Below are 55,072 nucleotides of genomic sequence, written 5' to 3' on the forward strand. Positions count from 1 at the left end.
CTCGCTCATGCGTGGGGTGAAAAAAAGAATGATGAGAAAGCAGGTCAATACGGCCTCAGGGCGCTGGAACTGCGCGAGCAGCAATTCGGCCTGCCTGCGGAGCAGGAGCTTTCTCCCAGGCAGCCGCCGCCGCCATCGCCTGGCACGCGCGACAGAAACATTATCGCCTTCTCGCTCTATGGCGATCGTCCCCGCTATTGCGAAACGGCGGTGATGAACGCGCGGGCGCGGGCGGACATCTATCCGGACTGGACGTGCCGCTTCTATGTCGACAAATCCGTGCCGGATGCGACCATCGCCCAATTGCGGGACGCCGGAGCAGAGGTGGTGTTCGCCAACCGCAAGATGCGGGAATGGCCCGGTCCGATGTGGCGCTTTGCCGCCTATGACGATGATGGGCTGCATCGCGTCATCTTTCGCGATGCTGATTCTATCATCAGCGCGCGCGAGAGCGAAACGGTCGAGGAATGGGTCGAGAGCGGCCTTCAATTCCATGCCATACGCGACTGGTTCACGCATACCGAACTGCTGCTGGCGGGCTTGTGGGGCGTTGCCGGGGGGGCGTTGCCGCCCATGCGGCTGCTGATCGGGCGCTTCCTGCGCACGCCTGTCAAATCCCGTCACTTCGCCGATCAGCATTTTCTGCGGGAATATGTCTGGCCCTATGCTCGCCGCAGCATTCTCCAGCATGACAGGCTGTTCGGCTTCATGGACCCGGCGCCTCTTCCGGCAATTACCGATCTCGACAACCATCATATCGGCGCCAACATCTCCCATGGCGGTTTTCACCGTCCGGTCGATCTCGCCGATGGCGTGGCCGTGCGCTGGGAGCTGAGGCAGGATGTGCCGTCGCCCGAAGGCGGGAAATCCTATCGCGTGGTATGTTCCTATTCCACCGTCGTGGAGAACGGCATGCTCATCGAGCATCTGCCCCGGATCTGGCTGGATCGGATGAACAAGGATATGCGCGTAGTATTCTTCCATCCTTTAACCGGAGAGCCATCGGGGCCATAAGCAGGCAGTGAAGGTGATATCGCGCGGAAGCATCCCGCATGTCCGCGGAAATACCCGGTGGCAGGCGAAAAGGTGTCAGAACAACAAAAAGCCGGTAGAGCGTCTCCGTGGAATGCGGAAACGCTCTACCGGATCGATACGGTCGATTGCGCTCTGTTTCTGTTTCGAAGCGGTCAATGCCGTCAATCGGCCATGGCCTCTTCATATTCGGCCGAAAGCGTGAGCCATTCTTCCTCGATCTTGGCAAGCTCCGCCGCCGCGTTGGCGCGGGCCTGGATCATCACCTTGGCCTTTTCCGGCGCTTTTTCATAAAGCTTCGGATCGGCAAGGTCGGCATCGAGCCTGGCGATGATCTGTTCGATCTTTGCCGTCTTCTTCTCGGCCGTGTCGATCTTCTTCTTCAAGGGCGCAAGGGCGGCGCGGCGTTCGGCGGCACTCTTGCGCTGCACGGATTTCGAGCGCGCCTCGGCATTGGGTGCTTCAGCCTTCTGCGCCTTTCTGCCGCCGGAGACGATCAGGTCGCGGTAATCCTCCAGATCGCCGTCATAGGCCTTGACCGTGCCGTCATGGACGAGCCAGAGCCGGTCGACCGTCGCCTCAATCAGGTGCCGGTCGTGCGAGATCAGGATCACGGCGCCGGGATAGTCGTTCAGCGCCCGCACCAGTGCATTGCGGCTGTCGATGTCGAGGTGGTTGGTCGGCTCGTCGAGGATCAGCAGGTTCGGTGCGTGGAAGGCGGCAAGGCCCATCAGAAGCCGCGCCTTCTCGCCGCCGGAAAGGTCACGCGCGGGCGTATCCATTTTTTCCGTCGCCAGGCCCATCTGCGCCACGCGGGCGCGCACCTTCGGCTCGGTTGCCGTCGGCATCAGCTTGCGCACATGGGCAACCGCGCTTTCGTCCGGCACGAGATCGTCGATCTGGTGCTGGGCGAAGAAGCCGGTCGAAAGATGCGGCGCGAGTTTCAGCGTGCCCGATTCCGGCTTCAGCCGCCCGGAAATGAACTTGGCGAAGGTCGACTTGCCGTTGCCGTTGGCGCCCAGAAGCGCGATCCGATCGTCATTGTCGATCCTGAGATTGATGTCCTTGAGGATCGGCTGGCCGGGCGTATAGCCGACCGCGCCATCCTCGATGGCGATGATCGGGGAGGCGGGCTGCTTTTCCGGCTCCGGAAAGGAGAAGCCCTGGACGTGATCCTCGATCACCGCGGCGACCGTGCCCATCTTCTCCAGCGCCTTGACGCGGCTTTGCGCCTGACGGGCCTTCGAGGCCTTGGCCTTGAACCGGTCGATGAAGCTCTGCAGGTGCTTGCGCTGCGCCTCGTTCTTGGCGCGAGCCTTCATCTGCAATTCGTCGGCCTCCGCCTTCTGCCGCTCGAACTGATCGTAGGAGCCGCGATAGAAGGTAAGCTTCTTCTGGTCGAGATGGATGATCGCGTTCGCGGCGGTGTTCAAGAGGTCGCGGTCATGGGAAATGATGATGACGCTGTAGGGGTAGCGGCGAATATAGTCTTCCAGCCAGAGCGTGCCCTCAAGGTCGAGATAGTTGGTCGGCTCGTCGAGGAGCAGGAGGTCGGGCTCGGAGAACAGCACGGCCGCAAGCGCCACGCGCATGCGCCAGCCGCCGGAGAAGGACGATGCCGGACGCTTCTGTGCCGCCTCGTCAAAGCCGAGGCCGGAGAGGATGCTTGCCGCGCGCGCTTCGGCCGAATGAGCATCGATATCGACGAGCCGTGTCTGGATCTCGGCGATGCGATGCGGATCGGTCGCGGTTTCCGCCTCCGCCATCAGCGCCGCGCGCTCCTTGTCGGCGGCCAGCACGATGTCGATCAGCGGGTCTTCCGTGCCCGGCGCTTCCTGCGCCACCTGGCCGATGCGCGCCTTCTTCGGCAGCGAGACCGTGCCGGTCTCCGGCGAAAGCGCGCCGGTCAGCACGCGGAACAGCGTCGATTTGCCCGCGCCATTGCGCCCGACAAGCCCCGCCTTCATGCCATCGGGAATGGAGACGGAAGCGTTTTCGATGAGCAGGCGGCCGGCAATGCGGACGGAAAGGTCGGATATGGAGATCATGGCTGCGGTTTTGTCCGAAACCGTGCGGTTTTGCAAGAGAGGAGGCACCAAGAGGGAAGTTGCTTTTCGCCTCGGCACGGCTGGCTTGACGCGGGTCAATGCCAATCTACGCAAATGCGTTTATGCGCATAGGCAGTAGTCGTCTCGACAGGAGGAAGATCCGGTGGTCATTGACGTTCTCTCGGCGCTTGCCGAACCCACGCGGCTTTCGGCACTGCGCATTCTCGCCGACGGCGGAGAGCATTGCGTCTGCGCCCTGATGCGCGCCTGCGGGGCAAGCCAGTCGCGCATGTCGCGGCATATGGCGGTGCTGAAGGCCGCGGGCCTGGTCGTCGACCGTCGCGACGCGCAATGGGTCCGCTACCGCCTCAATCCGGCGCTTGATGCCGAAACCCTGGCTTTGCTTGATGCGGCGGTGGCTTGCGCAAAGGCAAATGAGAGGAGGGCGGCATGAGCATATCCGTTGAAAAGACAACGTCCTCGGGACCGCAATGGTTTTGGCATGCGGTGGTGATCGCGGCGCTCGCCGCCTGGTGGGGCGCCTACCGGATGCTTCAGCCTTTCGCGGAATTCCTTGTGTCGCTGCTGCCGGTCGAGCGGTCCAGCCATACCGGGGAGGCCCTGGCATTCTTCTTCTACGATGTTCCCAAGGTGCTGATGCTGTTGGCGCTGATCGTCTTTGCGATGGGCGTTGTCCGCAGCTTCTTCAGCCCGGAGAAGACGCGCGCGCTGCTGGCCGGCAGGGCCGAGGGGGTCGGCAATGGCCTTGCCGCCGGGCTTGGCGTGCTCACCCCGTTCTGTTCGTGTTCGGCGGTCCCGCTCTTCATCGGTTTCGTGTCAGCTGGCGTCCCGCTCGGCGTTACATTTTCATTTCTGATCGCCGCGCCGATGGTCAACGAAGTGGCGCTCGTCCTGCTCTTCGGCCTCGTCGGCTGGCCGGTCGCGCTCACCTATCTGGGCTTCGGGCTCGCGATCGCCATTGTGGCCGGCTATGTCGTCGGCAGGCTGCATCTGGAAGGCTGGCTGCAGGACTGGGTGCGCGAACTTCATATTGGCGGGAACGCCGCCGATGCGCTCGATGACGGACCCATGAGCATGACGGAGCGATACCGGCTCGGCCTTGCAGCCCTGAAGGACATTGTAGGCAGGGTATGGCTGTGGATCCTGCTCGGCATTGCCATGGGCGCGCTGATCCACGGCTATGTGCCGGAGCGGTTGATGACCGGTATCATGGGCGCGGATGCCTGGTGGAGCGTTCCCGCCGCCGTGCTGGTGGGCATCCCGATGTATACGAACGCTGCCGGCGTGGTGCCGATTGTCGAGGCCCTGCTGGGCAAGGGCGCGGCGCTCGGCACGGTGCTCGCCTTCATGATGTCGGTGATCGCGCTGAGCCTGCCGGAAATGATCATCCTGCGCCAGGTGCTGACGCTTCGCCTGATCGCTGTTTTCATCGGCGTTGTCGCCACCGGCATCCTGCTGGTCGGGTTTCTTTTCAACATATTGTTCTAAGGAGGCAATGATGGTTTCGGTCAAAATCTATGGTCCAGGCTGCAAGCGTTGCGAGGCGACGGCGAAGCTGGTGGAAGAAGCGGCAGCGCTGAGGCACGTCGCGGTAAGCCTGGAAAAAGTCACCGATCCTAGAGAGATCGCGATGGCCGGCGTGATGTCGACGCCCGGCGTCGCCATTGACGGCAGGCTGGTTCACACCGGCGGTCTGCCCGACCGGAAAAAGGTCGAGGGCTGGTTTGCCGCCTGAGCGCGCGGGTCGTCCGCGCCCTCAGGCGAACGGACGGCCGTTCTCGCTTCTGAGGAAATAGATGAGGTCGATTGCCAGTGACGGCTGGCCGAGCATGGTCAGCATGGCATGCGCCTGGCCGCGATGATGGGTCTGGTGGTTGAAGAAATGCGCGAGCGTCGTCTGGAACCGGTCGGTGTGGCTTTCCGGCGGATTGCCGCGCTGGTAGGAAAACGTGCCGCCGATCCGTGCCTCGTCCATGCCGTCGAGGAAGGTGATGATCTTGCGGTCCTCGCGAACGCGGTCTTCCCGCAGCGCGGCGAAATCATCGTGGAGGATGGTGTCGAGTTTGACCGGACCCGTATCCCCGCCCTCAAACCGGGTCATCCAGACCCGATCGGCGTAGAGCACGTGGTTGAGCGTGGCGTGGAGCGAGCGGAAGAAGGCGCCGAGATCGCGCTTGCGTTCGTCGTCGGAAAGGTCTGTCGCCGCGTCATAGACCATGGCGTTGGCCCAGGCATTATAGGCGGCGAACATGCGATAGTGTTGCAACATGGGTCTGTCTCTTGCGTGGCGGAGGCGCCGATCATAGTGCAAGCCTGGCCGTCCGGCACATGAAAACATGCGATGGCGGATATCAGCCGGCCTGATGGGCCCTGTCATGCCACGGCGCGGCGGCGGTCTTTTTCGCGTTCAAGGATCGAGAGCGCGTCGAGCCTGGCGATCGGCAGGCCGCTCGGAATGTCGCCGGAAAGCTGCAGCGCGAGGTAACGCCCGCAGCAGACCCTGAGAAACGAGGTGAAATTGCCGCTGTCGTGGCCAGCTTCGAGGGCTTCGTGATAGAGTTTGGCGATCAACTGCGTGGTGGCCAGCCCGTCGCGACCGCCGATCTCGGCAAGCACGTTCCAGAAGAAATTCTCCAGCCTGACGCTTGTCACCATGCCGTCGATGCGGATCGAGCGCGTGGCGCTCTCCCAAAGCGACGGATCAGCCTCGATGAACAGTCTGCACATGGTTTCCTCCCTGTTCTCCCGTTGGCCAGTATAGGCCGGCGCGCGCCAAAGCGATAGCGCCGCGCCGGCCTCGGCATTTCAGGCGTCGAGAAGCTTCATGAACTGCCCAAGCCATGCCGGATGGGCGGGCCATGCGGGTGCGGTGACGAGGTTGCCGTCGGTCACGGCCTCGGTAACGGCGATGTCGGCATAGGTGCCGCCGGCAAGCTTCACCTCGGGCGAGCAGGCCGGATAGGAGGAGCATTGACGGCCCTTCAGGACATCGGCGGCGGCGAGGATCTGCGCGCCGTGGCAGATCGCGGCCACCGGCTTGTTCGCGTCAAAGAAATGCTTCACCAGGTCGAGAACCCGCTGGTCAAGCCGCAGATATTCCGGCGCCCGCCCGCCGGGGATCACCAGCGCGTCATAGGCCGCGGGGTCGGTCGTCTCGAAATCCGCCGTCAGGGCGAAACGATGTCCGGGCTTTTCCGAATAGGTCTGGCCGCCCTCGAAATCGTGGATCGCGGTCGGAACCGTATCGCCGGCCTTCTTGCCCGGGCAGACCGCATCAACCGTGTGGCCGACCGCGAGCAGGGTCTGGAACGGCACCATGGTCTCGTAGTCTTCAGTAAAGTCACCGGTGATCATCAGGATCTTCTTCGCTGCCATTTCTTCCTCCTTCAAAAAATGACGAGGCTCAATTCTAGCAGCATTGGTCGGCGCACAGGTATTATGGACATACTACGCCGCACTCAGCCTGGCCGCGCCGGTCTTGAAACTTTTTGCGGTGCGGCACATTCTGTCTGGTAACAGAAGGAGTCATGCCATGAGCCGGATCCTCTATTCGCTTCGTGGCGCCGATGGCACGGCGCCGTTCTCGCCGCATTGCTGGAAGGTTGTCCTGGCGCTGCGGCACAAGGGCCTCGATTTCGAGGAGAGGCCGGTCGGCTTTACCGATATCCCGAAGCTCGAGAACGGGTTCTCCAAGACCGTGCCTATCCTGCGGGACGGCGACCGGCTGATTTCAGACAGTTTCGCGATCGCCATCTATCTGGAGCAGACCTATCCGGACCGGCCGTCGCTGTTTTCGGGCGAGGGCGGGCTTGCCACGGCGCGCTTTGTCGAGGCCTGGGCGCTTTCGACGCTGCATCCGGCCGTGACGCGTATTGCTGTCAAACATATCCACGATATGCTCTCGCCGGTGGACCAGGCCTATTTCCGCGAAAGCCGCGAGGCCCGCCTCGGCGCGACGCTGGAAGAGGTGGTGACGGGGCGCGAGGCGGAGATCGCCGCCTTTCCCGAAAAATGCACGCCGATCCGCAATATGCTGAAATTTCAACCTTTTATAGGCGGAGACCGGCCGCTTTTTGCAGACTATATCGTCTTCGGCGCCTTCCAGTGGGCAGCGCTCACCGGCAATACCGGCCTGCTTGACCCGAATGACCCGGTGGCGAACTGGTTCGAGCGGTGCCTCGAATTCGTTGAGCAAGGCTGAAATTGCCATGCGTTCCGGCAGATTCGGTTGCCTGACACGCTTCCATTTTACTTCAAACACCTCTATACACCGGCCAAATTTCCCGAAACGAGATTTGCCAGAGGACGATTGATATGGCGATTGAACGCACTTTTTCGATGATCAAGCCGGATGCCACCAAGCGCAACCTGACCGGCGCCATCACCAAGGTATTCGAGGAAAACGGCCTGCGCGTCGTCGCCTCCAAGCGCGTGTGGATGGCAAAGCGCGACGCGGAAGCCTTTTACGCTGAGCACAAGGAGCGCCCGTTCTTCGGTGAACTGGTCGAGTTCATGTGCTCCGGCCCGACCGTCGTTCAGGTTCTCGAAGGCGAAAACGCCGTTCTGAAGAACCGCGAGATCATGGGCGCGACCAACCCGGAAAAGGCCGACGAAGGCACGATCCGCAAGACCTTCGCGCTGTCCATGGGCGAGAATTCGGTCCACGGTTCCGACGCTCCGGAAACCGCAGCCCGCGAAATCGCCTTCTGGTTCTCCGAAACCGAAATCGTCGGCTGAGGCTGATTGTTTCTTTCGGATGTCTTTGAAGCCCGCCGCTCTGGCGGGCTTTTTCGTTGGGAGAGCCTGTCGCTGACAAGCGGAGCGAGCCCGCCCATTCTCCGTCACGCCGGACTTGATCCGGGGTCCAGGGCCAAAAAAAAGCTTTTTGCTGTCCGATGCCGCCTCAGGCCGGCTTGACCAGAATATGCTTTTTCTTGCCGAGCGAGAGCTTGATGACGCCGTCTTCGGTGACGGCGCCGGCGTCAACGGCCATGCGCTCGTCGGAGACGCCCTTGTCGTTGAGCTTCACCGCGCCGCCCTTGATGTGACGACGGGCCTCGCCGTTGGAGCCGGCAAGGCCGGCCTGCACCAGAAGCGTGAGGATGCCGATTCCGGCGTCAATCTCCGCCTTGCCGACTTCGATGGTCGGGAGGTTTTCGGCAAGCGCGCCTTCCTCGAAGGTCTTGCGCGCCGTCTCCGCCGCCTCGTCGGCAGCGGCGCGGCCGTGCAGCATCGCCGTCACCTCGGTGGCGAGGATCTTCTTCACCTCGTTGATCTCCGAGCCGCCGAGCGCTGAAAGCCGCGCGATCTCGTCCATCGGCAGCGTCGTGTAGAGCTTCAGGAAGCGGCCGACATCGGCGTCTTCCGTGTTGCGCCAGAACTGCCAGAAATCATAGGCCGAAAGCATGTCCGGGTTCAGCCAGACGGCGCCATTGGCGGACTTGCCCATCTTGGCGCCGGACGATGTCGTCAAGAGCGGCGCCGTCAGGGCGTAAAGCTGCGGCGTTTCCATGCGGTGGCCGAGATCGATGCCGTTGACGATGTTGCCCCACTGGTCGGAGCCGCCCATCTGCAGCCGGCAGCCGGTCTGCCGGTAGAGCTCGACGAAGTCATAGGCCTGCAGGATCATGTAGTTGAATTCGAGGAAGGACAGCGACTGCTCGCGATCAAGCCGCGTCTTCACGCTCTCGAAGGAGAGCATGCGGTTGACCGAGAAATGGCGGCCGACATCGCGCAGGAATTCGAGGTAGTTGATGCCGCGCAGCCAGTCGGCATTGTTGATCATCAGGGCCGGGCTGTCGGCGCGGTCGTAATCGATGTAATTGGCAAAGACGCGCTGGATGGAGGCGATATTGTCCTCGATCATGTCGATCGTCATCAGCTTGCGCGCCTCGTCCTTGAACGAGGGATCGCCGACCATGCCCGTGCCGCCGCCCATCAGCGAGATCGGCCGGTGACCGGTCTTCTGGAACCAATGCAGCATCATGATCTGGATCAGCGAACCGGCGTGCAGGCTCGGCGCAGTCGGGTCGAAGCCGATATAGGCCGTTACCCGCTCCTTCGACAAAAGGTCATCAAGGCCGGTCTCATCGGAAATCTGGTGGATGAAACCGCGCTCGGAGAGTGTGTGCAGGAATTCGGATTTGAACGTCGACATGGGGCTTACTTCGATTGCTTGAAGGAGGACGCGCGGGCTTTAGCACGGTTTCTCGGCCGTGTGCACCTGTTTTGCGGTCTATTGGCGCAAATGAGACGGACAGCCTGCCGGCTATTCTGCCATGCGGTTCTGTGTCTCCCCGCTTTTCCCCTTTCGTGCCCGTTCTGGGGTGGCTGCGTAAACTGCGGCTTGAGCGGGTCGACAATTCATAAGGAGAAAACGAATGGGCAATGAAGTTTATGGCGCTTCGCCGGTAGATGCGTTGAGAGCGCTTGCGGGCAAAAGAAATCGCGAAACTTTCGAAAGGAAATTTCGTCAATTTGACGTGTGGGCTGGACCTCTGGTTTGGGGACCTTGGACAGAAGTGTGGGCCCAGTTCGGAGTAAAGGGACCGGAAGCGGACCGACATGTCAGCTATGTCAGGATCTCTTTCGATACACAATCAAACGCCCCTTCTCCGTTCCATGTGGAGATAAAGGGTGGTGACCGGTTCATCCGTTCTGTCGGTCCGGGCGAGGAAACGGTGACCGTGACCGGCAACATTTCGACCGCAATATCCATAAGATGCAAGAGTGCGACGCAAGGCCAAAATGTGCTGGTTACTGTTGGATGAGCGGCAGCAATACCACCTTGATGATCGGGTAAATCGCGTAAACGATTGAGAAATAACCAACTATAACAAAGCCGAGAATGTTCAAAATTATGGTCACGGCTGCAAGCTTCCAGTGTTTTCGCAAAAAAACAAGATTGAGCCCCTGCAGCAAAACCAAGACCAAAATGCCGACAGTGAGCGAATTCTCAATCGTCACGATGCCGGAAAGGCGAACGAGATAAGGAAGGAATGCGTTAATAGCCAGCCAGATCAGGAGCAATTTGAAACGTTGCAATTGGTACATTGTCCCGCTCCTGATCGGCCTCATGTTCAACTTATAGTCGAAATCTCCGGAAACTGAAACGTTATTTCCCGGCAGCGAAAACTGCCGGGAATTCAAGGCGGAGTAATTCACCGGATCCGTTTCGGCGCAGGCTCCGGCACCAGTTCACCCTCGAGGCGGCGGTCGAGATAGTCCTCGCATTCGGCGAGCAGGTCCTCGTTCTTGCCGGAGAAGAAGTGGTTCGCGCCCGTCACCGTCTTCTGGGTGATCAGGATGCCCTTCTGGGTCTTCAGCTTTTCCACCAGGCCGTTGACGTCGCGCGGCGGGGCCACCTTGTCGGCATCGCCATGGATGATGAGGCCGGAGGAGGGGCAGGGGGCGAGGAAGGAGAAGTCGTAGATGTTCGGCTGCGGAGCGATCGACATGAAGCCCTCGATTTCCGGACGGCGCATCAGAAGCTGCATGCCGATCCACGAGCCGAAGGAATAGCCGGCGACCCAGCAGGTCTTCGAATCAGGATGCAGGCTCTGCACCCAGTCGAGCGCCGCCGCTGCATCGGACAATTCGCCCGAACCGTGGTCGAACTCGCCCTGGCTGCGGCCGATGCCGCGGAAGTTGAAGCGCAGCGTAGTGAAACCGCGCTTCTGGAACATGTAGAAGAGCTCGTAGACGATCGGGTTGTTCATCGTCCCGCCAAAACGCGGATGCGGGTGCAGAACGATGGCGATCGGGGCGTTCTTCTCCTTGGACGGCTGGTAGCGGCCTTCAAGGCGACCGGCCGGACCGTTGAAAATCACTTCAGGCATTGGCTCTCCGGAAAAATCGGTTCAAACTTCCCACACCGCTTGCGCAAGTCCCGTTGACTTGACTAATTGGCTCAGCTTTCCTACAAGCAGTTTAGAATTGTTCGAAAATAGAAGTCATTTCGTTCTGCGCTCAAATAGGGCAAGCCGCGTAAGGATTTCAAGGAAAATGCGTCGCAGGCCGCCATTGCCTGCCGAATTAAGGGCGATATGAGCACTGAGAGGATCTATCTCGACTGGAATGCGACCGCGAAGCTCCTGCCGGAAGCGCGCGCGACGCTGCTCGAGGGGCTGGATCTTGCCGGCAATCCATCGTCGGTGCACCGCGAGGGGCGCGCCGCCCGCGCCGCGATCGAGAAGGCCCGCCGTCAGGTGGCCGAACTGGTCGGCGCCGATGCCGCCCATGTCGTCTTCACCTCCGGCGCGACCGAGGCGGCGAATAGCGTTCTGACGCCTGATTTCCGCATGGGCCGCAGCCCGGTTCGCCTTGGCGGACTTTATGTTTCGGCGATCGAGCATCCGGCGGTTCACGAGGGCGGCCGCTTTCCGGCGGACATGCGCACGGAAATCCCGGTCAGTGCCGATGGCGTAGTCAGGCTGGATGCGCTGGAAGACCTGCTTCGCAAACATGACGCCGATGCGGGCCTGCCGATGGTCGCGATCATGCTCGCGAACAGCGAGACCGGCATTCTTCAACCGGTCGCGGACGCGGCGAAGATCGTGCATGCCCATGGCGGCCTTCTGGTGGTCGATGCCGTGCAGGCCGTTGGCCGCATACCCGTCTCGCTCGAGGCGCTGGAAGCGGATTTCCTGATCATCTCCGCCCACAAGATCGGCGGTCCGAAAGGGGCGGGCGCGCTTGTCTCGCGCGGGGAAACGCTGATGCCGGCGCCGCTCATTCGCGGTGGCGGGCACGAGAAGGGCCACCGTTCGGGCACGGAGAATATTCCCGGTATCGCCGGGTTTGGCGCAGCGGCGCGTTTTGCTGCCAATGGTCTGTCCGAGCGCAATGCGAGGATCGCCGCGCTTCGCGATCGGCTGGAAGCCGGCATGCGGGCTGCCGCGCCGGACGTCATCATTCATGGCGAAAGCGGCGACCGCGTGCCCAACACCACCGCCTTCACCCTGCCGGGGCTGAAGGCGGAAACCGGGCAGATTGCCTTCGATCTGGAAGGCATCGCGCTTTCGGCAGGCTCCGCCTGCTCGTCCGGCAAGGTCGGCGAAAGCCATGTGCTGAAGGCGATGGGGCGCGATCCGCGTCTCGGCGCGCTGCGTATCTCGCTGGGATGGGATACGAGCGATGACGACATCGACCGGGCGATAGCGGCATTCGCGAAGATTGCCGGGCGCCGCAAACAAACGGGCGCCGCCGCCTGAAGATTTGACAAAACGCAAGCGAAACGGGGTGCAAATCCCGTTCGCTTTGACTACATAAGGCGGTATAGCCGCTTTGGTACACGTTAAACCGCCGGGCCTTGAACCCGGTCATGAGTGGAGTGAACATATGGTTGCCGTTAAGGAAACCGTCGATCAGGTCGCCGAGATCGACGTCGATCAGTATAAATACGGTTTCGAAACGATGGTTGAGGTGGACAAGGCGCCCAAGGGCCTGTCCGAAGACATCATCCGTTTCATTTCCCACAAGAAGAATGAGCCGGACTGGATGCTGGAATGGCGTCTGCAGGCCTATCGCCGCTGGCTCACCATGGAAGAGCCGAGCTGGGCGCGGGTGAACTACCCGAAAATCGATTTCAACGATCTCTATTATTATGCCGCGCCGAAATCGGTCACCGGACCGAAGACGCTGGACGAGGTCGATCCGGAACTGCTGGCGACCTATGAGAAGCTCGGCATTCCGCTGCAGGAGCAGGAAATTCTGGCCGGCGTGCAGGAAAAGCAGCACCAGCCGAAAAGCCGCGTTGCCGTTGATGCCGTGTTCGATTCGGTCTCGGTCGTCACCACCTTCAAGAAGGAACTTGCGAAAGCCGGCGTGATCTTCATGTCGATTTCCGAGGCGATGCGCGAATATCCGGATCTGGTGAAGAAATATCTGGGCTCGGTCGTTCCCCAGGGCGACAATTTCTACGCCGCGCTGAACTCGGCCGTCTTTACCGATGGGTCCTTCGTCTTCGTTCCCAAGGGCGTTCGCTGCCCGATGGAGCTTTCGACCTATTTCCGTATCAACGAGAAGAATACCGGCCAGTTCGAGCGCACGCTGATCATTGCCGAAGAGGGCGCCTACGTCTCCTATCTGGAAGGCTGCACGGCGCCTCAGCGCGATGAAAACCAGCTTCATGCCGCCGTCGTCGAACTCGTTGCGCTGGATGATGCCGAGATCAAGTATTCCACCGTCCAGAACTGGTTCCCGGGCGACAAGGAAGGCAAAGGCGGCATCTACAACTTCGTCACCAAGCGCGGCGATTGCCGGGGCGACAATTCCAAGATCTCCTGGACGCAGGTTGAAACCGGTTCGGCGATCACCTGGAAATATCCCTCCTGCCTGCTGCGCGGCGACAATTCGCGCGGTGAGTTCTACTCGATTGCCGTATCCAACGGCCATCAGCAGATCGACAGCGGCACCAAGATGATCCATCTCGGCAAGAACACGTCGAGCCGCATCATTTCCAAGGGGATTTCGGCGGGCTTTTCCAACAATACCTATCGCGGCCAGGTTTCGGCCCACCGCAAGGCGGAGAACGCGCGCAACTTCACCCAGTGCGACAGTCTGCTGATCGGCGACAAATGCGGCGCGCATACCGTGCCCTATATCGAGGCCGGCAATTCGTCCGCCCGCTTCGAGCACGAGGCGACGACCTCGAAGATTTCCGAGGACCAGCTTTTCTACTGCATGCAGCGCGGCATCCCGGAAGAAGAGGCGATCGCACTGATCGTCAACGGGTTCGTGCGCGAAGTCATTCAGGAACTGCCGATGGAATTCGCCGTCGAGGCGCAGAAGCTGATCGGGATTTCGCTGGAAGGTTCGGTCGGCTGATCGCCGGTCGCTTTTGGTCACATATTCAAGCGCTTGGAGCGCTGCCTTATTCCTTTGAAGGAAACACACAATGCTTGAAATCAAGAACCTGCACGCACGCATTGCCGAGGACGGCACGGAGATCATCAAGGGGCTGAACCTGACCATCCAGGATGGCGAGGTTGCCGCAATCATGGGGCCGAACGGCTCCGGCAAGTCGACGCTCTCCTATATTCTCGCCGGTCGCGAGGACTATGAGGTGACCGAGGGCGAGGTCCTCTACAACGGCGAGAACATTCTGGAACTGGATGCCGCCGAGCGCGCCGCCAAGGGGCTGTTCCTTGCCTTTCAGTATCCGGTCGAAATTCCGGGTGTCGCCACCATGCAGTTCCTCAAGGTGGCGATCAACGAGCAGCGCAAGGCACGCGGCGAGGAAGAGCTTTCGACGCCGGACTTCATCCGCAAGGTGCGCGAGGGCGCGGCCGAGCTGAAGATCGATTTCGAGATGCTGAAGCGGCCGCTGAATGTCGGCTTTTCCGGCGGCGAGAAGAAGCGCGCCGAAATCCTGCAGATGGCGCTCCTGGAGCCGAAGCTCTGCGTCATGGACGAAACGGATTCCGGCCTCGACATCGATGCGCTGAAGATCGTCGCCGACGGCGTCAATGCGCTGCGCGCGCCGGATCGCTCGGTGATGGTCATCACCCACTACCAGCGCCTGCTTGATTACATCGTGCCCGATACGGTTCACGTGCTCTACAAGGGCCAGATCATCAAATCGGGCGGCAAGGAGCTTGCCCACGAACTCGAAGCCAATGGCTACGCCGATATCATCGGCGAAGCGGCCTGAGGCCGGGAGACGACGCGATGAACATGCAAAAACAGATCAAGCTGACAGCGGCGGAAGAGGCGCTCGTCGCCTCCTTCGGCCGGCTTTCGGGCTCGCTGCCCGGCAATGCCGAGGTGACGATGGAGCGCGACCGGCTTGCCGGCGATCTCCGCTCCAACGGCCTGCCGACGCGGCGCGTCGAGGCCTGGCATTACACCGACCTGCGCAACCTTTTGCGCAGCGTGCCAGAGGAAGCGGGCGAGGCCGTCAACGCCCTGCCGCCGCTTCTGGCCGAAAGCACGATGCTTTCGCTGGTGCAGGGCCGCGCCGGCCGCCTGCCGAGCGTCGAAGGGCTCTCCGGCACGACGACGGCGGAAGCGCTGACCAATGGCGACAATTCGGTGCGCCTCGAGCTTGCCTATCCGCAGGATGCGATCGGCCGGATCAACGGCGCGATGATGAGCGACGGCTATATCATCGATATCGCCGAAGGAACCGAACTCGAGACGCCGGTCGAACTGCAGGCCGTCCACAGCGGCGGGCAGGTGCATTCGCGCAACCGCGTCACCTTCGGCGCCGAGACGAAGGGCACCTTTGTCGAACGCCACGTCGCGCCGGGCGATGCTGCGGCGCTCGTCAGCACGCTTACATCGCTAGCCCTCGGCAAGGATGCCGAGATCACCTATGTCGTGATGCAGCAGCAGGGCGCCGACGATACCCATCTCGGCAAGCTCAGGATCGAACTCGGCGAGAACGCCAGGCTCAAGCTCTTGATCGTCAATGCCGGCGGCAGGCTGGTGCGTCACGAGATCGATTGCGCCGTCCAGGGCGAGGGCGCGGACCTGATGTTGCGCGGCGTCAACCTGCTCGGCGGCGAGACCCATACCGACATCACCTTCGACCTCGGCCATAACGTGCCGAATACGACGTCGACGGAAACGGTCCGCAATGTCGTTTTCGACAAGGCGCGCGGCGTGTTCCAGGGGCTGATCCGGGTCGCGCCCGATGCGCAGAAGGTCGACGCGAAGATGAGCTGCAACACGCTGCTGATGAGCGATGTCGGTTTGTTCTCGGCCAAGCCTGAGCTCGAGATCTTCGCCGATGACGTGCAGTGCGGCCATGGCGCGACGGTGACGGATATCGACCCGAACCATCTCTACTACATGATGGCGCGCGGCATTCCGCGAAAGGTCGCCGAGGGCCTGCTGATCAACGCCTTCGTCGCCGAGGTCGTCGAGGAACTGGAGAACGAGCAGCTTTCCGAGGCCGTCGAGGCGATCATCACCGACTGGCTCGACCGGCACGAATAGGGCGCTGCCCGCGCAGATTCCCGTCCCGCTTTGCGGGGCGGCGGTTCCGGTTTCTGAAGCGCGGAAGCCACAGACGGAGTTTTGGGCCATGGATGCTCAGGTTAAAGGTTATGACGTCGAAAAGATCCGGCAGGATTTTCCGATCCTCTCCCGCGAGGTCTACGGAAAGTCGCTGGTCTATCTCGACAATGGCGCCTCGGCGCAGAAGCCGCAGGTCGTCATCGACACGATCTCCAACGCCTATGCGCATGAATACGCCAATGTGCACCGTGGCCTGCATTTTCTCTCCAATGCGGCAACTGATGCCTATGAGGCGGCGCGCGAGAAGGTTCGTGCCTTCCTCAATGCCGGTTCGGTGAACGAGATCGTCTTTACCCGCAACACCACCGAGGCGATCAACACGGTCGCCTATGGCTGGGCGATGGAGCATCTCGGCGAGGGCGACGAGATCGTCATCTCGATCATGGAGCATCACTCCAACATCGTGCCCTGGCATTTCCTGCGCGAGCGCAAGGGCGTGAAGCTGGTCTGGGCGCCGGTGGACGAGGACGGCGAATTCCTGATCGACGAATTCGAGAAATGCCTGACTGAACGCACCAAGCTGGTCGCCATCACCCAGATGTCCAACGCGCTCGGCACCATTGTCGATGTCAAGGAAGTGACCCGGCTTGCCCATGAACGCGACATTCCGGTGCTGGTCGACGGTTCGCAGGGCGCGGTCCATCTGCCGGTCGATGTGCGCGATATCGATTGCGACTGGTATGTGATGACCGGCCACAAGCTCTATGGCCCGTCGGGCATCGGCGTGCTCTACGGCAAGTTCGACCGCCTGTCGGACATGCGTCCGTTCCAGGGCGGCGGCGAGATGATCTCCGATGTGTTCGAGGACCGCGTCACCTATGCCGAGCCGCCGCATCGCTTCGAGGCCGGCACGCCGCCGATCGTGCAGGCTATTGGACTGGGCGCTGCCCTTGACTATATGCAGGGTGTCGGCCGCGCGGCGATTGCCGCGCACGAGGCGGATTTGACGGCCTATGCGCGCGAGCAGCTTGCGCATGTGAATGCGCTGAGGGTGATCGGCAATGCGCAGAAGAAGGGCAGCATCTTCTCCTTTGCCATCGAAGGCGTGCATGCCCACGACATTTCGACGATCATCGACCGTCGCGGCGTGGCGGTGCGGGCCGGCACTCACTGCGCGCAGCCGCTTCTGACCCGGTTCGGCGTGACATCGACCTGCCGGGCCTCGTTCGGCCTTTACAATACGCGCGCGGAAGTGGACGCCCTCGTCGAGGCGCTCGATTACGCGCGAACGTTCTTTGCCTGACCCAAGGAGAATGGCATGAGTGTTGAAGAAAACGCAGAGACGGCATCGGCCGAGACCGGTTCCTCCATTCCTCCCGAGGAACTGGCACGGCTTTCCGACGACATCGTTTCCGCGCTGAAGACGGTCTATGACCCGGAAATTCCGGCCGATATTTTCGAGCTCGGCCTGATCTACAAGATCGATGTCGATGACGACCGCATGGTGAAGATCGACATGACGCTGACGGCGCCCGGCTGCCCGGTTGCCGGCGAAATGCCGGCCTGGGTGGAAAACGCGGTGAGCACCGTCGAGGGCGTTTCCGGCGTCGAGGTGGAAATGACTTTCGACCCGCCGTGGACGCCGGACCGCATGTCCGAGGAAGCAAAGATCGCTGTCGGCTGGTATTGACGCCGGCCGATTGTCCTGATGCAATCAATCCGAACGCCGGGCCTTTAACCCGGATGTTGATGGAGAATGAAATGGGCTTTCAAGTCATCACGCTGACCGAAGCGGCAGCAACCCGCATCAACGAGATCGTCGCCAATTCCGGGCCGGACGCGCGCGGCATTCGCGTCTCGATCAAGAAGGGCGGCTGCGCGGGCATGGAATATGCCGTGGATCTGGTCACCGCCGAGAATATCGCCGACAAGGACGACCATGTGGAGCTCAACGGCGCGACCGTCTGGGTCGACCCCGCCGCCTCGCTCTATCTGCTGGGCACGGTCATGGATTTCGAGGTGACGAAACTGCGCACCGGTTTCGTGTTCCGCAACCCGAACGAGACATCGGCCTGCGGCTGCGGCGAATCCGTCGAGCTCAAGGCCGCAGACCTTGCCGAGCTGGCGAAGGCGCGCGAAGCCGCGCATTGACGCGGCTGTGCGTTCGCGACTCTTGAATTCAGGGTGGGAGGATGGCGAGCGCTCTTTTGCTTGAAGACTATTGCGTTCAATTGAAAGGTAGGATTGACGCGGCCTATTCGGCGGGAGGCTACACGCTTGGGTGGCGCTTGCTTTCAAGCCCTGCGGCAGTGATGGATGGCGCCGAAATAGCTTTCGTGGGCCTCAACCCCGGAGGGGCGCGCCTTCGCTCTGATCATTCTGAATTGGCGATGAGGGAGGGCAGCGCCTATGTCGATGAAGTATGGGATAACGCGCGCACAGCGGGAGAAAACCCATTGCAACGTCAAGTAAGGGCGTTGTTCGATCGGCTATCTGTCGCTCCGGAAAATGTTCTTGCTGGCAACCTTGTTCCTTTTCGCTCGCCAAGTTGGTCCAGTCTACCTAATTCCCGAACGGCCCTCGCTTTCGGTGAGGAAATATGGACCGAGTTGTTTGAGCGCGCTCGACCAAAGCTTGTGATCGGCATGGGACTGGAGTTGCTTTCGCCCCTCTCACGAACTCTAGGGGCCTTCGATCCCGTAAGACACTCCGTGGCCTGGGGCAATGTCACAGCAGCCAAGGCAACATTTCCGACAGGCAAGCTTGTCGTTTTGCCGCATTTGTCTCGTTTCGGAATTGTTACGAGGCCTCAATCACGTCCCGCTCTGGATTTGTTGTTTAGAGACCGTCCAGCATGAATATGCAGTTGTGAGACAAGCCTTCTAGGCGCTACTAGATAGTTGGATTGAGCGCCACGGAGTCGGGACAGTCTATGCCGGAATTATTCCTCAAATCGGTCCTCGTCGGCCTTGCCATCGCAGCGCCCGTCGGCCCCATCGGCGCGCTCTGCATCAACCGCTCGCTGACGCGCGGCTTCTGGGCGGGCGTCGCCGGCGGGCTCGGAACGGCGCTGGCGGATGCCTCCTATGGCGCTGCGGCGGCCCTGGGCTTTGCCGCGTTCTCCGCCGCGCTTGCCACGATCTCGACGCCGCTGGCGCTGTTCGGCGGCGCGTTCCTGATCTTTCTCGGCTGGCGCGAAATGCGCAAGACCGGTGCGGATCCTGCTGTCGACACGGCGGGCAGGGGGGACCTCATGCGCACTATCGCAACCACCTATGCGCTGACCATCGCCAACCCGGCGACAATCCTCTCCTTCGTCGCCATCTTTGCCGGTTTCGGCCTTGCGGATGCCGGCGGCGGCATCGCGCCGGCAATCGTGGTCTTCGGCGTCTTTGCCGGCTCGCTGCTCTGGTGGATATTCCTCAGTGGCCTCGTCGCCATCATTCGCCACAGGCTGCCGAAGGAATTCGCCCGCTGGGTGGCCCGCATTTCCGGCGGTATCCTCATCGGATTCGGCCTTGTCGCGGTGTCGACCGCTTTCCCGCACTGAGTTGAGCGCGGGATGGTTTAAAGATGACTTCAAAACTCCACAAATTGATGTGGCGCAAAACCCGTTTTGTTTCCTGAGGTTATAGCTCGCTTTCCATTCCAGATGAGAAGCGCGAGCTTGAATGCCCCTCGATATTTCCCGCCATTTCGCCGCCGCCGGTCCCGATCCGCTGGTATCTGCCTTCGCCAAGAGACGCGCGGTCATGCCCTTTCGCGGCAGGCACCGTGTTGAACCGGAAGAGGCGGAGCAGCGCTATGCCGCGGTCATGGCGGAGGATGTTCCGGCGAAGGGCCGGCTTGCCTATGTGCATGTGCCGTTTTGCGCCAATCACTGCCTGTTCTGCGGCTTCTACGCCAACGCCTATACCCCTGCGGCAGGCAGCGCCTATGTCGACTTGGTCATCCGCGATATCGAGCGCGAATCGGAAGCCGCAAACGTTCGCGCCGGTGAGATCGATGCCGTTTATCTCGGCGGCGGCACGCCGACGGCGCTTTCGGCGAAGGAGCTCTCGCGGCTGATCGGCGTCCTGCGCGCGCGCCTTCCGCTTGCCGCCGATTGCGAGATCACGGTCGAAGGGCGAATCATCCATTTTGACGAGGACAAGATCGACGCCTGCATCGAGGCAGGCGCGAACCGGTTTTCGATCGGTGTGCAGAGTTTCGATACGGCCGTGCGCCGAAGGCTCGGCCGCCGCTCCAGCCGTCAGGAGGCGATCGCCTTTCTCGAAATGCTGAACGGCAAGGAAGGCGCTGCCTCGGTGATCGATCTGATGTACGGCCTGCCCAACCAGACGCTTTCGGTCTGGCAGAGCGATCTGGAGACGGCGGCAGAGCTTTCGCCGGATGGTCTCGATATTTACGGCCTCAACCTGATTCCCGGCCTGCCGCTTGCCCGCGCCATCGAGCGCGGCAAGTTTCCCCACGCGCCGCCGCTTGCCGAGCGCGGCGCCTATTATGATGCCGGCGTCCGCTTCTTCCTGCAGAAGGGCTGGCGTCAGATCAGCAACAATCACTTCGCTTCATCGACGCTGGAGCGCAACCGCTATAACCGCATGACCAAGGAAGGCGCCGAATGCCTTGCCTATGGGGCAGGTGCCGGCGGATCGATCGGCGGGCTGGGCTTCGGCATCTGTTCCGATCTCGAAACCTTCGGCGCTGCGATCGCGCGGGCGCGAAAGCCGATCGGCATGCTGATGCAATCCGACGACCTGCAACCGCTGCGCAATTACGTTGCTGGGTCGTTCGAGGCCGGATCATTCGACCTTTCCGGTCTCGATCATCTGGCCGGCGTGGAGCTCAGCGAGGTTCTTCTGCCGCTTGCCGAGCAATGGCGGGATGCGGGGCTGCTTGCGCTTTCCGGCCCGCGCTTCGATCTGACGATTGCCGGCCGCTTCTGGTACTCGAACCTGATTTCGGCGTTCTACGACGTCATAGAGGCGGAACGCCTTCCCGAGGCCGACAACGCCCCACATTCCCATCACCACAAAGGCAAAGACAATGAGCAGACCCGTCGAAATCATCCGGCATGATATCAGGAAGGCGCTTGCCGAAAAGCCGGACGGCATGCTGGAGGCGCTGGCTGACCGGTTCGAGGTGTCCCTCGGCGTCGTGCTTGCCTGCCTGCCGGTGGAAAACGCGCGCGCCGTCTGCGGCGAGCATTTCATCGCCGTGCTGGAAGATATCGCGGAATGGGGCGATGTCACCTTCATCACCCACAACGCCGATGCGGTCATCGAGGTCTCCGGACCGCTGCCGAAGGGCAGGATGGGCCACGGCATGTATAATCTCCAGCATGGCGAGAGCGGGCTTGCCGGGCATCTTCGGCCGGAGCGTTGCGCGGCGATCTGGTTCGTCGAGCGGCCCTTCATGGGCGTATCGACCATGTCCGTCCAGTTCATCAACCTTGATGGCCGCGCAATGTTCAAGATCTATGTCGGTCGCGACGAGGAGCGAAACCTCTGCGCCGATCAGGTCTCACGGTTCGAGCGGCTGAAGCATCACTATCCGGATCTTCCGGTCTAACCTATTGAACCTACGCATCGTGCTTTCCGAAAATCGATTCCGATTTTCGGGCCGATGCGCTAGACGCGCGGCGATCGCCGTCAAAGAAAAATCCCCGGCGATGAACCGGGGATTGTCGTCTGCGGGTCAGAGAACGCGGGCCGCCTCACTTCGGCGAGATCATCAGCTCCGGGCGAACGATCTCGTCATATTCCTCGCCGGTCACAAGACCGGTGGCGAGGGCTTCCTCGCGCAGCGTGGTGTTGTTCTTGTGCGCGGTCTTGGCGATCTTGGCGGCGTTGTCGTAGCCGATCTTCGGGGCAAGGGCCGTGACCAGCATCAGCGAACGCTCGACGCCCGCCTTGATGTTCTCCTCGCGCGCCTTGATGCCGACGACGCAATGATCGGTGAAGGAGTGGGCGGCATCGCCCAGAAGCTGGACCGACTGCAGGAAGTTGTAGGCCATCATCGGGTTGTAGACGTTGAGCTCGAACTGGCCCTGGCTTCCCGCGAAAGTGATCGCCGCCTGGTTGCCGGCGATATGGGCGCAGACCTGGGTCATCGCCTCGTTCTGCGTCGGGTTGACCTTGCCGGGCATGATCGAGGAGCCGGGCTCGTTTTCCGGCAGCGCCAGTTCGCCGAGACCCGAGCGGGGGCCGGAGGCCAGATAGCGGATGTCGTTGGCGATCTTGAAGCAGGCCATCGCCGCCGCGTTGATCGCGCCATGGGCAAAGACCATCGCGTCATGGGCGGCCAGAACCTCGAACTTGTTCGGCGCGGTGATGAAGGGCAGGCCGGTGATTTCGGCGACTTCCTCCGCCACCTTCTCGGCAAAGCCGATCGGCGCGTTGAGGCCCGTGCCGACGGCCGTGCCGCCCTGGGCGAGCTGATAAAGCCCCGGCAGCGTCAGCTCGATACGCGCGATCGCGGAGGCGACCTGGGCGGTATAGCCGGAGAACTCCTGGCCGAGCGTCAGCGGCGTCGCGTCCTGCGTATGGGTGCGGCCGATCTTGATGATGTCCTTGAATTCCTGTTCCTTGGCGGCAAGCGCCTCCTGCAGGTGCTTCAGGTTCGGCAGAAGGTGGTGGACGATCTGCTCGGCGCAGGCGATGTGCATGGCCGTCGGATAGGTGTCGTTCGACGACTGGCTCATGTTGCAGTGGTCATTGGGATGAACCGGCTTCTTCGAGCCCATCTCGCCGCCGAGCATCTCGATCGCGCGGTTGGAGATCACCTCATTGGCGTTCATGTTCGATTGCGTGCCCGAACCCGTCTGCCAGACGACCAGCGGAAAATGGTCGTTGAGCTTGCCGTCGATCACTTCCTGGGCGGCTTTGACAATCGCATCGCCGATCTCGGGCGAAAGACGGTCGAGCGACATGTTCGCCTTGGCGGCTGCCTGCTTGACAATGCCGAGCGCGCGGACGACGGAAAGCGGCTGCTTTTCCCAGCCGATCTTGAAGTTGCCCAAAGAGCGTTGGGCCTGCGCGCCCCAGTAGCGGTCTGCCGCCACTTCGATCGGGCCGAATGTATCGGTTTCGGTGCGGGTATCAGTCATGTTTTCTCCACCTCAGTGCATCGGCCCGCGAAAGGGCACACTTGAAAGACGTCATGCCGGAAAAGCGTGGCTATGCAATCGCGCGGTCAAGGCCGATCTGTCAACAAGGCGCTTCAGTTTATTCGATTTAGGTCGGATTCCGGCCGGCAAGGCCGCGGGCAGGGAAGCTCTTGCGGCGCGATGTCGCTTAATGCGCTGTTAAGCCTGTGCTGATAATGCTCAAATCAGGTGACCCCGATCCGGAACCTTAAGAGGGGTTGTGTTGTTTTTCATCAACACAGCCGCGCCGGTTCTTCCCGATAGCACAATTGTTATTGGAGGGTCCTGTGCATTGCAGGTAAGGTGGTCTCAATTCTTGGTTTTATGTCTAACGGGGTGAAAAATTGCGCAACAAGCTTCTAGTTCGCGTCTCATCGGTGGCCGTGGCGGCCGCGGTTTCGGCAGCCTTCGTGCCGTCTTCTGCCAACGCCCTGACACTGATGGATATTCTGCGCGGTCGAAACAAGGAAGCCGACCGACCGTCGGTTGTCGAGCAGCAACCGCAACAGGAACAACAGGTTCAGCGCACCTATTCGGCCCCGAAGGTCGCACCGCCGAAATATTATGCTTACAAGCCTGATTCGATGCGTTTCATCGCGATCAGCGAGATTCGCGATCCGGTTGTGACCGGCTCGATCTCATCTGCTGATGCGGCTTCGCCCGCGGGTGATGCAGCGAATACGGAAGTCGCCGCGCTCGAACAGGACACGATGAGCGATGCGGCTGCCACCGAAACCATGGTGGCGATCGATGACAATGATCCGCGCCGCTATCTGACAGACGCGCGCGTCAAGGCCATCGACGATGTCGCGGTCGCGATCGAGGACTATTATGCCAATGGCGGCGATCTGATCTGGGTATCAGACGACGCGATCACCCCGAAAGCCGAAGCAGCGCTCGATACGCTTGCCGATGCCGATGCCTGGGGCCTTGATTCGTCGGATTATGCCGTTAATCGTCCCGATCTCATTCTTGCGGAGGATGATGCTGCGCGCGAGGCCGAACTGATGCGCTTCGAACTGGCGCTCTCGGCCAAGGTGCTCACCTATATGCAGGACGCCAAGCGCGGCCGCGTCGATCCGAACCGGATTTCCGAATTCCACGACCTGCAGCGCAATCCCGTAGACCTCGAAGAGGCGATCGATGCGCTCGGCAAGGCCGAGAACGTCGCCGGTCTGATGGAAAGCTACAATCCGCAGAGCGATCGCTTTGAGGAACTGAAGACGGCGCTGAAAGAACTGCGCGCCGACCATGAGTATGTCGAGCCAATCGTCTTTCGCGGCGGCGTCTTCATCCATCCGGGCGAAAATGACCAGGATGTGCCGAAACTGGTGAAGGCGATCAAGCGCAAGAGCTCCAAGGCCTTCATCCAGGATCATTCCGACGTGTTCGACGCCTATGACGGCGGAACCGAATATACGCCCGAGCTGGTCGAACTTGTCCGTGACTTCCAGGATGCGCAGGGCCTCTACGTCGACGGCGTTGTCGGTCCGAAGACGATTGCCGCCTTCGATGTCGAGACCAATGACGACAGGGCCGAGAAGGTGGTTGCCGCCATGGAACGCCTGCGCTGGCTGCCGGAGGATTTCGGCCCGCGTTACGTCTTCATCAACCAGCCGGCCTACCGCGCCTATTATCATGACGACAACGGCGAGAACTTTGACATGCGCGTCGTCGTCGGCAATCCGCGCAACCAGACCTATTTCTTCCGCGACGAAATCGAGACCGTGGAATTCAATCCCTATTGGGGCATTCCGAGGTCGATCGTCGTCAACGAATATCTGCCGAAGCTGAGGGCCAATCCCTCCTATTTCGACCAGATCGGCTACGAGGTGAGCTATAACGGTCGCCGGGTGTCCTCTTCGTCCGTCAACTGGGCTGCCGCTCCGATGGTCGACGTGCGCCAGCCGCCGGGCGAGCGCAACGCGCTCGGCCAGCTGAAGATCCTGTTCCCCAACGACCATGCGATCTACATGCACGATACGCCGCAGAAGAGCTATTTCGAGCGCGACCTGCGTGCGCTGAGCCATGGCTGCGTTCGCCTGGCCGAGCCGAACAAGATGGCTGCCGCCGTGCTCGGCGTTCCCGAATCGGATATCGAGGCGAATATCGCGACGGGCGAGAACATGCCAGTTGACGTGCCGGAGAAGTTCCCGGTCTATGTCAGTTACTTCACGGCCTGGCCGGATTCGACCGGCGACATCCAGTACTATGATGACGTCTACGAGCGTGACATGTACCTGAACCGCGCCTTCGAGGCGGAAAGCCAGGCACGCAAGGCCAATAGCTGACCGATTCAAGACGACAGACATGAAGAAGGCGCGTCCGGGCTTCCGGCGCGCCTTTTTTTGCGAAATGGCTCAGCGGCCGAGAACCTCGTCGATCAGCGCCGCCGTCAGTTCGTCGAAATGGCCGATCATGCGGTTCGCGCCGAGGGTTTCCACCGCGCGGTCCGCATAACCGAAGGTGACGGCCACGGAGGCCACGTCAGCGCCTCTGGCTGCGTCAATGTCATTGGAACTGTCGCCGATCATCACCGCATTCTGCGGCTTGATGCCGGCGCGCTCGATGGTGCTGAGCACATGGCGCGGATCGGGCTTTCGATATTCGAAACTGTCGCCGCCGGTGATGACCTCGAAATAGTCGGCTAGCTCCAGGCTCGTCAGAAGCGGCATGGTCAGCGGCATGCGCTTGTTGGTGCAGACGGCAAGGGTGAAGCCCTCCGCCTTCAGCCGCTCCAGCGCCGCGCGCGTGCCGGGATAGGGGCGGCTCTTGCCGGGCATGCCGTCACGGTAATGGGTGGTGAAGCGGTCGAAACAGGCTTCGAAGATCTCGTCGTCGAGCGCTGCCTCGCGCAGCGCGAAGGCCCGCTCGATCATCACCTTCACGCCCTTGCCGACAAGCTGGTGCAATTGGGAGATATCGAAGGGCGGCAGGCCTTCCGGGGCGATGGCATGGTTCAGGCTTTCGATCAGGTCGGGCGCGGTGTCGACAAGCGTTCCGTCCAGATCGAAGATGACAAGCGGAGATGACATTCGGTTTCCTTCCACGGTGATGCGCTGCTGCCGGTGTTCGGGAGGCGAAACTCGGCGACGCGCCGGTCTGCACGAAGTTTGCGATTGATTGTGGTTTGCAATACTCGTGATCTTGCTGTGATGTTATCCATTTGAGCCGAAGCCGGGGCTTCTTGCAAAAGGACTTTTGTTTAGTGCCTGTGGCGTGTAAACACCTTAGCGTATATCAGAAGGAGCATGTGACGCATGGACGCGCGTCAATTGAAGATCAAGGCAGCCGAAACGGCGCTTGGATATGTCGAGGACGGTATGCGTCTCGGCATCGGTACCGGCAGCACAGCGCGTGAATTCATCGCGCTGCTCGGCGAAAAAGTGGCGAACGGCTTCAACGTCATCGGCGTGCCGACGTCGGAGGCAACGGCCCGCCAGTGCCTCGAACTGGGGATCGAGCTGAAGTCTCTCGACGAATCGCCCGAACTCGACCTGACCATCGACGGCGCCGACGAGATCGACCCGGCGCTGAACCTGATCAAGGGCGGCGGCGGCGCGCTTCTGCGCGAAAAGATCGTGGCTTCGGCCTCCAAGGCGATGATCGTGATCGCCGACGAGACCAAGGTGGTTGACCAGCTCGGCGCCTTTCCGCTGCCGATCGAGGTCATGCCCTTCGGGCTCGGCGCCACGCGCCTTGCCATCGAAAAGGCCGCTTCGCGCCTCAATATGTCCGGATCGCTGGATCTGCGCAGTTCCGGGGACGGTCCGTTCATGACCGATGGAGGCCATTATATCCTCGACGCATCATTTGGCCGCATTCCCGATGCAGAGGCTCTTTCTGTGGCGCTCAACATCATCCCGGGCGTTGTGGAGCACGGGCTGTTTATCGATATAGCGACGCTGGCCGTCGTTGCATCCGACGGCGGCGTGCGTACACTCAAAGCAACCGAGTAGACAGGAGTCCTTTATGAGATTTCAAACCAAGATCGGCCGTTCCGTGGCCGTTGCCGCCACGGTAATGGGACTTGGCGCCTTTTCCGTTGCTGCGGCGCAGGATGTATCGCCCGAGCACCTCGCGGCTGCCAAGGCCGCGCTCAATGCGCTCGGCATCAATTCGCAATTCGACGAGATACTGCCGAATCAGGCCGACCTCGTTCAGTCGCAGATGACGCAGGTCTATCCGAACTATCATTCGCTGATCGATGAAGTCGTCACCGATACGGCGATTGCGCTCGCCCCGCGCCGCGCAGACCTCGAAAACGAGGGCGCGCAGATCTACGCCAATATCTTCACCCAGGAAGAGCTTCAGCAACTGGCGGATTTCTACAGTTCCGATCTCGGCCAGAAGTTCATCCAGTACGGGCCGATCGCCGCGCGCGAACTGAGCCAGGCCGGCGATATCTGGGCACGCGGCATTGCCCGCGACCTGAACCAGCAGGCCCAGGAAGAGTTGAACACGCGTATCGCCGAGCAGACGGGATCGGCGCCGGCCCCCCAGTAAGGCGCAGCCACCGGTTTTTCAGTCAAAAGGGGCGTGCCGGAAGGCGCGCCCCTTGGCGTTTGCGCCTCGGTTAAGCCCTTGCTTCGTCTTCGCCCTTTTTTTTCTGACGCAAATTGCCATATTCAGGCCCGACCTTTTCCAAAACTTTGACTGCCACAAGGAGCCTCCCCATGTCCGATTACGATTTTGACCTTTTTGTTATCGGCGGAGGGTCGGGCGGCGTGCGCGCCGCGCGTCTGGCGGCAGGGCTCGGCAAGCGCGTCGCGATCGCCGAGGAATACCGCTTCGGCGGCACCTGCGTCATTCGCGGCTGCGTGCCGAAGAAGCTCTTTGTCTATGCCTCGCAGTTTCCGGAACATTTCGAGGATGCGGAGGGCTATGGCTGGCATGTGGGCGAACGGCATTTTTCCTGGCCGGACCTGATTGCCGCCAAGGACAAGGAGATCACGCGTCTCGAAGGGCTCTACCGCAAGGGACTTGAAAATGCCGGGGCGGAAATCCTGGAAAGCCGGGCGGAAATCATCGGGCCGCATCGCCTGCGGCTCAACGCCTCGGGCCAGGAAGTGACGGCGGAGAAAATCCTGATCGCTGTCGGCGGCGCGCCCAACCCGCATCCGGAAATGCCGGGGTCCGAACTCTGCATCTCTTCCAATGAGGCCTTCCACCTCGAGGAACTGCCGAAATCGATCGCGATCACCGGCGGCGGCTATATCGCCGTGGAATTCGCCAATATCTTCAACGGCCTCGGCGTGGAAACGACGCTGATCTATCGCGGTCCTGAAATCCTGCGCGGGTTCGACATGGACATGCGCGTCAATCTGCGCGAGGCGATGGAGAAGAAGGGCATTCATGTCGTCCGCCGCGACACGATTGTCGGCGTGGCCAAAGCGGCCGACGGGCGCCTGAAAGCGGAGACGCAACACGGCCACGTCTTCAATGTTGACCAAGTGATGCTGGCGCTCGGCCGCCAGCCCAACACCAAGAGCCTCGGGCTCGAATCGGTCGGCGTCGAGACCGATGCCAAGGGCGCGATCATCGTCGACGATTATTCGCGCACCAATGTCGACCATGTCTACGCGCTTGGCGACGTGACCGACCGGGTGCAGCTGACGCCGGTCGCCATTCACGAGGCGATGTGCTTCATCGAGACCGAATACAAGAACAACCCGACCAAGCCGGATCATGACCTCATCGCGACGGCTGTGTTCTCGCAGCCGGAAATCGGCACGGTCGGCCTTCCCGAGGATGTAGCGGCAGAGCGTTATGAGGAACTGGAAGTCTACCTGGCGAAGTTCCGCCCGATGAAGGCGACTCTGTCGGGCCGCGACGAGAAGACGGTGATGAAGCTGATCGTCAATGCCGCCGACCGCAAGGTTGTCGGCGCCCATATTCTCGGCCATGAGGCTGGCGAGATGGCGCAGTTGATCGGCGTGGCGCTGAAGGGCGGCTGCACCAAGGATGATTTCGACCGCACCATGGCGGTTCATCCGACGGCGACCGAAGAACTCGTGACCATGTACAACCCGTCCTATCGGGTGAAGAACGGCGAGCGGGTCTGATTTCGGGCGGCCCGGTGCTTCAGAGAGCGCCGGGCCGCCTATCGCCGGCGCATGATCCGGCTGATGAGGGCGGCAGCCCACAGGTGGCCGCGCCAGTCTTCGCCCTCCAACGGGTCGGCAAGAGAGGGACGCGGTTTGAATTCCGCGCGTCGGGCAATGGAAAGCCAGTCGATCATGTCGTTTCTCCCGTCGGTTCGGCGCCCGTTTCTTCGGTGCTTCCAAGACCTAGGCGGTTCCGGGCGGCGGCTGTAGAAGCGTGGATGAAGTGTCTGTTTCAGCCGTGAACGGTTCATCCCCTTCGCCGCTGGTGTAGAGTGGGCGGGCATTCAGGACTTTCGGGAACAGGCATTAATGGCGGATCCGAACTGGGATGATCTCCAGCTTTTTCATGTGGTCGCGGAACTCGGCGGACTAAGCGCCGCCGCCCAGCGTACGGGCCTGTCCGCGCCCACCATCGGCCGGCGCATGCTGGCGCTGGAGCGCACGCTCGGACGCTCGCTGTTCCTGAGGTCCCAGCGCGGCTATCGGCTGGCCCATGACGGCGAGGTGCTGTTCGAGCGCGTCAGCGGCATGCAGGCGGTGGCCGATGCGATCGCCGACTGGCACGGCGAGGCCTTCGCCATGCCCTGGGTGTCGATTGCCGTCGACAGCTGGCTTGCAGGCTTTGCCGCCGACAGCGTGCTTCGGATCAAGGGGCCGGAGGACGGCTTTCGCATCTGCCTTGCTGCTGCCGGCCCGTCTCTGGCGCTTGCCTTTCGCGAGGCCGATGTCGCGGTTCTTGGCGCACGGCCCGACAGCGGCAATCTGGCGGTCCGCCGCGCGGGCACCATGGCCTATGCGGTCTATCGCCGTCATGACCTTGCGGGAGACGATGCTCCCTGGGTTTCCATGGGCACCGGCTCTGCCGTCTCGGCCTCGGACCGGTGGGTCTTCGAAAACCGGGAATCGGCGATCACCACCTGGACGGAGGATCGCGACCTTCTCGTCCGGCTCGTCGCTGCCGGCGCGGGGCAGGGGGTTCTGCCCGTTTATCTCGGCGATGCAAACCCCGTGCTTGAACGCGTCGACGGCATCATCGACGAACTCACCCATTCGCTTTTCATCGTCGCCAATGACGACGACCGACACCGGCCCGAAGTGCGCACCGTGATCGAGCGCCTGGCCGCCTTCATCCGGGAAAACGACGCGCTGCTTGCCGGCCGAACGGGTGGTTGACGCGCGGGTATACAAAAAAGCGAGAAACGTCTATAAGCGCGCCAAAATCGGGAGTGAGGCATGTCCGGCTGATCGCGGCCGGACGGCAAGGACAGGTGAACGACATGGATAATGCAACGAACTGGACACCGGGTAGCTGGCGCAAAAAGCCCATTCTGCAGGTGCCGGATTATCCTGATGCAGAAAAGCTCGCCGAGGCTGAAGCGGCGCTCGCGACCTATCCGCCGCTGGTGTTTGCCGGCGAGGCGCGGCGTCTGAAACGCGCGCTCGGCGAAGTGGCGGAGGGGCGCGGTTTCCTGCTGCAGGGCGGCGATTGCGCCGAAAGCTTTGCCGAACACGGCGCCGACACGATCCGCGACTTCTTCCGCGCCTTCCTCCAGATGGCCGTTGTGCTGACCTTCGGCGCGCAGCAGCCCGTCGTCAAGGTCGGCCGCATTGCCGGCCAGTTCGCCAAGCCGCGTTCCTCACCGAATGAAACGATCAATGGCGTGACCCTGCCGAGCTATCGCGGCGACATCATCAACGGCATCGATTTCACCGAGGAAGCGCGCGTTCCCGACCCGCAGCGCCAGCTGATGGCCTATCGCCAGTCGGCCGCGACGCTCAATCTCCTGCGCGCCTTTTCCATGGGCGGCTACGCCAATCTGGAGAACGTGCATCAGTGGATGCTGGGCTTCGTCAAGGACAGCCCCCAGGGCGAACGCTACCAGAAGCTCGCCGACCGGCTTTCCGAAACCATGTCCTTCATGCGCGCCATCGGCATTACGGCGGCGGAAAACCATGCGCTGAGCGAGACCGATTTCTTCACCAGCCATGAGGCGCTTTTGCTCGGCTATGAGGAAGCGCTGACGCGCGTCGATTCGACCTCCGGCGACTGGTATGCGACCTCCGGCCACATGATCTGGGTCGGCGACCGGACCCGCCAGGCCGATCACGCCCATATCGAATATGTGCGCGGCATCAAGAACCCGCTCGGCCTCAAATGCGGTCCGTCGCTTGCCGAAGACGATCTCCTGCGCCTGATCGATACGCTGAACCCGGAGAACGAAGCCGGCCGTTTGACGCTGATCTGCCGTTTCGGTCACGACAAGGTTGCCGATCACCTGCCGCGCCTCATCCGCGCCGTCGAGCGCGAGGGCAGGAAAGTGGTGTGGTCCTGCGATCCGATGCACGGCAACACGATCACGCTCAATTCCTACAAGACGCGGCCCTTCGAGCGGATCCTGTCGGAAGTCGAGAGCTTCTTCCAGATCCACCGCGCCGAGGGTTCCTATCCCGGCGGCATCCATATCGAGATGACGGGCAAGAACGTGACGGAATGCACCGGCGGCGCCTGGGCGCTGACGGGCGAAGACCTGCACGACCGTTACCACACCCATTGCGACCCGCGGCTCAACGCCGACCAGGCGCTGGAGCTCGCCTTCCTACTCGCCGAGCGGATGAAGACGGCTTACGAGGAAAAGAAGCTCGCGATCAACGAGTAAGGTGGTCCGGCAAATGCCGGATTTGCACACGCTTGACGACGCTGCGTTAGCTGAGCGCATTGCCGCATAGCCTCCAATCGATCTCCCCCCTTGAGGGGGAGATGTCGCGAAAGCGACAGAGAGGGGTAAAGGGCGCAAGCCCTCCAGCCGAATTTGCCGAGAGGGTTCACCCCTCTCTGCCCCTGTCGGGGGCATCTCTCCCTCAAGGGGAGAGATTGTTAGAGGCCATCTTCGGGTCTTATTCAGGCCGCTGCCTTTTTCACGTTTGATTTTTCCGCCAAAACATGGTGTCCATCCCTGCAGACCTGAAAGGTGGAATTGCCATGGACAGCCTCAAAATCGCTCTCGCCCAGCTCAATCCGACGGTTGGTGATATCGCAGGCAACCTCGAGAAACTGCGCGCCGCGCGCAAGAAGGCTGCGGCTGCGGGCGCCGATCTCGTCCTTTCGACCGAGCTCTTCATCTCCGGCTATCAGCCGGAAGACCTGGTGATGAAGCCCGCCTTTCTCGCCGCCTGTCAGAAGGCGGTCGAGGCGCTTGCGGCCGATACCGCCGATGGCGGACCGGGCGTGATCGTCGGCTATCCGCGCAAGGGCGAGGCCGGACGGCACAATTCGGTTGCCGTTCTGGACGGCGGCGAGATCATCGCCATTCGCGACAAGGTCGACCTGCCGAACTATGGTGAATTCGACGAGAAGCGCGTCTTCGTGCCGGGCGACATGCCGGGGCCGGTGAATTTTCGCGGCGTCAGGATCGGCATTCCGATCTGCGAGGATATCTGGGGCGATCTCGGCGTGTGCGAAACGCTGGCCGAAAGCGGCGCTGAACTTCTGCTCTCGCCCAATGGCTCGCCCTATTACCGCGGCAAGGTCGATGTGCGCCATCAGGTGGTGCTGAAGCAGGTGATCGAGACCGGCCTGCCGCTCGTCTATCTCAACACGCTCGGCGGTCAGGACGAACTGGTCTTCGATGGCGGCAGTTTCGGCTTCAATGCCGACAGGACGCTCGCCTTCCAGATGCCGCAATTCGTCGAGGATATCACAATCTCCGAATGGGAACGCGGCGCGGATGGCTGGCGCATCGTCGGCGGCAAGGTGGCCGCATTGCCGATCGGCGAGGCCTCCGATTACCGCGCCTGCGTGCTCGGCTTTGCCGATTACGTCAACAAGAACGGCTTCAAGAGCGTGGTGCTTGGCTTGTCCGGCGGCATCGATTCCGCGATCTGTGCCGCGATTGCCGTCGACGCGCTGGGCGCTGAGCGCGTGCACTGCGTGATGCTGCCCTATCGCTACACTTCCGAGGAATCGCTCTCCGATGCCGCGGCCTGCGCCAAGGCGCTCGGCTGCCGCTATGATGTCGTCGCGATCGAGGAGCCGGTCACCGGCTTCCTCTCCGCGCTGGAGACCATGTTCGAGGGCACCGAGGAAGGCATTACCGAGGAAAACCTGCAAAGCCGCACGCGCGGCACGATCCTGATGGCGATTTCGAACAAGTTCGGCGCCATGGTGGTGACGACGGGCAACAAGTCGGAAATGTCGGTCGGCTATGCGACGCTTTACGGCGACATGAACGGCGGCTTCAATCCGATCAAGGACCTCTACAAGATGCAGGTCTACGCCGTTGCCGCATGGCGCAACACCGAGCGGCCGGAAGGTATGCATGGGCCGGAAAAGAACGCCATTCCGCAGAACATCATCGACAAGACGCCCTCGGCCGAGCTTCGCCCGAACCAGACCGACCAGGATTCGCTGCCGCCCTATCCGGTGCTGGACGATATTCTGGAATGCCTCGTGGAGCGCGAAATGTCGGTGGAGGCGATTGTTGCGCGCGGTCATGACGCGGAGACGGTGCACCGGATCGAACATCTGCTCTACATCGCCGAATACAAGCGGCGCCAGTCCGCGCCCGGCGTGAAGATCACGCGCAAGAATTTCGGACGCGACCGGCGCTACCCGATCACCAACCGCTTCCGCGATCGATAGGAACGGCGGGTCGGGGAGGGGCTCATGCGCAGTTCAGTCGAGATCTATGATTTCGCCACGGGCGAACAGCGCGTGGTGTTCCAGTCGGAGGCCCTGATCGAGGCGCCCAACTGGTCGCCGGACGGGCGCTATCTCATGGTCAACAGTGACGGGTTGATGTACCGCCTGCCGCTGGAGGGCGCTGCGCGTCTCGAGAAGATCGACACCGGCTTTGCCGCGCGCTGCAACAACGATCACGGCATTTCGCCCGACGGAAAAACGATTGCCGTCTCCGACAAGTGCGAATTCGGCAAGTCGGCGATCTACGTGCTGCCAGCGGAAGGCGGGACACCCAGGCTTGTGACCCGCAACCTGCCTTCCTACTGGCATGGCTGGTCGCCCGATGGCGTGCGCTTTGCCTATTGTGGCATCCGCGATGACGTCTTCGATATCTACACGATCGCGGCCGATGGCGGCGAGGAGACGCGCCTGACCCACGGAGAAGGCCGCAATGACGGGCCGGACTACAGCTTCGATGGCCAATGGGTCTATTTCAACTCCTCGCGCACCGGGCTGATGCAGATCTGGCGGATTCATCCCGATGGCACCGGGCTCCAGCAGGTAACCTTCGACAATGCCGGCAACTGGTTTGCCCACCCTTGTCCGAAGAATGATCGGGTGATCCTGATTTCCTACGAGCCGGAGGTTTTCGACCATCCGCGCGACAAGAATGTGCGGGTGCGCGTGATGGATCCCGACGGCGGCAATCTGACGACGCTTTTTGCGCTCTTCGGCGGCCAGGGCACGATGAACTCGCCCAACTGGGCGCCCGACGGCGAGGCCTTCGCCTATGTCCGCTATTTTCCAGTCTGAACCGCCGTGCCGGGCCGGCCTGTCATCAAGCTGAAATACGACTCGTGTTTTAAGGGTGCCATCCATGGATGCACAGAGGCCGCCGGGGGCTATGGCGGGTTGAGGCGATGGAACCCAGACAGTTCAGAACGCTCTTCATTTCCGACCTTCATTTGGGGTCGAAGGCCGCCAAGGCGGATTTCCTGCTCGATTTCATGCGCCACCACGAGGCCGAGACGATCATCCTTGTCGGCGACATCATCGACGGCTGGCGGCTGAAGCGCAGCTGGTACTGGCCGCAACCCTTCAACGACGTGATCCAGAAAATGCTGCGCAAGGCCCGCAAGGGCACGCGGATCGTCTATATTCCGGGCAATCACGACGAATTCCTGCGGGATTTTCCCGGCACCCATTTCGGCGGCGTGGAAGTTGCCGAGCGGATGATCTTCGAGGCGGCCGACGGCAAGAAATATCTCGTCATCCATGGCGACGAATTCGATGTTGTCGTTCGCCACGCCCGCATCGTCGCCTATCTCGGCGACTGGGCCTATGACGCTGCCATAGCGATCAATCATGTGCTGGCGGCCGTGCGCCGCAAGCTCGGAATGCCTTACTGGTCTTTCTCCGCCTGGGCCAAGCTGCAGGTCAAGCACGGGGTCAATTTCATCGGCGAGTTCCAGCGCGTGGTCGTGGACGAGGCGCGCCGGAACGATGTCGACGGCGTCATCTGCGGCCACATTCACCATGCGGTGATGGAAGAGATGGACGGCATCCGCTACATCAACACCGGCGACTGGGTGGAAAGCTGCACGGCCGTGGCCGAGCATTTCGACGGCACGTTCGAACTGATCAACTGGCAGAAGATCGAGGGCGTGTTCGAGGACGATCCGCAGGAGACGGAGGCCGAGGACATCGCGCCGCTGATCATGGCCGCCAAGGCCAAGGGCCGCGCGGCCTGACAACTCGCGTTCCTCCGCGCTTCCTTCCGGTCCGGACTGCATGCGGCGTGCGTATTATCGCAGTGCCGTGCAATGGGGTTCCTTGATCTGCGGGATCGGCTCGGTCGCGCTCGATCCAGCTCTTTGTCTTACGCATCGGGTTATCGAAAAACCGGTTTCCACTTTTTCGCCCGATGCTCTAGGTCCTTCAAAAGACTTGCAATCTCTTTCCCGTCATGAAAAGCCTAACAAAGGTCATGATCGCGGCCGATCGTCACGATCTCGGGTGCTCCTGTTTGCGATGGTTCGGCCCGATCTCCCGGCATCATGGCGAACGAGGCATTTTGCGCCCGGACCGATGCGGCGTCGAACCGGCGCAGAACACTGGATAATTGCATTTGCAGAACGCGGACGAAACGAAAGCCTCCCTGACGGTTACGCCCGGCGACGGCGGAACGGACACGACCCTTCGTCTGGAAGGGTTCTGGACGGTTCGCAATGCGCGCCCGCTGAGCGGCGAGATCGATCAGCTTCGCGGACGGCTGAAAGGGCAGGGCGGCAAGGCCGTCGTCGACCTTTCGGGGCTCGAGCGGCTTGATACCGCCGGCGCCTGGCTGGTGCGCGAGGTGCAGGCCGAATGCCGGGATGCCGGTTTTGACACCGAAGTCGCAGGAATGGACGCGCGCGTGTCCGACCTGATGGAGGCGATCCCGGAAACATTGCCGGAGCCGGAGAAAACGGAGACGCCGCGCCAGAGCCTGCCGGAAATCATTCTCGATCCGGTCGGCAAGTCGGCCGCCATGGGCGCGCGGGACGTCTACCGCGGCGTCGGCTATTTCGGCGCGCTGTTTCTCGGCCTGAAGGCGCTGCTTTCGAAGGGCGGCGGCGTCAACATGGCCGCCATTACGGCGCAGCTCGACCATATGGGTGTGCGGGCCGTGCCGATCATCGCGCTGATGTCGTTCCTCGTCGGCGCCATCATTGCCCAGCAGGGCGCGTTCCAGCTCAGCTATTTCGGCGCCGAACTCTTCGTCGTCGACCTTGTCGGCATCCTGCAGCTTCGCGAAATCGGCGTGCTCCTGACCGCGATCATGATTGCCGGGCGTTCCGGCAGCGCGATCACGGCCGAGATCGGCGCCATGCGCATGCGCGAGGAAATCGACGCGCTCAGGGTGATGGGCTTCGATCCGGTATCGGTTCTGGTGTTTCCGCGCATGGTGGCGCTGCTGATCGCGCTGCCGCTTCTGACCATTCTCGCCAATTTTGCCGCGCTCTCGGGCGCTGTCGTGGTGCTCGATCTCTATTCCGGCATCACGCTCGAGACCTTCATGCAGCGCTTTCACGAGGCCGTCGATATGGCGGACGTGATCTCGGGCATGCTGAAGGCCCCGGTCATGGCGCTGATCATCGCCATCATCGCGGCTCTTGAGGGCATGAAGGTCGGCGGCAGTGCCGAATCGCTCGGCCAGAAGGTCACGGCCTCGGTGGTGAAGTCGATTTTTGTCGTCATTCTCGCCGATGGCATCTTCGCCATTTTCTACGCAGCGATCGATTATTGAGGAGCAGGCGGTGAACGGCGAAGTCGAAAACAGAACGGAAGATGGCCGCGAAACCATTTTGAGCGTGCGCGGGCTGACCGTCGGTTTCGGCGGGCCGACCGTGCTCGAAAACCTCGACCTCGACGTCTATCGCGGCGAGATCCTCGGCTTTGTCGGCGGCTCGGGCACGGGCAAGTCGGTGCTGATGCGCACCGTGCTGCGGCTGAATGCGCGTCAGGCAGGAACGATCTCGATCTTCGGCAGGGATTTTGACAATCTGAGTTTCGACGACAGGCTGGCCGTCGATATGCGCGTCGGCGTCCTGTTCCAGCAGGGCGCGCTGTTTTCCGGCCTCACCGTTCTGGAAAACGTCCAGGTGCCGATGCGCGAGTATCTCGATCTGCCCAAGGCGATGATGGATGATCTGGCACGGCTGAAGATCGAGATGGTGGGTTTAAGGCCGGAGGCGGCCGAGCGTTATCCGGCCGAGCTTTCCGGCGGGATGATCAAGCGTGCGGCGCTTGCCCGCGCGCTTGCGCTCGACCCGGATCTCGTGTTTCTCGATGAGCCGACCTCCGGTCTCGATCCGATCGGTGCTGCCGAGTTCGATGAACTGATCGGCCGGTTGCGTGACACGCTCGGCCTTACGGTCTATATGGTGACTCATGACCTCGACAGCTTGCACGCCGTGTGTGACAGGATCGCGGTGCTCGGAAAGAAGAAGGTGCTGGTCGAGGGAACGCTCGACAAGATGCTCGCCTTCGATGACCCGTGGGTCCAGAGTTATTTCAGGGGCAAGAGGTCCCGCGCTATTTTCGAAAACGCCGCAGATGGCCAACAACAGCGTTGACGGGCAGGCATGGAAACCAAAGCTAACTATACCATTGTCGGTTTTTTCGTATTGCTGGTGCTGGCCTCGGCCGCCGGCTTCGTCTTCTGGCTGCAGGAATATGGCCGGCAGGGCCCGATTGCCGAACTGATCGTGCGCATTCCGGGCTCAGCCAACGGCCTCTCCGTCGGCTCCGCGGTCCGCTTCAACGGCATTCAGGTCGGCTCGATCAAGGCCCTGGAAATTGACCCGCAGGACCCGCGCTTCACCATCGCGCGCACCATGGTGAAGGCCGACACGCCGGTGCACGACAGCACCACCGCCAAGCTCGAGCTGCAGGGGCTGACGGGAACGGGCTATATCGAGCTCGCCGCGAACGGACAGGATGGCCCCAACATCCTTCAGGAAGCGCTGAAAAACGACAAGCCTGCCGAACTGACCGCTGACAAGTCGAGCCTTTCCAACCTGCTGACGACGGCCGACCGGATCATGAAACGCATCGATTCGACAGCGAGCGACGTGCAGAAACTGGTGGAGGATGTAAGCCCGACGCTGACAAAGACGGTCGGCAATGTCGAGACCTTCACAGCGGCGCTTGCGGACAATTCAGACGAGATCGGCGATTTTCTCGAGACCGTCGGCAAATTGTCGCGCACGGTCGACAGTCTTTCGGGACGCCTCGAGACCACGGTCGATTCGCTCGACAAGGTGATCAAGGCGGTCAATCCGGAGGAAGTCGCGAGCATCATCAACAATGCCAACACGATCACCGGCAATGTCGCGGTGGCTTCGAAGAATCTTGACGATGTGATCGCCAAGTTCTCCGAAGCGGTAGAGAGCTACAGCACCTTCGGCGATCAGGCGTTCGACGTGTTCAAGAAGGTCGACGCGATTGTCTCGGCAATCGATGCCAACAAGGTCGGTACCTCCGTCGACGATCTTGCGGTCGTGATGGCCGACGCCAAAGAGGCGGTCGCCTCGATCCGCGATGTTGCCGACAGCGTCAATGCGAAGACTGAGAACATCGACACGGCGATCGACAATATCTCCGAGCTTTCGGCCAAGCTCAACGAGGCATCCTCCCGCGTCAACGACGTTCTTGTGAAGGTCGACAACCTGCTGGGGTCCGACAATGTCGAATCGCTTTCGGATCAGGCGCGCCAGACGCTTACGGCGGTGCAGGAAGCTGCTGAAACGCTCAATGCCCGGATCGGTCCGATCACCGCCAATCTCGAAAACTTCTCGGGCTCAGGCCTGCGCGATGTCCGCGCGCTGGTTTCCGATACCCGCAGGACGGTGGACAACCTCAACCGGACGATCAACTCGATCAGCAACGATCCGCAGCAGTTCATCTTCGGCACGGACTCAATGAAGACCTATGACGGTCGCAACCGCTACTGAGGTGCAAAGCCTGGTTGTGGCCGTGGGCGGGGCGGTGACTGACGCGCGCATGAAAGCAGGGCCGGGCGCGAGAAAGTCGCTTTCGAGACCTTTGCAATCCCGTCCTTATGCCTTACTTCATTGAATTGAATGGATTAGTAAGTCCCAGGAAGGACAAGGAATGTTTTTTGCCGCGACAGAGAGAGCCAGCGCCCTGGCGGGTCCGCTTGTCGGGCTCAGTCTCCTCGTGGCAGGGCTGAGCGGCTGCGCGCTTCGTCCGCCAAGCGACACGTTCGACTTGACGGCCAAGGCTGCGGCGAGTGAAATGAGCGCCAATCGCGCACGCACCGCGCGGCTTCAACTCCTGGTCCCCGCACCATCGGCCATTCAGGTGCTCGACAATCGCGGCATCGTCGTCAGGCTTTCCGGCTCCGAACTGCGCTATCTGAAAAACGCTCAATGGAGCGATCTCCTTCCCGCCGTGGTTCAGGCGCGCCTGGTTGCCGGGCTGGAGAATACCGGTCTCTTCGGCGGTGTCGGCATGCCGGGGCAGGGGCTTGCGATCGATTACCAGGTGGTGGTGGAAATCCGGGAATTCGCCATCGACGCGGCAGGGCCAGGCACGGCCGATGTCAAGCTTTCGGTCAAGCTTCTCGATGACCGCACCGGCGTCGTCAGGGCCCAGCGCCTGTTTGAAAGCAGCGTCGGCGTCAATTCCTCTGCGTCGAGCGGCGTCCTTGTCGCTGCACTCGACAAGGCCTTCGCGGACGTGCAGGCGGACATTGTCAGCTGGATCGCCGCAACGCTCTGAGTCCTGACACGTGTTCCCTGTCTGTCAGATGCGACGGAAGACCGGGCTTTTGATCCTGTCCTCGTCGGCCGCCGTCAGGAATTTTTCGGTGAAAATACCTTCCTCGAACAGGAAGCCGCGCATCAGCGTGCGGATTGTCGCCTCGATCATCGGCGGCGGGCCGCATAGATAAGCTGTCATGTCGGCAAAACCGTCGGGAAAGGCGCGCTGCAGCGCCTCGTGGATAAAGCCGGTCTCGCCCTGCCAGTCATCGCCCAGGTCAGGCTCGGAGAGGGCTGGTACGTAGCGGAAATTGGCGTGTTCGGCGGCAAGCGTTTCGAACAGGTCGCGGTAATAGAGATCCTTCAGGCCACGCGCGCCATGGAAGAGATAGACGGGTTCGTCCCAGCCGTTTTCCAGAAGCTCGAGCACCATGGATTTCGGGCTTGAAAGCCCGCTGCCGCCGCCGATGAAGATCTGCGTTCCGCCGCGCGAGCGACGTGTGAAGAATTGGCCGTAAGGACCCGTGAAGGAAAGATGATCTCCCTCTTTCAGCGTCTCGTGCAGAAGCGGCGTGGCCTTGCCGCCCGGCACCTTGCGGACGTTCAGCTCGATCGTCGCGCCGTCCTTCGGGCTGGAGGCGATGGAGAAGGCGCGCGGTCCTTCGACCCCCGGTATGGTCAGGTTGATATACTGACCCGGCTGGAAGCGAATCGGCTCGCCGTCGATTGCAAGCCAGATGCCCTTGATGTCGGGAGTGAGGTCGACGATCCTTGCAACGGTCGCGGTGAAATCGTTGATCGGGATGTGCTCCGCATCCTCATCCTCGTCAATCTCCGCCTCGATCACGACGTCTTCCGTCAGCCGTGCGCAACAGGCAAGCGTCTTGCCGTCCTCCCGCTCGAAATCCATGAGCGCGAAAGAGGAAGCGTCGGCATGGTCGACCTCGCCCTCCAGCACATCGACCTTGCAGGTTCCGCAAAGCCCGTGGCCGCAGGCATGCGGCAGCCAGATGCCCTGTCTGAGACAGGCATCGAGGATCGTCTGGTCCTCGCGGACGTCGATGGTTTCGCCGATCGGCTCGACGGTCAGCCTGAAGGCCATGGGGCGCCTCTCTCACATTCCCTGCGAGAGCATTGCCGGCGTTGCCGGAAATGCTCTCCATAAGCGATTGCCTTTGAACGACTGTCCTAGACGGTCGCCACGCCGCCAACACCGGAAAGGCCCGGCGTCCAGAAACGGATCAGCGACTTGTGGCCGATCCCGTTGTCGGCGAGCGATTTCTCCGGATCGGGATGGGCTTCCTTGCCGTCGATCGTCCAGCGCACCGTGCTCCAGTCGATCTTCTCGAAATCGGGGTGCATGCCGTAATAGGTCGGCAGGATCTGGCTGAGGATAGCGCCGAAGGGCATGTCCGGGGGCAGGGGAAAGGCGATTGCGGCGCAGAACATCAGATGTTCTTCCCAGTGGATATAGACGAGTTGGTTGCCGTGGAAATTCTCCAGCCGGTCGCGGATTTCGACCTTTTCGGCATAATCGGGGTCAAGAGCGACAACGCCCATGGTTTCCTCCTTGAAAAACGAAATGAAGCCTTTCCCGGCGCGCGCGGCGCCGGGCGGATGCGGCGGGCGGGCCTATTCGGCCGCCACCCGGGCGCGTTCGTTCTGCCATTCCTCCCAGAGCTTCTGGTCGGGGGAGACGGACTGGTCCATGTTGTCGGCGCCGACATTCATGTTGTACCACTTCAAGACGTCGCCGAGATCGGCCCCGCCGCAATGGCCCTGGAAGATCTGGTGCACGGGCAGCCAGGCCTGGGCGTATTTCTCCGGCTCGTGATCGAAGATGTCCTTGCAGCCGTCCGAGCAGAAGTGGTAGCGCTCGCCCTTGTAGGTGCTTTCGCGGAACGAGATCGTGTTCGGATCGCCGGGCTCGGTGTAGCCCATGGGGATCTGGCAGCAATTGCAGAGCTGCGGCAGGGCATTGTTGTAGAAGCGCTTGCCGTCCGCCTCCATCTTCCGCCACTGCTCGTAGCGCGGGCGGTAATACTTGTCGAAGCTGTCCGGATATTTCTCCGAAAGCCAGCCCATCTCCTGAGCATCCGGCAGCCAGGTGTGGAAGGCCGCGGCCTGGGTGTAGTTGTAGAAGATCGACCAGTTCTGGTGCGAAAGGTGGTCGGCTTCCGCGGTCGCCTGCTCGTGATATTTGGGCGGACGCAGGCCGTAGCGGGCGAGATCCTCGAAAAGCGCGCCGCCGGCCTGGACGAAGTAGATCTCCCAGGCTTCCTTCCACGACATGATGCGCTTGGGCAGCATGTAGTCCATCATCATCGCGACGAGGCTCAGCACCTTGTAGCCGCGCCAAAACCACTTATCGACCCAGCGCTGCACGATCGGCAGGTTGTCGGGGTGCTGTTCCAGCAGGAACTTGATCACCTCGATGCCGAGCGTCATGTGCCGGCTTTCGTCCGACTGGGCGGAAAAGCCGAAGGTGACGGTCGCCATGTCGCCATTATAGGCCGCGCCCGACATGAAGGGCACGAACAGAAGGTTGGTCAACACATATTCGAAGGCGAAGCCGATCGCGATCATGAATTCGAACGGGCCGGCGGTGCGGGCATCGTCGAAGAAGGACTTCGGCACGGACAGGTACCAGACCCGGTCATGCATATGCGGGAATTCGTGCAGGCCGTCGAAGAACTTGTTGTAGTGCGAGATCGTGTGAATTTGCGTCTGGGCGTGGCGCAGTTCGTCGAGCGACTGCATCTGCGCGGCGATGCGCGGACCGACGCCCGGCAATTGCCGGCCGGCATGGGCGAAGCCGCGGTGCGCCTGGTATTCAAGCGGCGACACGCCGGTCAGAAACAGTTTCACCGCGTTCAGGTAGCGCGCCTCCGAAAGGCCGAGCTGGCCGTTGTTCTGGGCGAAGCTGTCGAGGACGGCGTAGAGCTTGCGCTCCTTTTCCGACTGGAATTTCCAGTAGGCATCCATGGTGAGCCTGAAGGGATCCTGCCACTTGTCCCAGTCGCGGATCTTGATGCCCTCGAAGGTCGCCTCGGGGAAGACCTTGTCCATCGGCTGATAGCTGGTCTGCCAGTCGAGGCCGCGGGTGAGAAGCGCATAGCGCTGCTTGAGGCCGAGTTTCTTTGCCATTGTCTTCTTTCCCCTCTCAACGGTTCCAGGAGAGGGCGAAATAGTCGTCGTCCTCGTCCAGATTGCCGGCCATGGAAATCATGGTCAGATGAATTTCCTGCGGGTCCCATTCGCGCCCGATCTTTTCCGAAACGGTGGAGGCGCGGATGATGAGATCGCCGGCGCGGTCGAGCTTGAGCGCGCCGGGCATGGAGAGCGTTTCCACGCCCGGATTGTCCTGCCGGATCGCGTCGGCGATCATCCGGCCGTCATTGGTGTCCTGAAGCGTGATCGATACGAGTTGTGCCATGTCGGTTCTCCTTCAGGCGGCCAGGCCGAGGCGACCGGCACGGCCGTCGAGCTCGGAAACGAGGTCGGCAAGCGCCGGCTTTCCCGCGTCGCCCAGAACATGATCGGCGAGCGGCGTCAGCGCCTCGGCGGTGCGGTCGCGCCAGAAGCGGTACCATTCACCGGCGAGATGCGTATTGGTATCGCTCTCCTCGGCGGCCCGGCGGATCACGGCGTCGGCCCAGCGGCTCTGATCGGCATACCACTCGACCATGAACTCTGTGACCATCGAGACGGCGGTCCCGCCGTGCTTCTGGCCTTCCTCGTCGAACACGGTGTAGATCAGCGGGTAGACGAGGCCGTCGATGGCGAGGTTCTGCGCCACGAACAGCTCGAACCAGTCCTTGACCACCAGCGTGTCCTCGACCAGACGGCGCATGCCCTGCCAGTAGGGGGCGTTCAGCCATTTCTCCTTGGCCGCGTCGAGCGCCTCGCCCGTGCCGCCGGCCATGTCCATGCCGATCTGGCCGATCAGCTGGGCGATGCCGAGCTGATCGCCGGCCGCAAACATCGACGGCGCCGTCACCGCCGTGCCGTAGCCGCGATCGCAGATCTGGGTGGCGTTCATATTGGCGCCCCAGGCGACATGCCTAAGCGGCAGGAGATAGTCCTCCACCTTCTGCCGCCAGTCCGGCTCGATCTTGTCGAGCAGGCGACGCTTCTCGACAAAGTCGATATTGTGCTGGGCCGCCTCGCGCATGCCGGAGCGGGAGATGTTGTAGGTGGCGTAGTAGAACTGGCGCGGATCGCGCAGCGCGTACCAGTCGGCCATGACGATGGCGGTGCGGCGCGGGTCGTAGAGCTCCATGTCCGGCTCCCAGAAGGGCCGGTAGTGGAAATGCGCGGTGGCCTGAACGTCCAGCATGCCCTCTTCATAGCGGCTTGCCGGACGGTCCTCGCCGAAGCGGCGGGCAATATGGCCGAAAGTCTGGCGGCGCGGCGTCAGCTTCAGCGTCTTCAGATCGATGGACAAGGGTTCTCCTCCCCGTTTGCCTGATTTTTCGAATGCGTTTGCGCTCAGCCGCGGCCGGCCGGCGCGGCTCGATAGAGCCCGGCGGTGCGGGCCCTGATGGCTTCGAGCGATACGACCTCGCCGTTTTCATCCGGCAGGATTTCAGCCTCGCAACGCTCGCAGAACTCGGCGAATGCCGCATCCGGCATCACCAGTTCCACGCTCAGCGTCTCGTCGTTCAGGATGAATTCGAATTCGATGAAGCGGTCGAGCTGACGGCCGAGCACGCGGACAAAGGCCTTGCCGAGACGGGGGCCCGATCCGCTGATCAGGGTCCGGTCGTCTTCCGCGACGATGAAGGTGTCGAGCGCTGAAAGCGAGCCGCAGCCGCCTTTCGTGCAGGCGCCGCATCCCGTGCAGCCGCCACCGGCGGCCACGAATGAAAGATCCGTGTCTGTCATGTTTCCTCCCATGCGATGACGCCGTTCCGGACGGCTGGTTGTGCCTCCTCAAGCAACAACCGCATCGCAGGAAAAATAAGAACGCATCGCGCCCGAACAGTCAACAAAAATATCGTTATTATTTTTTTATATCGTTTTATTATTAACTATATCGCTATTAATAACGAATGTCGCTAACCCTTGAGGGCATGCATCGGCGGTCTTCGAGGTTCTCCGCTTCCAATCCGTTCTCGGTTGGGGCCTTGGCGGGTTCAGTCGATCGACCTCCAGACGAACAGGTTCGGCCGAAAAGGCAGAGCCGCATCGCTGAGCGAGAGACGCTCCGGGCTTTGCAGATGATGGTAGTTGAAGGAGATGCCCGGGCGATGGCTCGTCGACATGCCACCCGGCCTGCAGCCAGCTGATATTGCGCGCCAGGTGAAGAAGCGGAGAAGACTGAAGGACAAGTTCGGGTTCGTAGCCGATGCGCTTTGGGTCGGAGGGCGGCAAAGCGCAAACAGAAATGGCGGAGAAGGTGTCTTTCGCGTAGCGCTCTGCTGTCTAAATAAATGTTTAAAAATCATTGTCATAGTATTTTCAGTAAAGCAGATTTGCGTAGCAGATTGTGTAGCAGTTTGGGGTGGATGGAGCGGGTTTTTCTGCGTATATCGCCGAAGTCGCAGGTCAGCTTGAGGTCCTGCCAAATTGCAAGTCCCTCCACCCGGTCTATTGCGCCCGGCGGAAGAGCAGAATATTCGAAACTCGCCAAGCCATCCCGCGCAAGTTTCAGCGGAGAAAGCAGACGAAGGCCGACCTGATTGCCGCAGGCATCAACATCCAATCCCTCATGTGAGGCTGGCATTCCCGCCAGGGCACGAAATTTTGGACAGTCTCGCTTGCCCCAACGCTGCCACCCGGAGATGTCGCAATCTGGGACAACCTCAATGTCCACAAGAGCAGGGTAGCGCCCCGCTCATAGCGTTGCGAGATCAGTTCAAACAGCAGCTCCGCGCCGGACTTTGACAATGGCACAAAGCCGAGTTCGTCGATGATCAGCAGCTTGTAGGCTGCCATCTGCTTTTGGAAACGCAAGAGACTCCGCTCGCTACGCGGCACTTTTCCCTTTCGGCGCTGGCGCTTTAGGGGAGGCGTGTCAATTCTGTTTAAGGATCTGTGGGCGCGGTGCTTGTCCCAGATGCGGTACGATCTGGGTTTCGATCGCGCGCGTGAGATGGCGGCGGCAATTGGCGGCCAGATTAGTTGGGATGTCTCCAAATTTCCCCGGGCGCGTGACAAGGTTGATGCGGCGGACGGGGCCGGGAGGAGGAAGTGCAATTACGTCAATAGCTTCCGCTTCAAACAATGAATCCAGAAGCATGAACGGTGAGACAATGGCAAAGCCCTGCCTCTCCTTGAGTGAAACCAGAACCGATGCCGACTGATCCGTTTCTATGCTGCGGCTCGCGGTGATGCCTCGGTTGAGCAGATAGTCGTCGGCCAGTTTTCGCATCGGACGGCGAGCATTCGCGAAACGGATCATCGCAAACCGGCTGGCAAGATCTTCGAGATCGACATTGTCTCGATTTCTGACGGCGCCTTTCGGCGCCAGCAGCACAAGCGGTTCATCGACAAGCGGATAGACATCATATTCGTCCGGATCGAACTTGTAGGCCGTGATCAGCACGTCGACGGTTCCGTTCTGCAAATCGCCGATATGATTGTAGTTGACCGATGCACGGATCTGGATCTGCTCGACGAGCGGTTCGAGTGTCTGAACCAGCGTGCTCATCAGGTTCTTGCCGAGGGTGTCGAGTATGCCGACGGAAATCACCGGATAGCTGACATTGGCGAATGTGTGCATGGCGCGCTCGCACTCGCGCAGTTCGTCGACAACGCGGCGGGCGTGAAAGCGAAGGCTGCGCCCGGCCGGCGTCAATTGCAGGTGGCGGCCATGACGTTCGAGAAGCGCGAGCGACAGCGTGTTTTCGAGCCGGGCGATCTGCTGCGAGATCGCGCCTTGCGACAGACCGAGGCGTCTTGCGGCAGCCGTCATGCTGCCGCTGTCACAGACGGCCAGATAGGTTTCCAGTAGACGGGAATCGAGATTGCCCGTGGTTTCCGACATGACGCTATGTGCCTTTCGATGCGCTTATTGATAAAAGCCATCAAAGCGCGTTTTGTTGCGTTGCACAATCGCCTGTCGATTGAACTGCCACCGGCCAATGCGTTGCACGGCCGGTGACGCGGTCTGTCAGCCCAGATTGTTGACGATCCAGCCGGCATGGGAAAACAGGCTGGCATCCTCGTTCACCTTGCCGACAAGCTGCAATCCGAGTGGCATGCCTTCGTCGGCCAGAAGCGGCAGGGAAAGGCCGGGCACGCCGAGCACGGACGCCGGGATGTTGAAGCCTGGATCGCCTGTGCTCTCCAGACCCTTGGGCGCAGCACCCGTTGCCGCCAGGGTGATTACTGCGTCGGCACCCTTGACGAGCGCAGCGTATTGCGCCCGCAAGGCCGCGCGTGTCTCAAGCGCCGCCTGGTAGTCGTCGAGCGTTAAGGACCTGTTGCGTTCAATCCGCTGAAGCGCAAGAGGGTGCAGTTTGCTGGAATCGATCTTGGCGTAGCCATTGAGCGGCCAGCGGCCCTCCCAGCCGAGAATGACTTCGGAGAGCTTGTTGATGTCCTTGATGGCCGCGTCCATGGCGGCAAGCTCGCCGTGTTCGGAACCTTCGATGATTTCGCAGCCTTCGGCCTTCAGCTTTGCGCAGGCCTCCTCGAATGCTGCCTTCGCACCCGGCGTCACCCGTTCCCATCCATCGGTTTCGAGGAACATGAGTTTTTTCGGCTGGCTCGCGGCGGGGAGCGTCGATGGGCCGGTGACGCCGATGTAACCGGGATCGCCGCCGGTGCGTTCCACCAGAGCCTTGGCCGTTGCCCAGATGTCCTCAAGTGTCGTTCCGATCAGGCCGGTGCAGCTGTGGCTCAGATAGTCGTAGGAACCGCCGCGGTTGAAGCCGCCGATACTGGGCTTGTAGCCAATGGCGCCGCAATAGCTCGAGGGCCGCAGCGTCGATCCGACCACCTGTGTCCCAAGTGCCAGCGGCACGAAACCGGCGCCGACGGCCGCGCAGGAGCCGGAGCTTGAGCCGCCCGGCGTGCGCGTCGGGTCGTGGGGGTTGGTCGTCTCGGCGAATTGCGGACGCGAGGCGAACTCGGTCGTGGTCGTCTTGCCGAGGATCAGTGCCCCGGCATCGCGCAGCGCCTGCACGGAAGCGCAGTCGCGCCGCGTTTCGAAGCCCTCCCAGAGCGGAGAGCCCTGACCGGTCGGCATATCCTCGGTTTCAAGAATGTCCTTGATGCCGAACGGCATGCCGTCGATCGCGGACAGCGGCTTGCCGGCCTTCCAGCGTGCCTCCGATGCCGCAGCTTCCTTGCGGGCGCGTTCGACCGCCATGGCCTTGAACGCCTTCACAACCGGTTCGCGCTTCTCGATGGTCGCAAGATATTCCTCAAGGACGGCGACGGGCGAACTGCTGCCGGTCCTGAAGGCTTCCGCCTTGGAGATAAATGAAGCCACTTCACGCATGTCTTTTCCTTTGCTTCAGTTCAGGCCCGCTTTCGGGCGAAAGAGGTTTCTTTGAGAGGGTGTTGGTCGCAAGGTCTCCGGCCGATGATCTGCCGCGACCGAGAGCCAGAAGCGCCAGTCCGGCAACGCCCATCAGGAGACTGTTGGCAATCAGGCCGCCCAGCGTGCCCATGCCGGCCGCGTCGGCAAGCGTTCCAACCACGATTGGCCCGATGACAAAACCGGCGTCCCCCCAGGTTCGCAACAGCCCCATCGCCGGACCGTAGCTGTAGGCCGGTGCGATGTCGGCAGCATAGGACACGATCGAGGGCGCGTTTATGCCGCCGCCAATCCCGAGGATCACCATGCCGGCCCAAAGCCAGCCGGGCCCCGGGCCAAATCCCATCATGAGCAGGCTTGACGCAATGATCAGCGCCGAGATGATGGTCAACGGGCGGGCGCCAACCCTGTCGACCATGGCGCCTGTTGCCGGCAGGATCAGAAAGTTCGACAGCGATTGTACCGTTAGCAGCAGCCCGATTGTCCCGATATTCATATCGTAGTGCGTTGCGGCGATCAGCGGAATAAGCGTCCATTGCGAGGCAGTTCGGGTGAAGAAAATACCGAAGCTGACGAGGCAGACGAGCAAAAATGTCCGGTCGGTAAAAAGCCTGCGGTTCGCGCCTTTCCGTCCTCTTGCTGTTGGCGTGTCGTCCGCTCTGTGTGTAGCGCTCCCTTCAGGCTCAATGATGAAGAAGGCGAGAAGGGCTGCCGTGGAACAGACAACTGCGTAGGCCCAGAACGGGGCCGAAAGGCCGAATTGACCGGCAAGCATGCCGCCAACCATCGGGCCGATACCTGTCCCCACCAGAATGGCGCTTTGGTAAAGCGCCATTGTGCGTCCGCGCTCTTCGGGGGCTGCAATCTGGGCCATCATCGCCTGGGCAATGGTCATGTAGATGCCGGAACCGATCCCCTGGATGAAACGGCTGACGACCAGCATTGTCAGGGTTTCGGCGAGTGCTGCGCCGACGGCGCCGATGACGAGGATAATCGTGCCGGCGATCAGAAGCACACGCTTGCCGCACCATTGCGACATCAGTCCGGCCGGCAGGTTGATGATCAACCGTCCGACGCCGAAAAGCGTGATGATCATGCCGGCAAGCGTGGCCGAAGCGGAAAACGTGCTGGCGTAGACCGACAGGATCGGCGCGACAAGGCCAACGCCCGACATGACGAAGACGCTCATCGCGCAGACGAGTATGAGCTGCGGGTTCTTGGCAAAAGGTTCGAAGTAGCGTGAAAGAAGTCGCATGCAGTCAGGCCTTGAAAGGGGGCGTTGCTGCGCGCCAGGCTGTATCGAAAGAACAATGGGGCATGGGAATATTACTGATTTGAGGCCGGACTTGAGGCTGCCGGGCAATGGCATTTGGCCGCCGGCAAAGACCGGCGGCCGCTTGAGAATGTGACCGGCTCCTATTCCGCCGGTGTGAGGTCAGGGGCCTTGACGGCTGCGCCTTTCGGCAAGTCGAACTGACCCTTTTCGATTGTGTCGAAGAAGGAGAGAACCTCTGCCGTTTTGACGACATCGGCGTATTTCGCGTTCATGTCGCAAAGGTTGATGGCGTGGCTTGCCTGGCTGCGGTCAAAGCAGCCTTCCTCGGCAAGGGCGACGCGGTAGTTCAGACTGAAGGCATCGAGCACGGTAGCGCGCACGCAGCCCGATGTCGTGGTGCCGGTGATGATGACACTGTCGCAGCCGAGAAGCGTCAGGTAGGAGGCAAGATTGGTGCCGAAAAAGCCGGAGGGCTTCTGCTTGTAAACGACGATATCCTGCGGCGCCGGGGCAATGTCCGAGACGATTTCGTTGCCGTCGAGATTGGTTTCCACCGGCTTCTTGACGTCTTCCGCCGAGCGGCCGTTCTTCCACGACCAGGAGCCATTGTCCCAGTTGTCGTCGCGGCGCACGCCCGTGGTGTAGATCACCGGAATGCCGCGGTCGTGGGCCTTTTCAATGAGGGATTTGAGGTAGGGCATGGCTTCCCAGGCGTCTTCGCCGCAGGAATTGCGCCATTTCTTGATCGCTTCAAGGATCGGCTCTGGCGCTTCGCTGCAGAACGCCCAGTTGACGTCGACCACGAGCAGGGCCGGCCGTTTGCCGAAGCCGCCGCGGGCGCCATATCCGGAAGCCGCGAAAACGTCCTTGTCCCGTTCAGTCAGAAACTTATCCCAGATTTTCTCGCTCATGTGCTTGTCTTTCCCGTTGGAGTTTCGTTTTTTGTGCGCGCGGGACTGCTCCGGCACTTTTGGAAAGGCCGACCGGCATGGTTTTCATGTCGTGAAATCAGTTCCTTGGCCGGGGCAAGATGTCCCGCGCGCTGACGGCTTCAATCAGTCCTGGAGCTTTTCCCAGAAGCTCATGTCAATGATGTCATCGTAAGGCACGTCCTGCTTGAGGATATCTGCGCCCATGACGACGGCTTTGCCTGTTTCCCAGGCTTCCGGCTGGATGTCGCCGTCAGCACTCCACAGATCATCGGCGAAAGCGCGGTCGAGCGTGGATTTCAGCGCTGCAGGATCCATGGTCGGAAACTCGAGAGCGGCGATTTCGGCAGCCTCTTCCGGGTTGTCGTGGGTAAACTGCAGGCCGCGCGAGATTGCGCGCACGAAGCCTTCCACAAGTTCAGGGTCGTTTTCGATCGATTCCTGGCGAATATTCAGCGTCGAGTAGGTGTAGGGGCCGAGTTCCTTGGGAACATTGTAGAACGGCTCTTTCCAAAGGCCTTCCTCGATGCCGGCGGTGACCATGGGCTCGGACAGGACGCCGATATCGGCCTGCTTGGTCTTCAGCGCCGCCATGATGCCCGCTGTCGCAAGCTCCCGGAGCACCACATCCGACTGCGGATCGAGGTCGTTGCTTGCCAGAATGTAGCGGGTGATCGAGTTCGGCGTGCCGCCATAGGCGCCCGTGGCAATGGTCTTGCCCTTCAGGTAGTCGCTCATGCTTTCGCCTTCGGCCGGCTCCGGCACATCGGCGCGGGCGACCAGGTAGACATTGCCGCGATTGACGACGTTGACGACAGCACGCAGTTCCGCGCCCTTGGCCTTGGCGAAGGCGTTGTGTTCCGGTCCGCCGATAAAGGCAAAGGCCTGTTTGGTCAGGACGGCATTGGTATGCGCGCCGCCGCCTTCCGATGTCATGATCGTCGGCTCGATGCCTTCCTCGGCAAAGTAGCCATTGTGAACCGCCGCATACATCGGCAGATAGCCAAGGCTGTGAACGGGCTCGGCAATGACCATTTCCTCTGCGGAGGCGGCCCCCGAAAGAAAGGATGTCACCAGGGCGACAGCCGCAAATGTGGATTTGAGAAGCATCTTCATGTTTGTCTCCGGTTCTGGAAGTTGTTTTGAGTATTCCGGCGCGCCGACATATCTTCTTCTGGATAGGCTTTCCCGGCGCCCGCATTTGCCTGCCTTACGGCGGCAGGCGGTGCCTAGTGCACCACGCCCTTTCTCAGCCAGCTCTCCAGCCACGACACGGCGATATACATGACGATGGAGAGGGCGGAGAGAACGGCGACCGCGACCCATACGAGCGCGATTTCATAGGTCTGGCCGGCATAGAGGATGGTGCGGCCAAGCCCGTATTGGGAGGAAATGAATTCGCCGACAATGGAGCCCGTCAGCGCCAGGCCTATATTGACCCTGAGCACCGAGATGATCCACGGAAGGCAGGAGGGCACCACGAATTTGGTGAAGACCTGCCAGCGGCTGGCGCCGAGCGAATAGAACAGCCGTTCGGAATCCCGGTCCAGCGCCTTGACGCCCGAATAGGTGGTCAGCGTCGAGACGACGACGGTCAGCGCGATCGCGATGGCGACCTTCGACGCCAGTCCCATGCCGAAGATCAGCACCACCAGCGGCGCAAGCGCCAGTTTCGGCAGTGATTCAAAGCAGATGATATAGGGCTGGGCGATGGCGGCGTAGTTCTTCGACCACCAGAAGGAAAGGCCGATGGCCGAGCCGATCAGCGTGCCGAAGAAAAAGCCGAGCAGCGTCGAACGGAAGGTGAAGCTGATATCGACAAAGGCCGTGCCGCTGGCGAAGAACGTCTTGGCCGTGGCCCAGATCGCCGAGGGCTGCGACCAGAAGAAGGAATCGACGAAGCCGGTGCGCGCGCCGATTTCCCAGAAGGCTATCAGGGCGATGACGATGCCGACCTGTGCAAGCGCGATGGCCCATGTCGGCCAGACGCGTGACACGGGCAGTTTGCGATAGCCGCGCCGCGGCGTTGCTCCGGGCTGAAGTTTCGAGATGGTTTGTGCGAGGGCTTGTATCATTGTTCGGTGCCTTTCTGCGCTTACTCGGCGGCTTCGAGTTCGCTGTCCTCGGGCCTGGTGTCGAGCAGGTCGAGGCAATGATGCTTGAGGTCGATAAAGGCGGGTTCGACGACGATCGAACGCTTGCGGGGTCGCTCGAGCGGCGTCTCCATGCGTTTGACGATGCGCCCGGGACGCGTGCCCATGACGCAGATTTCGTCGGAGAGGTAGATCGCCTCATCAATATCGTGGGTGACGAAGATCACGGTCTTGTTGAAATCCGACCAGATCTGCAGAAGCCATTCCTGCATCTGGCGCTTGGTCTGCGCGTCGAGCGCGCCAAAGGGCTCGTCGAGCAGGACCACGTCATTGTCGAGAAGAAGGGTGCGCAGAAGTGCGGCGCGCTGGCGCATGCCGCCTGAAAGCGAATTCGGATACTGATTTTCAAATCCGCCCAGCCCGTAGCGCGCGAGATAGGGGTGGGCGCGTTCTCGGGCCTGACGGATCGGCATGCCCTGGATCTCCATGCCGAGCGCCACATTGTCGAGAACGGTGCGCCATGGAAGAAGCAGGTCCTTTTGCAGCATGTAGCCGACCCGGCCGATCTGGCCGGTCGCGTCCTCGCCGTCGATCAGGACGCGACCCGTTGTCGGCGGCTGGAGGCCGGCGACAATGTTGAAGATCGTGCTCTTGCCGCAGCCTGACGGTCCGATAAGGCTGATGAACCGGCCTGCAGTAACGTCGAGGTTTACGGGGGCCAGAGCCTGGAACGGTCCGTCCTTGGTCTCGAAGACCATTGATAGATTTTCCAGACTCAGTTTTGCATCGGGGTACATTTCAATCTCCATGATCGGCGCCGCTGGCCTTGCTATCAGCCCGGCTATTGACGATGCGGACTTGCTGGCAGAAACCCTGCAAGAGCTGTGCCACAATGGAAAAGTATATGTTTTTCAGATGGTTAATTGTTTTTCGATGCGCTCAGGCGAGTGGCAATCTCAAGGGATACCTGCTGTCTTCCTTGGATAGGGCGAAAGCAGCAGACGGGCGCCAGGCGGATGACTATCGTCTGAGCAGTCCTGAACATCTTGATCGATGTCGATTCTGATGTATTTGCAATGACTTGGATGGTGAAATTAGCCAAGCTAATGGCTAATTTTTATGCTTGATTAAAAAATAGACTTCGCTTGTGTCTGCGGGCAATCGATACAGCCGCGATCCACCCGCCAGACTGGCTCGCTAAGGCTCAAGTTCGATGATTGCGTCCACTTCCACCAGCGCGTTGGCGGGCAGGCTGGAGACGCAGACGGCAGTACGGGCGTGGCGGCCGCTATCACCGAACAGGTTGATAAAAAGCTCCGATGCTCCGTCCGCTATCTTGGGGCCATCCGGAAAGCCGGATGGCGCGGAGACAAAGGCACCGAGACGCAGGACTGAAGCCACGTTTTCAAGAGAGCCAGCCGCCGCTCTGGCGTTGAAGAGCAGATTAAGAGCGCACATCTCTGCGGCCCTCTTGGCTTCCTCAAGGTCGTAGTCCTCGTACACGGGGCCGAAATACTGCGGCACACCGTTCCATTCACAGATCTGCCCTGCGAGAAACAGCAGGTTGCCGCTGCGCTTGTACGGCAGAAAATTGGCGCGGGATGGGGATGAGGAAGGCAGCTCCAGGCCCAGTGCCTTCAGTTTCTTCTCGATTTCAGAGGTTTCCAAGCGTGTCTCCTTTTATTGTCTGACTTGGGGGTAAATGGCTGTTGCGCTGATACGAGCAAAAACCATGCCGGAATTCTTTTCCGGTGGTGATCGGCGGTGTCGAGCAGAAAGCCCGGCTCCTCGTGCTCGATCTTCCGCATAGCGACGGTGGCTCCTGTCGCGGGCTTATCCGGCGGCGGTAGCCGAGGCCTGGGTCGATGGCCACGTCCATGCGTTCGCCTTTTTCGGGGCCGTGCCGCAATCGATCGTCTATGACGACGACCGCTGCCTTGTGGCGAAGATCCTGCCTGATGGCACGCGCAAGCGGGCGACGTTGTTCAGCGGGTTCCTGTCCCACGACCTGATCCGGG

At 61.3% G+C, this 55,072-nt stretch carries 57 protein-coding genes and 2 pseudogenes (2 of these 59 only partly in view); 32 read left to right on the forward strand and 27 right to left on the reverse strand.

What is annotated here, in order from left to right:
- Positions 1 to 1,014 carry the 3' portion of a tetratricopeptide repeat protein gene (locus GGR30_RS01015; RefSeq protein WP_183481333.1) on the forward strand. The gene continues 282 nt to the left of window position 1, outside the view, so the window shows 1,014 of its 1,296 coding nt (coding positions 283-1,296); its start codon lies beyond the left edge, outside the window; it ends in the stop codon at positions 1,012 to 1,014.
- Between the two features lie 182 nt (positions 1,015 to 1,196).
- Here the strand turns inward: GGR30_RS01015 and GGR30_RS01020 are convergent, their stop codons facing one another.
- On the reverse strand, positions 1,197 to 3,080 hold the full coding sequence (locus GGR30_RS01020) for an ABC-F family ATP-binding cassette domain-containing protein (protein WP_183481336.1): 1,884 nt from the start codon (positions 3,078 to 3,080) through the stop codon (positions 1,197 to 1,199).
- Between the two features lie 169 nt (positions 3,081 to 3,249).
- On the opposite strand from GGR30_RS01020, the gene GGR30_RS01025 reads away from it, so the two are divergent.
- Genes GGR30_RS01025 through GGR30_RS01035 form a run of 3 tightly spaced genes read left to right on the forward strand, consistent with a single transcriptional unit; the run spans position 3,250 to position 4,836 of the window.
- Complete coding sequence (locus GGR30_RS01025; RefSeq protein WP_343066461.1) at positions 3,250 to 3,534, forward strand: ArsR/SmtB family transcription factor; 285 nt, start codon at positions 3,250 to 3,252, stop codon at positions 3,532 to 3,534.
- Positions 3,531 to 4,589, forward strand: coding sequence for a permease (locus tag GGR30_RS01030; RefSeq protein WP_183481342.1), 1,059 nt, complete (start codon positions 3,531 to 3,533; stop codon positions 4,587 to 4,589). Before GGR30_RS01025 ends, GGR30_RS01030 begins: the two co-directional genes overlap by 4 nt.
- Before the next feature lie 10 nt (positions 4,590 to 4,599).
- Positions 4,600 to 4,836: a thioredoxin family protein gene (locus GGR30_RS01035; protein ID WP_183481346.1), complete on the forward strand. Its 237-nt coding sequence runs from the start codon at positions 4,600 to 4,602 to the stop codon at positions 4,834 to 4,836.
- A gap of 21 nt (positions 4,837 to 4,857) precedes the next feature.
- Here the strand turns inward: GGR30_RS01035 and GGR30_RS01040 are convergent, their stop codons facing one another.
- From GGR30_RS01040 to GGR30_RS01050, 3 genes are all read right to left on the reverse strand, one after another.
- Complete coding sequence (locus GGR30_RS01040; protein ID WP_183481349.1) at positions 4,858 to 5,370, reverse strand: DinB family protein; 513 nt, start codon at positions 5,368 to 5,370, stop codon at positions 4,858 to 4,860.
- A gap of 104 nt (positions 5,371 to 5,474) precedes the next feature.
- Positions 5,475 to 5,828, reverse strand: a complete 354-nt coding sequence (locus GGR30_RS01045) for a ribbon-helix-helix domain-containing protein (RefSeq protein WP_183481352.1) — start codon at positions 5,826 to 5,828, stop codon at positions 5,475 to 5,477.
- A 78-nt stretch (positions 5,829 to 5,906) separates the two neighbouring features.
- Positions 5,907 to 6,476, reverse strand: a complete 570-nt coding sequence (locus tag GGR30_RS01050) for a DJ-1/PfpI family protein (RefSeq protein WP_183481355.1) — start codon at positions 6,474 to 6,476, stop codon at positions 5,907 to 5,909.
- Positions 6,477 to 6,633: 157 nt separating this feature from the next.
- Here GGR30_RS01050 and GGR30_RS01055 point away from each other — a divergent pair, with 157 nt between their 5' ends.
- Both GGR30_RS01055 and ndk read left to right on the forward strand, forming a co-directional pair.
- Positions 6,634 to 7,302 (forward strand): glutathione S-transferase family protein, encoded by a 669-nt coding sequence (locus GGR30_RS01055; protein ID WP_183481358.1) that lies wholly within the window; start codon positions 6,634 to 6,636, stop codon positions 7,300 to 7,302.
- A gap of 113 nt (positions 7,303 to 7,415) precedes the next feature.
- Positions 7,416 to 7,838 carry a nucleoside-diphosphate kinase gene (gene ndk, locus GGR30_RS01060; protein ID WP_024709581.1) on the forward strand — a complete coding sequence of 141 codons (423 nt, stop codon included), beginning with the start codon at positions 7,416 to 7,418 and terminating at the stop codon, positions 7,836 to 7,838.
- Between the two features lie 166 nt (positions 7,839 to 8,004).
- Here the strand turns inward: ndk and tyrS are convergent, their stop codons facing one another.
- Positions 8,005 to 9,258: a tyrosine--tRNA ligase gene (tyrS, locus tag GGR30_RS01065; protein WP_183481361.1), complete on the reverse strand. Its 1,254-nt coding sequence runs from the start codon at positions 9,256 to 9,258 to the stop codon at positions 8,005 to 8,007.
- Between the two features lie 223 nt (positions 9,259 to 9,481).
- On the opposite strand from tyrS, the gene GGR30_RS01070 reads away from it, so the two are divergent.
- Positions 9,482 to 9,871 carry a colicin Z C-terminal domain-related protein gene (locus GGR30_RS01070; protein ID WP_183481363.1) on the forward strand — a complete coding sequence of 130 codons (390 nt, stop codon included), beginning with the start codon at positions 9,482 to 9,484 and terminating at the stop codon, positions 9,869 to 9,871.
- Here the strand turns inward: GGR30_RS01070 and GGR30_RS01075 are convergent.
- Together GGR30_RS01075 and GGR30_RS01080 are read right to left on the reverse strand one after the other, a co-directional pair.
- Positions 9,858 to 10,154: a hypothetical protein gene (locus GGR30_RS01075; protein ID WP_183481366.1), complete on the reverse strand. Its 297-nt coding sequence runs from the start codon at positions 10,152 to 10,154 to the stop codon at positions 9,858 to 9,860. The two genes, GGR30_RS01070 and GGR30_RS01075, sit on opposite strands and share 14 nt — an antisense overlap.
- A gap of 107 nt (positions 10,155 to 10,261) precedes the next feature.
- On the reverse strand, positions 10,262 to 10,939 hold the full coding sequence (locus GGR30_RS01080; protein WP_183481369.1) for an alpha/beta hydrolase: 678 nt from the start codon (positions 10,937 to 10,939) through the stop codon (positions 10,262 to 10,264).
- A 207-nt stretch (positions 10,940 to 11,146) separates the two neighbouring features.
- Here GGR30_RS01080 and GGR30_RS01085 point away from each other — a divergent pair, with 207 nt between their 5' ends.
- The 11 genes from GGR30_RS01085 (at position 11,147) to hutX (ending at position 21,635) form a co-directional block, all read left to right on the forward strand.
- Positions 11,147 to 12,313, forward strand: a complete 1,167-nt coding sequence (locus GGR30_RS01085; RefSeq protein ID WP_183481372.1) for a cysteine desulfurase family protein — start codon at positions 11,147 to 11,149, stop codon at positions 12,311 to 12,313.
- A 127-nt stretch (positions 12,314 to 12,440) separates the two neighbouring features.
- Complete coding sequence (gene sufB, locus GGR30_RS01090) at positions 12,441 to 13,928, forward strand: Fe-S cluster assembly protein SufB (protein WP_183481375.1); 1,488 nt, start codon at positions 12,441 to 12,443, stop codon at positions 13,926 to 13,928.
- A gap of 70 nt (positions 13,929 to 13,998) precedes the next feature.
- Entirely contained in the window at positions 13,999 to 14,754 is a 756-nt protein-coding gene (gene sufC / locus GGR30_RS01095) for a Fe-S cluster assembly ATPase SufC (RefSeq protein WP_183481378.1), read from the forward strand.
- 17 nt (positions 14,755 to 14,771) lie between these two features.
- A complete protein-coding gene (gene sufD / locus GGR30_RS01100; protein ID WP_183481381.1) occupies positions 14,772 to 16,043 on the forward strand; it encodes a Fe-S cluster assembly protein SufD in 1,272 nt (423 codons plus the stop codon).
- Positions 16,044 to 16,131: 88 nt separating this feature from the next.
- The gene (locus tag GGR30_RS01105) at positions 16,132 to 17,367 is read left to right on the forward strand and encodes a cysteine desulfurase (protein ID WP_183481384.1); all 1,236 of its coding nucleotides are present in this window, start codon (positions 16,132 to 16,134) and stop codon (positions 17,365 to 17,367) included.
- Positions 17,368 to 17,382: 15 nt separating this feature from the next.
- The gene (locus tag GGR30_RS01110; RefSeq protein ID WP_138749301.1) at positions 17,383 to 17,754 is read left to right on the forward strand and encodes an SUF system Fe-S cluster assembly protein; all 372 of its coding nucleotides are present in this window, start codon (positions 17,383 to 17,385) and stop codon (positions 17,752 to 17,754) included.
- Between the two features lie 71 nt (positions 17,755 to 17,825).
- On the forward strand, positions 17,826 to 18,215 hold the full coding sequence (sufA, locus tag GGR30_RS01115; protein WP_183481387.1) for a Fe-S cluster assembly scaffold SufA: 390 nt from the start codon (positions 17,826 to 17,828) through the stop codon (positions 18,213 to 18,215).
- 41 nt (positions 18,216 to 18,256) lie between these two features.
- Positions 18,257 to 18,922, forward strand: a complete 666-nt coding sequence (locus GGR30_RS01120) for a hypothetical protein (RefSeq protein ID WP_183481390.1) — start codon at positions 18,257 to 18,259, stop codon at positions 18,920 to 18,922.
- A 74-nt stretch (positions 18,923 to 18,996) separates the two neighbouring features.
- Positions 18,997 to 19,614, forward strand: a complete 618-nt coding sequence (locus GGR30_RS01125) for a LysE family translocator (RefSeq protein WP_183481392.1) — start codon at positions 18,997 to 18,999, stop codon at positions 19,612 to 19,614.
- Positions 19,615 to 19,735: 121 nt separating this feature from the next.
- A complete protein-coding gene (gene hutW / locus GGR30_RS01130) occupies positions 19,736 to 21,142 on the forward strand; it encodes a heme anaerobic degradation radical SAM methyltransferase ChuW/HutW (RefSeq protein WP_183481394.1) in 1,407 nt (468 codons plus the stop codon).
- Complete coding sequence (gene hutX / locus GGR30_RS01135) at positions 21,111 to 21,635, forward strand: heme utilization cystosolic carrier protein HutX (protein WP_183481397.1); 525 nt, start codon at positions 21,111 to 21,113, stop codon at positions 21,633 to 21,635. The genes hutW and hutX overlap by 32 nt, the downstream gene beginning before the upstream one ends.
- A 145-nt stretch (positions 21,636 to 21,780) precedes the next feature.
- On the opposite strand, the gene fumC is transcribed toward hutX, so the two are convergent.
- Positions 21,781 to 23,172 carry a class II fumarate hydratase gene (gene fumC, locus GGR30_RS01140; RefSeq protein ID WP_183481399.1) on the reverse strand — a complete coding sequence of 464 codons (1,392 nt, stop codon included), beginning with the start codon at positions 23,170 to 23,172 and terminating at the stop codon, positions 21,781 to 21,783.
- Between the two features lie 383 nt (positions 23,173 to 23,555).
- On the opposite strand from fumC, the gene GGR30_RS01145 reads away from it, so the two are divergent.
- Complete coding sequence (locus GGR30_RS01145; protein ID WP_183481401.1) at positions 23,556 to 25,502, forward strand: L,D-transpeptidase family protein; 1,947 nt, start codon at positions 23,556 to 23,558, stop codon at positions 25,500 to 25,502.
- 69 nt (positions 25,503 to 25,571) lie between these two features.
- On the opposite strand, the gene gph is transcribed toward GGR30_RS01145, so the two are convergent.
- On the reverse strand, positions 25,572 to 26,246 hold the full coding sequence (gph, locus tag GGR30_RS01150) for a phosphoglycolate phosphatase (RefSeq protein ID WP_183481404.1): 675 nt from the start codon (positions 26,244 to 26,246) through the stop codon (positions 25,572 to 25,574).
- Between the two features lie 225 nt (positions 26,247 to 26,471).
- Here gph and rpiA point away from each other — a divergent pair, with 225 nt between their 5' ends.
- The 3 genes from rpiA (at position 26,472) to gor (ending at position 29,276) form a co-directional block, all read left to right on the forward strand.
- Positions 26,472 to 27,170: a ribose-5-phosphate isomerase RpiA gene (rpiA, locus tag GGR30_RS01155; protein WP_183481407.1), complete on the forward strand. Its 699-nt coding sequence runs from the start codon at positions 26,472 to 26,474 to the stop codon at positions 27,168 to 27,170.
- 13 nt (positions 27,171 to 27,183) lie between these two features.
- Positions 27,184 to 27,717: a DUF2059 domain-containing protein gene (locus GGR30_RS01160; protein WP_183481410.1), complete on the forward strand. Its 534-nt coding sequence runs from the start codon at positions 27,184 to 27,186 to the stop codon at positions 27,715 to 27,717.
- Positions 27,718 to 27,887: 170 nt separating this feature from the next.
- Complete coding sequence (gene gor, locus GGR30_RS01165) at positions 27,888 to 29,276, forward strand: glutathione-disulfide reductase (protein WP_183481413.1); 1,389 nt, start codon at positions 27,888 to 27,890, stop codon at positions 29,274 to 29,276.
- A gap of 38 nt (positions 29,277 to 29,314) precedes the next feature.
- Here gor and GGR30_RS01170 read toward each other — a convergent pair whose 3' ends face one another.
- The gene (locus tag GGR30_RS01170) at positions 29,315 to 29,452 is read right to left on the reverse strand and encodes a hypothetical protein (RefSeq protein ID WP_156484730.1); all 138 of its coding nucleotides are present in this window, start codon (positions 29,450 to 29,452) and stop codon (positions 29,315 to 29,317) included.
- A gap of 175 nt (positions 29,453 to 29,627) precedes the next feature.
- On the opposite strand from GGR30_RS01170, the gene GGR30_RS01175 reads away from it, so the two are divergent.
- The 9 genes from GGR30_RS01175 to GGR30_RS01215 all read left to right on the forward strand — a co-directional run bounded on the left by GGR30_RS01175 (position 29,628) and on the right by GGR30_RS01215 (position 40,284).
- The gene (locus GGR30_RS01175; protein ID WP_183481416.1) at positions 29,628 to 30,491 is read left to right on the forward strand and encodes a LysR family transcriptional regulator; all 864 of its coding nucleotides are present in this window, start codon (positions 29,628 to 29,630) and stop codon (positions 30,489 to 30,491) included.
- A gap of 104 nt (positions 30,492 to 30,595) precedes the next feature.
- Complete coding sequence (locus tag GGR30_RS01180; RefSeq protein WP_183481419.1) at positions 30,596 to 31,975, forward strand: class II 3-deoxy-7-phosphoheptulonate synthase; 1,380 nt, start codon at positions 30,596 to 30,598, stop codon at positions 31,973 to 31,975.
- A gap of 323 nt (positions 31,976 to 32,298) precedes the next feature.
- Positions 32,299 to 33,957 (forward strand): NAD+ synthase, encoded by a 1,659-nt coding sequence (locus GGR30_RS01185; protein WP_183481422.1) that lies wholly within the window; start codon positions 32,299 to 32,301, stop codon positions 33,955 to 33,957.
- Positions 33,958 to 33,981: 24 nt separating this feature from the next.
- Complete coding sequence (locus GGR30_RS01190; RefSeq protein WP_183481425.1) at positions 33,982 to 34,809, forward strand: TolB family protein; 828 nt, start codon at positions 33,982 to 33,984, stop codon at positions 34,807 to 34,809.
- A 107-nt stretch (positions 34,810 to 34,916) separates the two neighbouring features.
- Positions 34,917 to 35,747, forward strand: a complete 831-nt coding sequence (locus GGR30_RS01195; RefSeq protein WP_183481428.1) for a UDP-2,3-diacylglucosamine diphosphatase — start codon at positions 34,917 to 34,919, stop codon at positions 35,745 to 35,747.
- Positions 35,748 to 36,124: 377 nt separating this feature from the next.
- Positions 36,125 to 37,285, forward strand: a complete 1,161-nt coding sequence (locus GGR30_RS01200) for an ABC transporter permease (protein ID WP_246413483.1) — start codon at positions 36,125 to 36,127, stop codon at positions 37,283 to 37,285.
- A gap of 10 nt (positions 37,286 to 37,295) precedes the next feature.
- Complete coding sequence (locus GGR30_RS01205; RefSeq protein WP_343066456.1) at positions 37,296 to 38,114, forward strand: ABC transporter ATP-binding protein; 819 nt, start codon at positions 37,296 to 37,298, stop codon at positions 38,112 to 38,114.
- Positions 38,115 to 38,123: 9 nt separating this feature from the next.
- Positions 38,124 to 39,494 carry an MlaD family protein gene (locus tag GGR30_RS01210; protein WP_183481437.1) on the forward strand — a complete coding sequence of 457 codons (1,371 nt, stop codon included), beginning with the start codon at positions 38,124 to 38,126 and terminating at the stop codon, positions 39,492 to 39,494.
- Between the two features lie 160 nt (positions 39,495 to 39,654).
- On the forward strand, positions 39,655 to 40,284 hold the full coding sequence (locus tag GGR30_RS01215; RefSeq protein WP_183481440.1) for an ABC-type transport auxiliary lipoprotein family protein: 630 nt from the start codon (positions 39,655 to 39,657) through the stop codon (positions 40,282 to 40,284).
- Positions 40,285 to 40,308: 24 nt separating this feature from the next.
- On the opposite strand, the gene GGR30_RS01220 is transcribed toward GGR30_RS01215, so the two are convergent.
- The 17 genes and pseudogenes from GGR30_RS01220 to GGR30_RS01295 form a co-directional block, all read right to left on the reverse strand.
- Entirely contained in the window at positions 40,309 to 41,367 is a 1,059-nt protein-coding gene (locus tag GGR30_RS01220) for an NADH:ubiquinone reductase (Na(+)-transporting) subunit F (protein WP_183481443.1), read from the reverse strand.
- Positions 41,368 to 41,453: 86 nt separating this feature from the next.
- On the reverse strand, positions 41,454 to 41,825 hold the full coding sequence (locus GGR30_RS01225; RefSeq protein ID WP_183481446.1) for a phenol hydroxylase subunit P4: 372 nt from the start codon (positions 41,823 to 41,825) through the stop codon (positions 41,454 to 41,456).
- A 72-nt stretch (positions 41,826 to 41,897) separates the two neighbouring features.
- Positions 41,898 to 43,412: an aromatic/alkene/methane monooxygenase hydroxylase/oxygenase subunit alpha gene (locus GGR30_RS01230; RefSeq protein WP_183481449.1), complete on the reverse strand. Its 1,515-nt coding sequence runs from the start codon at positions 43,410 to 43,412 to the stop codon at positions 41,898 to 41,900.
- Positions 43,413 to 43,428: 16 nt separating this feature from the next.
- Positions 43,429 to 43,701 (reverse strand): MmoB/DmpM family protein, encoded by a 273-nt coding sequence (locus tag GGR30_RS01235; protein WP_138749279.1) that lies wholly within the window; start codon positions 43,699 to 43,701, stop codon positions 43,429 to 43,431.
- Between the two features lie 12 nt (positions 43,702 to 43,713).
- Positions 43,714 to 44,712, reverse strand: a complete 999-nt coding sequence (locus GGR30_RS01240; RefSeq protein WP_183481452.1) for an aromatic/alkene monooxygenase hydroxylase subunit beta — start codon at positions 44,710 to 44,712, stop codon at positions 43,714 to 43,716.
- A 44-nt stretch (positions 44,713 to 44,756) separates the two neighbouring features.
- Complete coding sequence (locus GGR30_RS01245; protein ID WP_183481456.1) at positions 44,757 to 45,152, reverse strand: phenol hydroxylase subunit; 396 nt, start codon at positions 45,150 to 45,152, stop codon at positions 44,757 to 44,759.
- 251 nt (positions 45,153 to 45,403) lie between these two features.
- Complete coding sequence (locus GGR30_RS23510) at positions 45,404 to 45,532, reverse strand: hypothetical protein (RefSeq protein WP_281378092.1); 129 nt, start codon at positions 45,530 to 45,532, stop codon at positions 45,404 to 45,406.
- Positions 45,533 to 45,717: 185 nt separating this feature from the next.
- Positions 45,718 to 45,972 carry a hypothetical protein gene (locus GGR30_RS01250; protein WP_183482670.1) on the reverse strand — a complete coding sequence of 85 codons (255 nt, stop codon included), beginning with the start codon at positions 45,970 to 45,972 and terminating at the stop codon, positions 45,718 to 45,720.
- Positions 45,918 to 46,241 (reverse strand): annotated as a pseudogene (locus tag GGR30_RS23790) (ATP-binding protein); the annotation flags it as partial. The pseudogene GGR30_RS23790 and the gene GGR30_RS01250, both read right to left, overlap by 55 nt.
- A 43-nt stretch (positions 46,242 to 46,284) precedes the next feature.
- Complete coding sequence (locus GGR30_RS01260; RefSeq protein ID WP_183481459.1) at positions 46,285 to 47,256, reverse strand: LysR family transcriptional regulator; 972 nt, start codon at positions 47,254 to 47,256, stop codon at positions 46,285 to 46,287.
- A gap of 126 nt (positions 47,257 to 47,382) precedes the next feature.
- Complete coding sequence (locus tag GGR30_RS01265; RefSeq protein WP_183481462.1) at positions 47,383 to 48,717, reverse strand: amidase; 1,335 nt, start codon at positions 48,715 to 48,717, stop codon at positions 47,383 to 47,385.
- Complete coding sequence (locus GGR30_RS01270) at positions 48,710 to 50,011, reverse strand: MFS transporter (RefSeq protein WP_183481465.1); 1,302 nt, start codon at positions 50,009 to 50,011, stop codon at positions 48,710 to 48,712. Before GGR30_RS01270 ends, GGR30_RS01265 begins: the two co-directional genes overlap by 8 nt.
- Positions 50,012 to 50,172: 161 nt before the next feature.
- On the reverse strand, positions 50,173 to 50,943 hold the full coding sequence (locus GGR30_RS01275) for an isochorismatase family protein (RefSeq protein WP_183481468.1): 771 nt from the start codon (positions 50,941 to 50,943) through the stop codon (positions 50,173 to 50,175).
- A gap of 144 nt (positions 50,944 to 51,087) precedes the next feature.
- Entirely contained in the window at positions 51,088 to 52,077 is a 990-nt protein-coding gene (locus GGR30_RS01280; RefSeq protein WP_183481471.1) for an ABC transporter substrate-binding protein, read from the reverse strand.
- A 113-nt stretch (positions 52,078 to 52,190) separates the two neighbouring features.
- A complete protein-coding gene (locus GGR30_RS01285) occupies positions 52,191 to 53,036 on the reverse strand; it encodes an ABC transporter permease (RefSeq protein WP_183481474.1) in 846 nt (281 codons plus the stop codon).
- 20 nt (positions 53,037 to 53,056) lie between these two features.
- Positions 53,057 to 53,812, reverse strand: a complete 756-nt coding sequence (locus GGR30_RS01290) for an ABC transporter ATP-binding protein (protein ID WP_210287890.1) — start codon at positions 53,810 to 53,812, stop codon at positions 53,057 to 53,059.
- Between the two features lie 439 nt (positions 53,813 to 54,251).
- A complete protein-coding gene (locus GGR30_RS01295; protein WP_183481477.1) occupies positions 54,252 to 54,722 on the reverse strand; it encodes a RidA family protein in 471 nt (156 codons plus the stop codon).
- Between the two features lie 83 nt (positions 54,723 to 54,805).
- Here GGR30_RS01295 and GGR30_RS01300 point away from each other — a divergent pair.
- Positions 54,806 to 55,072, forward strand: a pseudogene (locus GGR30_RS01300) (IS21 family transposase) (its annotated part continues 197 nt past the right edge of the window); the annotation flags it as partial.

It is taken from the genome of Martelella radicis, assembly GCF_014196625.1.
In the GTDB taxonomy this organism is placed as follows: domain Bacteria; phylum Pseudomonadota; class Alphaproteobacteria; order Rhizobiales; family Rhizobiaceae; genus Martelella; species Martelella radicis.

Bases quoted from the DNA above. Each gene is read 5' to 3' on its own strand.
- GGR30_RS01125 (WP_183481392.1), top strand. From the start codon at position 18,997: ATGCCGGAATTATTCCTCAAATCGGTCCTCGTCGGCCTTGCCATCGCA.
- GGR30_RS01040 (WP_183481349.1), bottom strand. From the start codon at position 5,370: ATGTTGCAACACTATCGCATGTTCGCCGCCTATAATGCCTGGGCCAAC.
- hutX (WP_183481397.1), top strand. From the start codon at position 21,111: ATGAGCAGACCCGTCGAAATCATCCGGCATGATATCAGGAAGGCGCTT.
- GGR30_RS01110 (WP_138749301.1), top strand. From the start codon at position 17,383: ATGAGTGTTGAAGAAAACGCAGAGACGGCATCGGCCGAGACCGGTTCC.
- GGR30_RS01265 (WP_183481462.1), bottom strand. From the start codon at position 48,717: ATGCGTGAAGTGGCTTCATTTATCTCCAAGGCGGAAGCCTTCAGGACC.
- GGR30_RS01075 (WP_183481366.1), bottom strand. From the start codon at position 10,154: ATGTACCAATTGCAACGTTTCAAATTGCTCCTGATCTGGCTGGCTATT.
- GGR30_RS01275 (WP_183481468.1), bottom strand. From the start codon at position 50,943: ATGAGCGAGAAAATCTGGGATAAGTTTCTGACTGAACGGGACAAGGAC.
- GGR30_RS01105 (WP_183481384.1), top strand. From the start codon at position 16,132: ATGGATGCTCAGGTTAAAGGTTATGACGTCGAAAAGATCCGGCAGGAT.
- GGR30_RS01230 (WP_183481449.1), bottom strand. From the start codon at position 43,412: ATGGCAAAGAAACTCGGCCTCAAGCAGCGCTATGCGCTTCTCACCCGC.
- GGR30_RS01070 (WP_183481363.1), top strand. From the start codon at position 9,482: ATGGGCAATGAAGTTTATGGCGCTTCGCCGGTAGATGCGTTGAGAGCG.
- GGR30_RS01215 (WP_183481440.1), top strand. From the start codon at position 39,655: ATGTTTTTTGCCGCGACAGAGAGAGCCAGCGCCCTGGCGGGTCCGCTT.
- sufB (WP_183481375.1), top strand. From the start codon at position 12,441: ATGGTTGCCGTTAAGGAAACCGTCGATCAGGTCGCCGAGATCGACGTC.
- GGR30_RS01190 (WP_183481425.1), top strand. From the start codon at position 33,982: ATGCGCAGTTCAGTCGAGATCTATGATTTCGCCACGGGCGAACAGCGC.
- GGR30_RS01035 (WP_183481346.1), top strand. From the start codon at position 4,600: ATGGTTTCGGTCAAAATCTATGGTCCAGGCTGCAAGCGTTGCGAGGCG.
- fumC (WP_183481399.1), bottom strand. From the start codon at position 23,172: ATGACTGATACCCGCACCGAAACCGATACATTCGGCCCGATCGAAGTG.
- GGR30_RS01235 (WP_138749279.1), bottom strand. From the start codon at position 43,701: ATGGCACAACTCGTATCGATCACGCTTCAGGACACCAATGACGGCCGG.
- GGR30_RS01170 (WP_156484730.1), bottom strand. From the start codon at position 29,452: ATGATCGACTGGCTTTCCATTGCCCGACGCGCGGAATTCAAACCGCGT.
- tyrS (WP_183481361.1), bottom strand. From the start codon at position 9,258: ATGTCGACGTTCAAATCCGAATTCCTGCACACACTCTCCGAGCGCGGT.
- ndk (WP_024709581.1), top strand. From the start codon at position 7,416: ATGGCGATTGAACGCACTTTTTCGATGATCAAGCCGGATGCCACCAAG.
- GGR30_RS01185 (WP_183481422.1), top strand. From the start codon at position 32,299: ATGGACAGCCTCAAAATCGCTCTCGCCCAGCTCAATCCGACGGTTGGT.
- GGR30_RS01030 (WP_183481342.1), top strand. From the start codon at position 3,531: ATGAGCATATCCGTTGAAAAGACAACGTCCTCGGGACCGCAATGGTTT.
- GGR30_RS01225 (WP_183481446.1), bottom strand. From the start codon at position 41,825: ATGGGCGTTGTCGCTCTTGACCCCGATTATGCCGAAAAGGTCGAAATC.
- GGR30_RS01080 (WP_183481369.1), bottom strand. From the start codon at position 10,939: ATGCCTGAAGTGATTTTCAACGGTCCGGCCGGTCGCCTTGAAGGCCGC.
- GGR30_RS01210 (WP_183481437.1), top strand. From the start codon at position 38,124: ATGGAAACCAAAGCTAACTATACCATTGTCGGTTTTTTCGTATTGCTG.
- GGR30_RS01120 (WP_183481390.1), top strand. From the start codon at position 18,257: ATGGCGAGCGCTCTTTTGCTTGAAGACTATTGCGTTCAATTGAAAGGT.
- GGR30_RS01050 (WP_183481355.1), bottom strand. From the start codon at position 6,476: ATGGCAGCGAAGAAGATCCTGATGATCACCGGTGACTTTACTGAAGAC.
- GGR30_RS23510 (WP_281378092.1), bottom strand. From the start codon at position 45,532: ATGTCGACGAGCCATCGCCCGGGCATCTCCTTCAACTACCATCATCTG.
- sufD (WP_183481381.1), top strand. From the start codon at position 14,772: ATGAACATGCAAAAACAGATCAAGCTGACAGCGGCGGAAGAGGCGCTC.
- GGR30_RS01290 (WP_210287890.1), bottom strand. From the start codon at position 53,812: ATGGTCTTCGAGACCAAGGACGGACCGTTCCAGGCTCTGGCCCCCGTA.
- GGR30_RS01245 (WP_183481456.1), bottom strand. From the start codon at position 45,152: ATGACAGACACGGATCTTTCATTCGTGGCCGCCGGTGGCGGCTGCACG.
- GGR30_RS01085 (WP_183481372.1), top strand. From the start codon at position 11,147: ATGAGCACTGAGAGGATCTATCTCGACTGGAATGCGACCGCGAAGCTC.
- GGR30_RS01260 (WP_183481459.1), bottom strand. From the start codon at position 47,256: ATGTCGGAAACCACGGGCAATCTCGATTCCCGTCTACTGGAAACCTAT.
- GGR30_RS01195 (WP_183481428.1), top strand. From the start codon at position 34,917: ATGGAACCCAGACAGTTCAGAACGCTCTTCATTTCCGACCTTCATTTG.
- GGR30_RS01160 (WP_183481410.1), top strand. From the start codon at position 27,184: ATGAGATTTCAAACCAAGATCGGCCGTTCCGTGGCCGTTGCCGCCACG.
- sufA (WP_183481387.1), top strand. From the start codon at position 17,826: ATGGGCTTTCAAGTCATCACGCTGACCGAAGCGGCAGCAACCCGCATC.
- GGR30_RS01175 (WP_183481416.1), top strand. From the start codon at position 29,628: ATGGCGGATCCGAACTGGGATGATCTCCAGCTTTTTCATGTGGTCGCG.
- GGR30_RS01280 (WP_183481471.1), bottom strand. From the start codon at position 52,077: ATGAAGATGCTTCTCAAATCCACATTTGCGGCTGTCGCCCTGGTGACA.
- sufC (WP_183481378.1), top strand. From the start codon at position 13,999: ATGCTTGAAATCAAGAACCTGCACGCACGCATTGCCGAGGACGGCACG.
- gph (WP_183481404.1), bottom strand. From the start codon at position 26,246: ATGTCATCTCCGCTTGTCATCTTCGATCTGGACGGAACGCTTGTCGAC.
- GGR30_RS01220 (WP_183481443.1), bottom strand. From the start codon at position 41,367: ATGGCCTTCAGGCTGACCGTCGAGCCGATCGGCGAAACCATCGACGTC.
- rpiA (WP_183481407.1), top strand. From the start codon at position 26,472: ATGGACGCGCGTCAATTGAAGATCAAGGCAGCCGAAACGGCGCTTGGA.
- GGR30_RS01020 (WP_183481336.1), bottom strand. From the start codon at position 3,080: ATGATCTCCATATCCGACCTTTCCGTCCGCATTGCCGGCCGCCTGCTC.
- hutW (WP_183481394.1), top strand. From the start codon at position 19,736: ATGCCCCTCGATATTTCCCGCCATTTCGCCGCCGCCGGTCCCGATCCG.
- GGR30_RS01285 (WP_183481474.1), bottom strand. From the start codon at position 53,036: ATGATACAAGCCCTCGCACAAACCATCTCGAAACTTCAGCCCGGAGCA.
- GGR30_RS01180 (WP_183481419.1), top strand. From the start codon at position 30,596: ATGGATAATGCAACGAACTGGACACCGGGTAGCTGGCGCAAAAAGCCC.
- gor (WP_183481413.1), top strand. From the start codon at position 27,888: ATGTCCGATTACGATTTTGACCTTTTTGTTATCGGCGGAGGGTCGGGC.
- GGR30_RS01270 (WP_183481465.1), bottom strand. From the start codon at position 50,011: ATGCGACTTCTTTCACGCTACTTCGAACCTTTTGCCAAGAACCCGCAG.
- GGR30_RS01055 (WP_183481358.1), top strand. From the start codon at position 6,634: ATGAGCCGGATCCTCTATTCGCTTCGTGGCGCCGATGGCACGGCGCCG.
- GGR30_RS01045 (WP_183481352.1), bottom strand. From the start codon at position 5,828: ATGTGCAGACTGTTCATCGAGGCTGATCCGTCGCTTTGGGAGAGCGCC.